Origin of the sequence: Promicromonospora sukumoe 327MFSha3.1, assembly GCF_000385135.1 — a bacterium.
GTDB classification, from domain to species: Bacteria; Actinomycetota; Actinomycetes; order Actinomycetales; family Cellulomonadaceae; genus Promicromonospora; species Promicromonospora sukumoe_B.
In genome coordinates this window covers 1,088,614-1,144,717 of the sequence record NZ_ARQM01000010.1, presented here as the reverse complement: position 1 = coordinate 1,144,717, position 56,104 = coordinate 1,088,614, and the positions used below count along the sequence as shown (strand labels likewise).

The window sequence follows — 56,104 nt, the reverse complement described above, 5'->3', positions numbered from 1 at the left end:
GTCGGAGGCCCGGGCTACCGTGGATCCGTGGCTCGCGTCCCTGGCCCCGGGGTCCCGGAGGTCCTCGCTCCCTATGTCACCGCCGTCGTGCCGTACGACCTCGACATGGGCGCCCCGGGCGTGCACCGGGGCATGCCCGGCACCGGGCTGACGTTCGAGCTGCCGCTCGGCGAGCCGATCGACGTCTCGTGGGCCGGGTCGGCCGGTTCCCGGCGCCGGGCCTGGTCGTGCGTGTCCGGTCTGCACACCCGGCCCGCCGCCATCCACCACCACGGGTACCAGCGCGGCATCAGCGTGACCCTCACACTGCGCGGCGCCCGGGCGCTGCTGGGCGTGCCCGCGGGCGAGCTCGCCGGTGAGCTGACGAGCCTGCCGGAGGTCGCGCCGCACCTCGCGGACCTGCCCGAGATGCTCGACGGGTCCCCCGACGCCGCGACGGTCACGCGGGTCCTGGTCGAGCGGCTCGCCCGGGCCGGGGAGCCGGGCCCGCGGGCCGACGTCGGGCGGGCGCTGGCCCGCATCGCGGGCGGCGGCCAGGTCAACCATGTCGCCGCCGAGCAGGGCTGGAGCCGCCGCCACCTCCAGGACCTCGTCCGCGCCGAGTGCGGGCTCACGCCGCGGGACCTGCGGCGGGTCGCCCGGCTCGCCCGCTCGCGCCGCGCCCTCGTCGTCGCCGCCCGGTCGGGACGCGCCGGTTTGGCCGACGTCGCCGCGGCCGCCGGGTACGCCGACCACGCCCACATGACCCGCGAGTGGGTGGCCCTGGGCGGGTGCACGCCGTCCACCTGGCTGCGCGAGGAGCTCCCGTTCGTTCAAGACGTCGCCGACCCGGCGGGGGCATCGTGGGAGGCACCCGAACGAGGAGAACAATTATGAGCACCGGACTGTGGGTGACCCTGAGCTACCGCGACGCGGACGCCGCCCTGACCTGGCTGAAGGCCGTCGGCTTCACCGAGCTCGCCGTGTACCGGGACGACGCCGACCCCGCCGTCGTCCAGCACGCCGAGCTCGCCTGGCCGGACGGCGGCGGCGTCATGCTCGGCACGCACCGGCCGCGGCCCCAGTGGCCCGACCAGGTCGGGACGGGCTCGGCGTACGCCGTGACGGACGACGTCGACGGCACCTACGCGGCCGCGCTCGCCGCCGGAGGATCGAGCCTCCGGGAGCCCGTCGACCAGGACTACGGTGGCCGGTCCTGCGTGGTCCGCGACCCGGAGGGCAACCTGTGGAGCTTCGGGAGCTACCGTGGCGAGGGGTGATCCCTGCACCGATGATTCCTGGCGGCGTCCGCCGTCAACCACCCCATGGGAATCGTGAAAGCAGACCTGGCAGTCTCGCTCGACGGCTACTCCGCCGGGCACGACCAGAGCCTGGAGCACCCGTTCGGCCCGCTCGCGGGCGAGCGCCTCCACACCTGGATGTTCGAGCACGGCGACGCGCACAAGGCCGAGGTGGACGCCATCGTGGGCGCCGCGGCCTACATCATGGGCCGCAACATGTTCACGGCCGGCCGCGGGCCGCTGGACCCGGACTGGAAGGGCTGGTGGGGCGACAACCCGCCGTACCACGGGCCGGTCTTCGTGCTCACGCACCACCCGCGCGAGTCCGTCCCGATGGAGGGCGGCACCACCTTCCACTTCGTCAACGACGGCATCGAGAGCGCACTCGCCCAGGCCCGGGCGGCCGCCGGTGACGGCGACATCTCCATCACGGGCGGTGCCACGACGATCAACGAGTACCTCGCCGCCGGGCACGTGGACGAGCTGCGCCTGCACGTGGTGCCGTTCACGCTCGGCTCGGGCACGCGGGTGTTCGACGGCGTGCCACCCATCGAGTTCTCGTCCACGAGCGTGCGGCACACGCCGGAGGTCACCCACGTCACCCTGCGCCGGTGACACACTGGGCGGCATGACGGTCATCTGGACAGAGGGGCGCATGGTCGCGCCCGGCGAGGCCGCGCTCAGCGCGGTGGACCACGGCATCACGGTCGGCGACGGCGTCTTCGAGACCTGCGCCGTCCTGAACGGGCACGCGTTCGCCCTGACGCGCCACCTCGCGCGCCTGGAGCGGTCGGCGGCCGGCATGGGCATGGCGACGCTGGACCTGCGCAAGGTCCGGGACGGCGTCGACGCCGTGCTGGCCGCCTCCCCCGACGCCGGGCGCCTGCGCATCACCGTGACCGACGGCGTGGGCCCCCTGGGCTCCGGCCGCTCGGACGGGCCGCAGACGGTGGTGGTGGCGGCGACCGAGGCCGCGATCGTGCACACCGGGCGCGCCGCCCGCTCCCCGTGGACGCGCAACGAGAACAGCGCGGTCGCGGGCCTGAAGACGACGTCGTACGCCGAGAACGTCGTGGCCCTGGCGGACGCGATCGGCAAGGGCGCCGACGAGTCGGTGTTCGCGAACACCGCGGGCGACCTGTGCGAGGGCACCGGCTCGAACGTGTTCCTGGAGCTCGACGGCGAGCTGGTCACTCCCCCGCTCAGCGTGGGCTGCCTGGCCGGCATCACGCGCGAGCTGCTGCTCGAGTGGGGTGCCGAGGCGGGCCTGCCCGTGCGCGAGGCCAAGGAGGGCGAGCTGCCGTTCTCGGTGCTCGACCGGGTCTCCTCCGGCGAGGCACGGATGCTGCTGACCGGCTCCGTGCGCAACGTCCAGCCGACGGTCTGGCTCGACGGGGTGGACCTGCAGATCGGCGAGCTGTCGGCCGCCGCGCGCGACCTCTTCGAGCGCAACATGCGGGAGCGGACCGACCCCTGACACCCTCCGGCGATTCGGATTTCGCATCCGCGCTCGAACCAGGCTAATATCGTCCACGCACGCCCCGACGGGGCAGGCAGCACGGGCGATTGGCGCAGGGGTAGCGCGCTTCGTTCACACCGAAGAGGTCACTGGTTCGATCCCAGTATCGCCCACCGTGCAGAAAGGCCCTCCGGCCAGCGAAAACGCTGAGCGGGAGGGCCTTTTGCGTTGCCCGGGCGCATCACTGCTGACTCCTGTTCACCGGGCCAGGAACGGCCGCATCGGACCGCAATACGGCTCCCGGGCGCCTGCTGAACTTCCATCAGCTCGGGACTTCACCCTCAGGCCCCTCGCCACGGCCCGCGTCAGGCCAGGAGCATGTGCGGCATGACTGATGCGACCGACGGCGTCCAGAACTCCCCGACCATTGCCAATAAGTCGGCAGGCCCGATCACCCTGGGACTGGCCGGGCTGATCATCGGGCTGCTCCTCATGACCGCGGGCGTCGGCGCCTTCGGAACCGTGGGCGCCATCGTCGGGTTCGCGGCTCTCCTGGTCGGCCTCGCCGCCCTGCTCGACGGCGTGCACAAGCTGGTCCAGAACCTCGACAACGCCACCCAGGCGATCCTGGACCGCCGCCCCTGATCGGGTGGCCGCTACTGACCCCCGTTCACCAGGCCAGGAACGGCCACCTAGCACCGACATACGGCCACCCAGCGCCTGCTGAACCACCTTCAGCAACGCACACCGGGTGAAACCTCTGCCCGACTCGTGACATTGGCAGGGTTCCTCACTAATATCCGATTCCCTGACAGTCCAGTAAGTACAACGGCGTGCTACCCGGATACACGAGGAGATCTCCCCATGTCACGAACACTGTCACGAACCCAGTCACGTGCACGAAGGCCCAGACTCCACGGCAACAGGCTCCGCAGCGTGCTCGCCACGTTCGGCGCGCTCGCGGTCGCGGCGGCCACGCTCGTCGTCGCGCAACCCACCCCGGCGGCGGCCGTGCCCGCCACCATTCCCCTGACCATCACCAACGACTCCGGACGCGGCGACCAGGTCTTCGTCTACGTGCTGGGCGACCCCGGCACGGGCCAGCTCGGCTGGGCGGACGCATCCGGCACCTTCCACGCCTGGCCCACCGTGGGCGGCACGCCCGTGGACGCCCCGGACGCCTCGATCGCCGGGCCGGCGGACGGGCAGTCCAAGACCATCCAGCTGCCCAAGATGTCGGGCCGCGTGTACTTCTCCTACGGCAGCAAGCTCAGCTTCAAGGTCGTCAACGACGGCCGCCTGGTGCAGCCCGCCGTGCAGAACCCGAGCGACCCGAACCGCAACAAGCTGTTCAGCTGGACCGAGTTCACGCTGAACAACGACGGCCTGTGGATCAACAGCACGCAGGTCGACTTCCTGTCCGCGCCGTACCAGACGGGCCTGCGCAAGGCCGACGGCTCGGTCATCAGCACCGGCATGCTCAAGCCGAACGGCTACCAGAACGTCGTCAACGCGCTGGCCGCCACGCCCGGCTGGGGCAACCTGGCCCAGCGCGCGCCGGACGGCTCGCTGCTGCGCATCCTCGCGCCCGGCCACGCGATCGGCACCGGGCAGATCGACGCCAACATCCTGTCGTCGTACGTGGACCAGGTGTGGGCCAAGTACACGAACGAGAACCTCACGGTGGCGCCCTACTCCTACGACCCCGCCGCGGTGTTCACCGGCCGGGTGCAGAACGGCGTCATGCGGTTCACCAACGCCTCGGGCGCGTACGTGACCGAGTTCCGCAAGCCGTCGAGCGACTCGGTCTTCGGCTGCTACAACGACCTGGCCGCGCCGAACAACGACATCGGCGCCATCGCCCGCACGCTGTGCGCCGGATTCCACCGCTCCACGCTGCTGACCCGCACCACCCAGCCGGGCACCAGCACCTCGGGCTTCTACGAGGCGTCGGTCACCGACTACTACTCCAAGTTCATCCACCAGCAGATGGCCAACGGCAAGGCGTACGGCTTCGCGTTCGACGACGTCCTGGCCCAGGAGTCGCTGGTGCACGACGGCAACCCGTCCGCGGCCTACATCCAGCTCGACCCGTTCTCCGGCACCGCCACCCCCATCGCCGGGTCCGACGGCGGCGGGGGCGACGGCGGCACCGGCACCCTCCCCGCGGGCACGGGCCCGGTGCACGCGTCCAACGGCATGTGCGTGGACGTCCCCTGGGCAGACTCGTTCAACGGCAACCCGCTGCAGATCGTCAACTGCACCGGCAACACGGCACAGACCTGGACCCGGTCCGGCTCGACGCTCGCGGCGCTCGGCCGGTGCATGGACGTCGCGTCCGGCGGCACCGCCGACGGCGCCGTCGTGCAGCTCTGGGAGTGCAACGGCACCGGGGCGCAGAGCTGGACCTACCGGTCGGGCGACCAGGCGATCGTCAACCCGCAGTCGGGCAAGTGCCTGACGGCGGTCGGGGGCGCTCCCCTGCACGACGGCCAGCGCCTGGAGATCCGCACCTGCTCCGGCACGGCCGCGCAGCGCTGGACCTTCTGACCACTGGACCTTCTGACCCACCGAAGCGACTTCGGTCGGTTGTCTTGAGACCGGTCGGTCGACCGACCGGTCTCAAGACAACCGACCGAAGTCAGCGGCGCACGCGGTAGCGCAGGTGCAGGGCGCGCTTGCCCTGGACCACCTCCGGGTCCTCCAGCAGCAGGTGCCGGCCCAGGTCGGCGAAGTACGGGATGCCCGCGCCGAGCAGCACCGGGGCGAGGCTGACGCAGACGTCGTCCACCAGGCCGAGTGCGAGCGCCTGCTGGGCCACGTTCGCGCTCGCGATGCTGACGTCCTTGTCGCCGGCGATCTCGCGGGCACGGGCGACGGCCTCTGCGACGTCGCCCACGAAGGTGGTCCGCGGCCAGCGGTCCGCGTTCTCGGGAACGTGGTGCGTGACGACGACGACCGGGGCGCCCACGGGATGGCTGTCGCCCCAGCCGTCGGTGATGTCGAACAGGCGCCGGCCGGACACGAGCGCGCCGGTGCCCTCGGTGAGGTCGCGGAGCATCTCGGCGCTGGCCTCGTCGACCGAGAGCGACACGCTCTCGTTGGCGCTGGGCACGGTGACCGGCCCCACCGCGTACCAGTCGAAGATGTCGTCTATCCGGTCGTCCGGGTCCGCGATGAACCCGTCGAGGGACATCGTCATGTGTGTGAACACCTTGCTCATCTCGGCCTCCTTTTCCGGTTTCCCTCACCCTCCGACTGCGGCCAACCCCATTACTCATCGCCGCCCGGCTCCCTAGGCTGGAGCGATGGATCACTGGAACCTGGCCGACGGCGGCGTCGTCGAGCTCCCCGACGGACGGCGCGTCCGGGGAACGGGGCTGCGCCACCCGCGCAGCGAGGTGCCGCTGCCCGACTTCGCGGTCTACCTACGCGGCCGGGACCCGGCGGTGCCGGGCCGGGAGTACCGGTGGGTGCGCTGGCGCGACTTCAGGCTGCCCGACTCGACCGAGCAGGCCCTGGCCGCGCTGCGGGAGGCGCACACGCGGGCGGAGGTCGAGCGGGTCGAGATCGCCTGCGGCGGCGGGGTGGGCCGCACGGGCACGGCGATAGCGGTCCTGGCGATCATGAGCGGGGTGGCGCCCGACGACGCGGTCGCGTGGGTCCGCGCGCACTACCACCGGCGCGCGGTGGAGACGCGGGCGCAGCGCCGATGGATCGCGGAGGTAGCGGCGTCGGATCTCGGGCGGGGGCGCCACCCGTCGGGGTGATCGGTCGCCGGCCGTCGCGGACCGGGTCGGGCTGTCCGGAAAGGTTGCGGGGCCATTAGGACAGGCTGGGCGGGGCCGTTCGGACAGGGCAGGCGAGGCCGTTCGGACAGGCCGGCCGGGTCCGTTCGGACAGAGCTGCGCGGGGCAGTTCGGACAGGGCTGCGCGGGCTCGCCCCGAGGGCTGGCGAGATCCTTGCGATCGATGGCGAAACCTCTGGCGGGATCCTTGCGCACAGTGGCCTTCCAGCCGCTTTCGGGTCGGCGTCGGTGAGCGCAGCATGGTCGGTGACGAAAGGAAACCGATGACCCGCATCGCCATCAACGGCTTCGGCCGGATCGGACGCAACACCCTGCGCGCGCTGCTCGAGCGCGACACCAAGCTCGAGGTGGTCGCGATCAACGACCTCACCGCGCCCGACGCCCTCGCCCAGCTGCTCAAGTTCGACAGCGCGCTCGGCCGGCTGGGCCGTCCGGTCGAGGTCGACGGCGACGAGCTCGTCGTGGACGGCCACCGCATCAAGGTGCTCGCCGAGCGCGAGCCCGCCAAGCTGCCGTGGGCGGAGCTCGGCGTCGACCTCGTGCTGGAGTCCACGGGCCGCTTCACCTCCGCCGACGCCGCCCGCGCGCATCTCGACGCCGGTGCCCGGAAGGTGCTGGTCAGCGCCCCCTCGGCCGGCGCGGACGTGACGCTCGCCTACGGCGTGAACACCGACGCGTACGACCCCGCGGAGCACGTGATCGTCTCCAACGCGTCGTGCACCACGAACGCGCTGGCCCCGCTGGCGTCCGTGCTGGACGACCTGGCCGGCATCGAGCACGGGTTCATGACCACCGTGCACGCCTACACCCAGGAGCAGAACCTGCAGGACGGTCCGCACCGCGACCCGCGCCGGGCCCGCGCTGCCGGCGTCAACATCGTGCCGACCACGACGGGCGCCGCCAAGGCGATCGGCCTGGTGCTGCCCAACCTGAACGGCAAGCTGTCGGGCGACTCGATCCGCGTGCCGGTGCCGGTGGGCTCCGTCGTGGAGCTGAACACCACGGTCGAGCGCGAGGTCACCCGCGAGGAGGTGCTGGCGGCGTACCGCACCGCGGCCGACGGCGCCCTGAAGGGCATCCTCGACTACTCCAACGAGCCGCTGGTCTCCAGCGACATCACCGGCGAGGCGGCCTCGGCGATCTTCGACTCGGCGCTGGTCCGGGTCGACGGCAAGCACGTCAAGGTCGTGGCCTGGTACGACAACGAGTGGGGCTTCTCCAACCGCGTGATCGACACGCTGGAGCTGCTCGCCCAGGGCTGAGCCTCGGGTGGGCCGCCGCACCCGGGCTGACGCCTGAATCCGGCAGGTCGGCAGAATGTCAGGTGGTCGGTAGCTCGAGCTACCGACCACCTGACGTTCTACCGACCACCCGACCTGTTGCCGACCATCCGACCTCTGCCCAACCTGCCCGCCTACTCGTCGCCGCCCGGGCCCGACGAGAACGTGTGCCGGTACTCCGTGGGCGACGTCCCCAGGATCCGGTGGAAGTGCAGGCGCAGGTTGGCCGCGGTGCCGAGGCCCACCCGGTGCGCGATCTGCTCCACGCTCAGGTCGCTGCGCTCCAGCAGCTCGCGCGCCAGGTCCACGCGCGCCCGGAGCACCCACTGCATGGGCGTGTAGCCGGTGTCCTCGACGAACCGCCGGGAGAAGGTGCGCGCCGAGACCCGCGCGTTGCGCGCGAGCGCCTCCAGGGTGAGCTGCTCGGCGAGGTGCTCCAGGGCCCACTCGCGGGTCTCCGCGAACAGGTCGCCGAGCGGCTCGGGCACGCTGCGCGGCACGTACTGCGCCTGTCCCCCGCTGCGGTACGGGGCGGCGACGAGCCGCCGTGCGACGTGGTTGGACAGGCCGACGCCGTGGTCGCGCCGCACCAGGTGCAGGCACAGGTCGATGCCGGACGCCGCGCCCGCCGAGGTGAGCACACCGCCCTCGTCCACGAACAGGACGTTCTCGTCGACCTGCACCAGGGGGTGCCGCTCGCGCAGCGCCCGGGTGTAGTGCCAGTGGGTGGTGGCGCGCTTGCCGTCGAGCAGTCCGGTCGCGGCCAGCGCGAATGCCCCGGTCGAGATGGCGGCCAGCCGCGCCCCGCGCGCGTGCGCGGCCTTCAGCGCGTCGACGACGACGGCGGGCGGGTCCGCGGCGGCCGGCGTCCGGTACCCCGGGACGAACACGGTGTCGGCGCGCTCGAGCGCGTCCAGGCCCTCGGCCACGTGGTACGAGAGGCCGTCGCCGCCGGTCACGAGCCCGGGCGCGGCGCCGCAGACCCGCACCTCGTACGGCATGCTCGGCCGGTTGGCGAACACCTGCGCCGGGATGCCGACGTCGAGCGGCTTGGCGCCCTCCAGCACGAGCACGGCGACCTGGTGGTTCTTACGGCGTGCAGCACTCACGCGAGGAATCCTAGGCGGCGCGGCTCGCCGGGGGGCGGATCTTCCGGACGGCGGTGCCCCGTGACGCCGCGCCCCCGTCGTCCTGACGTGCCAGCATGGGCCGGTGCCGTCAGACCTCGTCATCAGACCAGCCACCCTCGCCGACGCCCCGGCCCTGTCCGCGCTGCGGTGGCGCTGGGCGCAGCCCGGCCGCACGCCCGGCCCGGACGAGGCCCGGGAGTTCGCGGCCGCGCTCAGCGGCTGGATGCAGGCACAGGGTGACCGGTCGGTGTGCCACGTCGCGACCGTGGACGGCGCCCTGGTTGGGATGGCGTGGCTCGCGCTGTTCGACCGGGTGCCCAACCCGGGCGACGCCGTGCGCCGCTCCGGCGACGTGCAGAGCGTCTTCGTGGTGCCGGAGCACCAGGGGCGCGGCATCGGCCGACGGCTGATGGAGTCGCTGTGCGCCGCGGCCGACGACCTGGGCGTCCGTAAGCTCACGCTGGACTCCCGCGACTCCGTCATGCCGTTCTACGAGCGCCTGGGCTTCACGGCGCAGGGCGGCATGATGACGCGGGCACGCCGCTAGCCGATCCCCGTCAGGGCCGCCGGCTCACACCCGCCGCCTCACGCACGCCGGCCCAGCACCGGCGCCGGCCCCGTGGACTCCCGCAGCACCAGCCGGTTCAGCGGCAGCCGTGCGGCCTCGGGCTCCGGCTCGCCCCGGACCAGCGCGATCAGCCGCTCCATGGCCACCCGCCCCTGCTCCTCGCGGTCCACGACCACGCTGGACAGCGACGGCGTCGCGAACCGGCCGAGCTCCAGGTCGTCCCAGCCCGAGACGCTCAGCCGCTGCGGCACGCCCCAGCCCCGGTCCAGGGCGGCCCGGACCGCGCCGGTCGCCATCGGGTCGTTCGCCGCGATCACCGCGGTGACGGGGCTGTCCTCGGCCAGGGCGCGCACCGCGTCGTACCCGCACTGCGCCGACCAGTCGCCGTCGACGACGCCGTGCGAGACGAGCCCGAGCCGCTCGATCACCTCGGTGTACACCTGCCGGCGGGCCCGGGCCGACGACCAGGCGTCCGGCCCGGCGATGTGCACGAAGTGCCGGTGCCCGACGCCCGCGAGGTGCTCGATGATCTCGCCGACGACGGAGGCGTCCGCGAGCTCGCCGATGCCGCGCAGCTCGTCGTCGTACTCCCCCACCACGACGAACGCGGCGCTGGAGGCGGTCCGGGGCTGGTCGCTGAGCCCGGGCAGCGAGCTGAGCGAGAGCACGCCCTCGACCTGCCCCGAGGAGATCAGCTCCCACGCGTGCCGGCTGCGCTCCACCGGTCCGCCCTCGACGCTGACGACCTCCATGAGGAAGCCCGCCTCGTGCGCGACCGCGGCGGCGGCGCTGAGCAGGCGCGTCGGCAGCAGGAGCGCGGGGGCGGGCAGCACTACCGCGAGCCGGCCGGTACGGCGCGTGCGCATGGAGCGGGCCACCAGGTTGGGCCGGTAGCCGAGCTCCTCGATCGCCGCCTCGACGCGCCGCACGGTGTCGGGCTTGAGGCCGCCGTTGTGCCGCAGGTACCGCGAGACGGTCTGGTGGGAGACCTGCGCGAGGCGCGCGACCTCGACGATCGTCGGCCGGCGCACGGCATTCTCGGACATTCCGCCATCCTCTCGCTCGGGGCGGCCGACGGGCCACCGACACCAGCGTTGACAGCATAGTGAACGTTCACTATGTTGACGCCGGACGGAAAAGTGAACGATCACTATTCCACGTACCCCACCTGCGAAGACGCACGACACGATCCGAAGGAGCATCTGTGTCCTCAGCTCCCACCACCCCCCACGGAGGGTCCGCGGCCGGCAGGCACGCCCGTCCGGCAAGCCCGGAGCGCACGTCGTGAGCGCTATCGGCGAGCTGCGGACGCTGCGCCGCGACGGCCGGGGCGGCCTGACCGCCGACCAGAAGCAGGCCCTGGCCAAGGAACGCCGCCGGGACTCGAAGGCCGCGGCGGTCTTCCTGGCGCCCTGGCTCCTGGGCCTGGTCGGCATCACGATCGGCCCGATGGTCGCCTCCCTGTACCTGGCCTTCACGGACTACAACCTGCTGCAGGACCCGAACTTCACCGGCCTGGAGAACATCCAGCGCATGCTCGGCGACGAGCGGCTGGGCAAGTCGCTGCTGGCGACTCTCACCTACGTGGTGGTCTCGGTGCCGATCCAGCTCGCGGTGGCCCTGGGCCTCGCGCTCCTGCTGGACCGCGGCATCCGCGGCCTGGCCCTGTACCGGTCGGTGCTCTACCTGCCCTCGCTGCTCGGGGCGAGCGTGGCCATCGCCGTCCTGTGGCGCCTCGTGTTCGGCCGGGAGGGCCTGGTCAACGCGTTCCTCGGCCTGTTCGGCATCCAGGGACCCGCCTGGGTGGCCGAGCCGGACACCGCGCTGGGCACCCTGATCGTGCTGCACGTGTGGACCTTCGGCGCGCCGATGGTCATCTTCCTCGCCGGCCTGCGCCAGATCCCGCGGCAGTACTACGACGCGGCGTCGACCGACGGCGCGAACAAGTGGCAGCAGCTGCGCAAGATCACGCTGCCGCTGCTGAGCCCGATCATCTTCTTCAACCTGGTGCTCGGGCTGATCGGCAGCTTCCAGTCGTTCACGCAGGCGTTCATCGTCTCCAACGGCAGCGGCGGGCCGGCCGACTCGACGCTCTTCTTCTCGCTGTACCTCTACCAGGAAGGCTTCGCCGGCTTCCGCATGGGGTACGCCTCGGCCCTGGCCTGGCTCCTGCTCATCATCATCGGCGCGTTCACTGCCCTGAACTTCTGGGCCTCGAAGTACTGGGTGTTCTATGACGACTGAAACTCTCGCGACCACCGAACCGACCACGCAGCCGGGCAAGCGCCCCCTCGTCGTCAGGCAGCGCCGACGCCGCCCGCGGATCCTGGCCCACGTGGGCCTGGTCCTCGTCGCGATCGTGATGCTCTACCCGCTGCTGTGGATGGTGACCAGCTCGCTGCGGCCGAACGACGAGATCTTCACCAGCCCCGGGCTGCTGATCGACACGTTCGACCTGAGCCACTACCCCGACGGCTGGAACGCGCTGAGCAAGCCGTTCGGCAGCTACCTGCTCAACTCGGCCCTGGTCGTGCTGGGCTCCGTGGTGGGCAACCTCGTGTCCTGCTCCATGGCGGCCTACGCGTTCGCCCGGCTGCAGTTCCGCGCCAAGACCGTCGCGTTCGCCGCGATGCTCCTGACGATCATGCTGCCGGTGCACGTGCTGATCATCCCGCAGTACGTGATGTTCGCCCAGCTCGGCTGGATCAACACCTACCTGCCGCTGATCGTGCCCAAGCTGCTGGCCACGGACGCGTTCTTCGTGTTCCTCATGGTGCAGTTCGTGCGCGGCATCCCGCGCGAGCTCGACGAGGCGGCGCGGATCGACGGCGCCGGGCACGCCCGGATCTTCCTCCAGGTGATCCTGCCGCTCATGGTGCCCGCGCTGGCAACCACCACGATCTTCACGTTCATCTGGACCTGGAACGACTTCTTCTCCCAGCTCATCTTCGTGACCGACCCCGACCTCTACACGGTCCCGGTCGCGCTGCGGCAGTTCATCGACGCCCAGTCCCAGTCCGACTTCGGGGCCCTGTTCGCGATGAGCGTCGTCTCGCTGATCCCCGTGTTCCTCGTGTTCCTGTTCGGGCAGCGGTTCCTGCTGCGCGGCATCGCGACGACGGGCGGCAAGTGATGGGCGGACGACCTACGACCGGAGGAAGAACCACGATGCGACGACGCGCGCGACGGGGTGCGCTGGCCGCCACGGCCCTCGCCCTGAGCGTCTCCGTGGCCGGGTGCGGCATCGCGCCCGACCCCGCCGACGCGGAGCTCAGCGACGAGGACGTCACCCTGACGATGACCTGGTGGGGCGCGGACGCCCGCCACCAGTCGACCCTCGACGCGATCAAGCTGTTCGAGGAGGAGCACCCCACCATCCACGTGGAGCCCACCTACGCGGACTGGGGCGGCTACTGGGACCGCTTGGCGACCACGGCGGCGGCGGGAGACATGCCCGACGTCGTCCAGTTCGACCAGCTCTACCTCTCCTCGTACGCGGGGCGCGGGGCGCTGCTGGACCTCGACGCGGTGCCGGAGTTCCTCGACGCGAGCTCGCTGCCGGACAACGTGCTGGCCTCCGGCGAGGTCGACGGCAGCCTGTACGCCGTGCCGATCGGGGTGGCGGGGAACGGTGTCGTGGTGAACACCAGCCTCTTCGAGAAGTACGACGTGCCGGTCCCGGACACCGACACGTGGACCTGGGAGGAGTTCGACGCCGCCGCGCAGGCGATCACCGAGGCGTCCGGCGGCAAGGTGCGCGGCCTGTCCCCGTTCGGGGCGGACTCGTTCAGCCTGGAGGTGTTCGCCCGCCAGCAGGGCGACCAGATCTTCGACGACGAGGGTGACGTGGCCATCGACCCCGCCACGGTCGCCGCGTACTGGCAGCGTGAGCTCGACTGGATCGAGTCCGGCGCCGCGCCGGACGCCGCCTCCCTGAGCGAGAAGGCGGGCGTGCCCCTCGACCAGGGCGACACGGTCGTGGGCAACACCGCGATGGCCTTCATCGCCGCCGGCCAGTTCACCGCGATCGCCGCGGCGGCGCCCGACTTCGAGTACGAGGTGGCGGACTGGCCCGCCGACGCGGACACGCCGGAGGGCTTCCAGTACCCCAAGCCGTCGATGTACTGGGCGGCCTCGTCCCAGTCCGAGCACCCGGCCGAGGCGGCCCTGCTGATCGACTTCCTCGTCAACGACCCCCAGGTCGCCCGCGCCTTCGGGACCGACCGAGGGATCCCCGCCAGCGAGGCGTTCCAGGAGGCGCTCGAGCCCACGCTCGACGAGCCCGCGAAGAAGCTCCTGGACTTCACCAAGCTGGTGGGCGAGCGCTCCGGCGACGCCCCGCCCATCACGCCGAACGGCGCGAGCGAGATCGAGACCATGCTGTCCCGGTACAACCAGCAGATCCAGTTCGGGCAGCTCTCCCCGCAGGAGGCCGCCGCCGGCTTCATCGAGGAGCTGCAGTCCGCGGTCGACGCCGCGGGCTGACCCACCCGGCTGCTCCCACCAGGACCCGCCGCCCCCTGGGGCGGCGGGTCCTGGCGTGTTGGTGCAACGTTGACGCACCGGCCCGGGTTCACTAGCGTGCGGGTGAGATCAGAGTCGATCAGAGAGGTATCACCCATGGTCGTACGACGCTTCTTCGCCGTCCTCGCCCTTGCCACGCTCGCCCTGTCCACCGCCGTCGCGCCGGCCACGGCGACGAGCAGGGCCGAACCGCCACCGGGCGGGGCGGAGAACGGGACCCGCCTGATGGAGGGCACCTCGCTGTACCCGCGGGCGATCCGGCTGGAGCACTCCGGCGAGGCGAACGGCACCATCGTGGTCAGCACGGTCACGTTCGACGGCGACACCGGGCACGGCGCGATCTTCCACAGCACGGACGCCGGCCGCAGCTTCGAGCGGGTCGGCACGGTCTCGGACCCGGGGGCGACGAAGGGCCTGTGCTGCTCGACGCTGTTCGAGCTGCCGCGGGCGGTGGGCGACCTGCCGGAGGGCACCCTGCTGTGGTCGGCATCGGTGGGCCAGCAGGAGGACGAGGCCACGCGCCGGATGACGCTGCCGGTCTGGGCCAGCCGCGACCAGGGCCGCACGTGGGAGCACGTCTCGACGGCGGCCACGGCGCCGGGCGGCAAGGGCCTGTGGGAGCCGGAGTTCGCCGTCTCCCCCGACGGCGAGCTGGTGCTGTACGTCTCGGACGAGAACCAGCAGCCGGCGCACAGCCAGGTGATCGTGCAGGCCACGTCGCCCGACGGCGTGACCTGGTCGCCGCTGCGGGACGTCATCGCGCTCGCGGACTCCGGGCTGCGCCCGGGGATGCCGGTGGTGCGGCGGCTGCCGGACGGCGACTACCTGATGAGCTACGAGGTGTGCGGCCCGGTGCAGGACTGCCGGCACTACACGCGCCGCTCGGCCGACGGGGTCGCGTGGCAGCCGGTCACCGAGATCGGCAGCCCGGTCGCGACGGCGGACGGCACGCACTTCCGGCACACCCCGAACATCTCCTGGTACGACGACGGCACGCCGGACGGCCGGCTGCTCGGCGTCGGGCAGATGCTCTACGGGGCGGACGGGAGCGTGCTGCCCGGCAGCGGGTCGACGATCATGACGAACGAGGGCGTGCCGGAGGCCGACTGGGCCACGGCCGAGGCGCCGGTGAGCATTCTCGACCCGTGGAACAACTACTGCCCCAACTACAGCCCCACGCTGCTGGCCCTGCCCGGGCGGGACGAGCTGCTGGAGCTGTCCACGGGGTACGAGTCCGAGGGCGGCGCCTGCACCACGTACTTCGCGGTCGCGGGCCTGCCGGACTGAGGCACCCCCGTGGTGGCCGCCGCCTCACCGCGAGACGGCGGCCACCATCAGCACCACGGGCGCGACCACGAGCACGTACATCAGCCCGAAGAACAGCGTGTGCACGACGACGAATCCGGCCAGCGTCCGCCAGTGCGCCGCCACCCGGAAGTGCTCGACGAGCTTGCGCACGAACGACCAGGGGTGCAGCAGGTCCCAGGAGTTGAACCGGATGTACCGCCCCAGGTAGATGCCCACGCTGACCAGCACGAGGGTGACCCCTACCAGTACCCAGGAGTCGGGCTGCCGGTAGGGGTCGTCGTCGTTGGGCCGCACGATCAGCACGTAGGCGAACTGCACCAGCAGCACGTTCATCAGCATGTTCAGCACGCCCGACAGCGCCAGGGACAGCACCATGACGATGTCGTACCAGAGGGGCGCCGGGTCCTCCACGGGCCGCCGGTGGGAGAAGTTCAGCTCCGTGACCAGGTAGGCCGCGTTCGGGAGCAGCAGCACCCAGACCAGGAGCACCAGCGCGATCACGGTCAGCATGAGCGCCCGGTTCGGCACGAACGTGATGATGCCCAGCACCAGCAGCAGCCCGATGCCGAGCACCACGGCCGGGGCCACGGACAGGCCGATGTTGAGCACCATCGGCCAGTACACCGGCAGCCGGAACAGCGGGGCCCGCAGCAGCACCAGCGCCAGCGCGAACACGTTGAGCAGGACGATGCCGGCGGGCAGCAGCAGGATCGCGTTCATCGCCGGCCATCATCACCGTGGCCCCGCCGTCGTGCCCGGTGAGGGACGGCGGCGGGGCCACGTGTGCGTCAGCGCACCGGCGGCGTCAGCGCACGGGCGCCCCCGGCCCGAGCGGGATGCCGAGCGCCCACCAGGCGAAGAACAGCGCGGTCCAGGCCAGCGTCATGCACACGGCGAGCGGCAGCGTGTACGAGGCCAGGGTGCCGATGCCGGCGTCCTTGCGGTACCGCTGCAGGAACCCGAGCGCCATGATGAAGTACGGGCTCATCGGCGTGATCGCCGTGGACCCGGAGTCGGCGATGCGGAACAGCGCCTGCGTGGTCTCGGCGGGCACGTCCAGCAGCATCAGCATGGGCACGACGACGGGTGCCGCGATGGCCCACATGGCCGAGCCGCTGGTCACGAGCACGTTCACCACGGACAGCAGCGCGAGGATCGCCAGGAACACCACCCAGATCGGCACGCCGCTGGTCTCCAGGGCCTCCGCCGAGTTCACGGCGATGACGTCGCCGATGTGCGTCCAGTCGAAGTACGCGAGGAACTGCGCGATGGCGAAGAACAGCACGAGGACCGGCGCCATCTGCCGCACGCCCTCGGCCATCAGCCTCGGCACGTCCCCCGCCTTGGTGATCTCCCCGGACCGCCACCCGTACACGATGCCGACCAGCGCGAACAGCACGGCGACGATCGCCGCGATGCCGTCCAGGAACGGCGACTCGGTCAGGCTCCCGCCCTCGCCCCGCAGCGGGGACGACGGCAGCAGCACCACCACGGCGATCAGCACGATCGCCGCCAGGCCGGACAGCAGCGCCGCGCGCAGCGCCTTGCGGTCGCGCGGCGAGAGCTCGAGGCCCGCGACGTCGTCCAGGTCCGCGTCGGGGTCGGCGTCGAGGTCGGGCCGCTTGGCCAGCACCAGGTTGGTGACCAGGGTGATCACGATCGCCAGCAGCAGCGAGGAGCCGATGTTGAAGAACCAGTTGCTCACCGGCGACACGTACGCGTTCGGGTCGATGATCCGCGCCGCCTCCGTGGTGATGCCCGCGAAGATCGCGTCGTTCGGCGTCGGCACCGGGCTCGCGTCGTAGCCCGAGGCGATGGACGTGTACGCCACCACGACGCCGAGGATCGGCGACTTGCCGACCGCCCGGAACGCGAGCCCGCCCAGCGGCACCAGGATGATGTACGCCGCGGCGCTCGCGACGTGCGAGACGGTGCCCGCGAACGCGACCGCGAAGACGACCCAGCCGACCGGCACCCGGGAGACGGAGACCTTCATCGCCGCCGACAGGAAGCCGGTGCGCTCCGCGATGGCGACGCCCATGATGACCACGACGATGGTGCCCATCGGGCCGAACGTCGCGAAGTTGTCCACGGCCGTGGACACGGCCATGGCCAGGCCCTCGCCGCTGAGCAGGTTCTGCACCACGACGGTCTCGCCGTCGGCGGGCGAGACGACGGACACGCCCGCCGCGGCCAGCCCGGCGCTCGTCACGCCGAGGATCGCCGCCAGGATCCAGAACAGCCAGAACGGGTGCGGCAGGGCGTTGCCCAGCCGCTCGACGACGGCGAGCGCCCGCAGCACGCGCGGCAGGCGGTCCGGCTCGGTGCCGGGAGCGGTCTGCTTCGAGGTCGCGGTCATGACGCCGCTCCCTGCTGCTCGTGCGCACCCTGGCCCGTGAGGAACCGCACCGGCAGCCGCTCGTCACCCAGGAACTCCCAGAGCACCTCGTGGGCCTCGATGCTGTGCGTCGCGTACCCGCCGCCGGAGTAGCTGTCCTCCCCCGGCCAGGTGTGCCCGCCACCGAGCACCGCGACGTGGGTCACCTCGGCGCCGCGGTCGCAGCCCGTCCAGCGGGTCGTGGTGACGTCGAACGCCGTCTCCTCGACGTCGGGGCCCGCGGCGCACCCGTTGCGCTGCACCCAGCCGCCGGTCCAGTCGAGGATGGCGGGCAGGCCGCGGTCCGGGTCGCCCGCGTACGGGATGGTGACGTCGTCCGTGCCGTGGAAGCCGATCACCGGCACCGGCCGTGCCGGGTCGCAGGCCGGGTGACCCGTGCCGTAGAACGCGGCGGCCACCGGCGCGATCGCCGCGATCCGGTCCGACAGCTCGCACGCCAGGATGCCGGTGAAGCCCGCCCCGTTGGACTTGCCCGTCGCGTACACGCGCCGCGGGTCCACGCACAGGTCCTGCTCCAGGGTGTCCAGCAGGTCGTTCGTGTACGCGATGTCGTCGACGCCGGGGGCCGAGTACGGCGCGCCCTCCCAGGCCTGCCGGTCACCGTCGCCCGTGCCGACCACGCCGTTGCCGTACGCGACGATCGCGGGCAGCGCGTCCAGGCCGGAGAACGCCTCCGTGCCCGCACCCGTGTTGCCCCGGCCGTGAAACACCAGGACCACGGGCCACGCCCGGTCGCTGCGGTAACCGTCCGGCAGGTGCAGCTGCACGGTGCGCTCGCGGCCGTCGCTGGTCAGGGTGCGCAGCACGCTGGTGCCGGGCTCCTGCCCGGGGTCGGTGCCGCAGCCCGCGGAGCGCAGCGGGTTGCGCCCGGTGCGATCCGGGTGGTCCGACGGCGAGGCGGCGGCGTCGGCCGGAACGGCCGGCGCGGGGGCGGAGGGCGCGAAGGCGGCCGCCGACGTCGTGCCGCCGACCGGGCCGGCCAGGGTCGCCGCGGCGAGCGCCGCGGCGGCGAGGAGCGCCACGCGCCGGGCGGGCCGTCGCCGGCCCTCCGGGGCGGGGCGAGGTGCTGCTGTCGTCGTTGACATGCGAGTCCTTTCTGGGCGCCGGCCCGCGGTTGCGGGCACGGCGGAGCGGACACCTGGCGGGCCAGATGCGTGCGGTGGGGTTTGCTCTGCTGTGCGGTGGTGTGCCGGCGCTACGCGGGCGGCCACTCCGTCAGGAACGTGGTGATGCGGTCGACGATCGCCTTGACGATCGCGGCGCCGTCCTCGGCGGTGGCCCGGCGCGGGTCGCCGAGCACGCCGTTGGGGCTGAGCCGGTCGTACGGCAGGGTCAGGGCGGGCTGCGCGTGACGGCGCGCCGTGCGGGAGACGTCGTCGAGCTGGTCCGGGCTGGTGGTGCCGGGCTCCAGCCGGTCGGTGTGCACCAGGTGCGGGGCGAGGTGCAGCATCTGCGCCGTCTCGGCCTCGCCGGAGTGCCCGTGCACGGCGCTCGGCGCCATGGCGGCCACGGCGTCGCCCGCGAGCGTCGTCAGCGGCGACCAGGCGAGCTGGATCCCGGGGTGGGACACCAGCAGGTCCTGCGCCACCGTGGTCAGCGTCGCGTTGTTGCCCCCGTGCCCCGTGACCACGAGGAACCGCGTCCAGCCGTGCCGGTGCAGGCTCGTCACGTACTCCCGCACGACGGCGGCGAACGTCGTCGTCGTCAGCGTGACCGTGCCCGCGAACGCCATGTGGTGCGGCGAGACCCCCACGGGGATCGACGGCCCCACCACCACCTGGCCGGGCAGGTTCGCGGCGACCTGCGCCACCACGCCCTCGGCCCGCACCAGGTCCGTGCCGAGCGCCATGCCCGGACCGTGCTGCTCCAGCGCCCCGGCCGGGATCACCACGATGGTGCCGCGGGCGACGGCGTCCGCCGCCTCCGCCGTCGTCATCTCCGCGAGGCGGTACGGGGCGCTCACGGTGCCGCCTCCCCGAAGTCCGCCGCCTCCAGCGACTCCCGGATCGTCGACAGGTGCTCCCGCGTCAGCCGCTCCGCGGCCGCGCCGTCGCCGTCGCACACCGCAGCCAGGATCTCCAGGTGCTCCGCGTGGTCCCGCTGCCGGTCGTCGTACCGGAACCGGATCTCCGTCTGCTCCGACGCACGCACGTGCAGCAGCGCCTCCACCGTCTCGCGCAGCAGCCCGTTGCCCGACGCCGCAGCCAGCTCCACGTGGAAGTTCAGCGCCGGCCGGAACCCGTGCACCGGCGGCTGCAACGCCGTCGCCGCCGCGGCCTCCAGCCGCTGCAGGGCGGCGGCGTCGCGGGCGCTCGCGGCGAGCGCCGCGATACCGGGCTCGATGACGAGGCGGGCCTGGACCAGCTCGATCACCGAGGAGCGCGTGATGTGCGGCCGGTGCGGGTTGGCCAGCACCGACCGCTCGAGGCCCGGGCCGATGTAGGTGCCGGAGCCGTGCCGCAGCTCGACCACGCCGGTGGCCTCCAGCCGCCGCAGCGCCTCCCGGACGGTGGGCGTGGTGACGGCGAAGCGCTTGGCCAGGTCGCGGGAGGACTCCAGCACGTCGCCGGGGCCGAGGCTCTCGGAGCGGATCAGCTGGACGATGTCGTCCGCGAGCTGCTCGGAGAAGGAGGCTCTACCTTGAGTCATGAAAGTGACTAAATCACTTGATCACCAAGTCGTCAAGGTCTCCCCGGACTGAGCCGGGTTCAGCAGGCCCCGGACGACCGCGACCGGCTTCGTGACGGTCGCCGGCGGCCTGCTGAATCCCGGTCAGCGGCCGACCGCCAGCGCCGCGTAGTCCGGGAGGGCGATCTGGTCGACCGCCTTGTCGATGCCGCCCATCATCATGCTCGCCAGCGGCGTCCTGAGCAGAGCGCCCATCACCGCCGTACGCGCCTTGATCTCGAAGCGGGTGGGCGGCAGGAAACCCCGCGCGCCACCCGGGAGCTGCTTCATGTTGACGGCGGCGTACGGGCGCACCGTCGCCTCGTACGCGGGGAACGCGACGGCGGGGTCGCCGTCGGCCTTCGCGAGCTCGCCCGCCAGCACGTAGGCCCCCACCAGGGCGAGCGACGTACCCATGCCGACGGACCCGGCGGTGCACGCGTCGCCCAGGAGCGCGACGCGCCCCCGGTGCCAGGACGGCATCTCGATCTTCACGTGCCGGTCGAGGTAGAAGTCATCGGCGCGCTCCATCGCCGCCAGCAGGCGCGGCACCTCCCAGCCCTCCCCCGCCAGCACGCCGGCGACCAGGCGCTTCTGCCCGGCGATGTCGTGCCGGTCGTACTCGAGGGGGTCGCCCGCGAAGTGCACCATGCCGCGGGCACCGCCGTGCGCCGGGTACAGCAGCACGTTGCGCCCGCCGACGCCGTTGCCGGCCGGCATCGAGTACAGCAGCTCCCAGCCGTCCAGGCCCCAGGTGTCGGCGCCGCCCGCGGGCTCGGCGGTGAACACCGCGCGGTGGTACCCGGAGTCGACGGCCCGCCAGGCGCCGTCGAAGGCCAGGCGGCGCGTGGTGGAGAAGACGCCGTCCGCGCCCACGACGAGGTCGAACCGGCGCGGGGCGGAGCGTTCGAAGGTGACGTCGACGCCGTCAGGCCGCTCTTCGAGCGCGGTGACGCTGTCGTCGAAGAGGTACTCGACGCCGTCGGCGGCGTCCATGATGATCCGCATGAGGTCGCCGCGCAGGATCTCGATGTCGGCGATCACGCCGCCCGAGTGGCCGAACATCTCGGCGGGCAGCTCCATGATGCGCCGCCCCGCGGCGTCGAGGTAGGCGATGCCCCGCACGCCCGTGTGGGCGGCGCGGACCTGCTCGGTGATGCCCATGCGGTCCAGCACGGTGCGGGCGGCGCCCCGCACGTCGATGCCTTGGCCGCCCGGGCGAGGCGCGGGGGCACGCTCGACGACGGTGACGTCGAAGCCATGGCGGCGGAGCCAGAAGGCGAGGGCGGGGCCGGCGACGCTGGCGCCGGAGACGAGGACGTGGGTCATGGCTGCTCCTGGTTCGAAGGCTGGGCCCGCCGGTCTCGGCGAGCGGTTTCGTACACCGTACGAACCGTCCTATGCTGGGTAAAGGAAGCGGTAGTGCACCAGGTAGTGCACCCCGCGAACGCCCAGGTCAGCAGGCCGGACACCCGCGGTGGGCGGTCCGGGTGCACTAGTACAGCACCAGCACAGGGAGCCGCAGATGACCAGCACGTCCGAGCGCATCGCCGACGAGATCCGCGCCCGCATCCGGTCGGGCGAGCTCGCCCCTGGCGCCCCGGTGCCGTCCACGCGCCGCATCGTCGCCGAGCACGGGGTCGCCATGGCCACGGCGAGCCGGGTGCTCGACGCCCTGCGCCGCGACGGGCTCGTCGAGGTGCGGCGCGGGGTGGGCACCGTGGTGGCGGCCGGGGCCGTGGGCGGCACGACGGCGGGCGGTCCGCCCGCGAGCGCCCCCACGGTCGACGACGTGGTGCGCCTCGCCATGGCCACGGCCGACGCCGAGGGGCTGGGCGGGCTGTCCATGCGGCGCATCGCGACCGACCTGGGCATCCCGACGATGACGCTGTACCGCTACGTGCGCGGCCGCGAGGAGCTCCTGGCCCGGATGCTCGACACGGTGTACGCGACCTCGCCGCTCCCGGACCCGCTGCCAGACGGCTGGCGGGCTCGCGCGGAGGTGTGCGCCCGCACGATGTGGGCGGCGTTCCAGCGCCATCCGTGGGCGGCGCACGTGATGTCGATGACGCGGCCGCAGGTGCTGCCCCACGGCGTGGCGCACACCGAGGCGCTGCTGTCCGCGTTCGGCGACGTCGGCGGACGGCGGCTGGACCTGGACACACGGATGCACCTGACGGTCTCGGTGTTCCAGCTGGTGCGGGGCCTGGGGGTGGGCGTCGAGCCGGCGACCCAGGCCCGCCGGGACGACGGGCTGACCGACGAGGAGTGGATGGACCGCACGCTGCCGGACCTCCAGGCCGTGGCCGACCCGCGCCGGTACCCGCACCTCGCGGCGGCCACGGGCACCGACATCGACCTCACGCTGGACTCGCTGTTCGAGTTCGGCCTGGCGCGCCTGCTGGACGGGTACGCGGTGTTCCTCGGCGAGGCGAGCTGATGTCCCCGCACGAGCGCGACAACCGGCTGCTGCTGCGCGCCCGGGACGCCATCGACCGCGACTACGCCCGGCCGCTCGACGTGCCGACGCTGGCCCGGATCGCGCACGTCTCGCCGTCCCACTTCAGCCGCAGCTTCCGGGCGACGTTCGGCGAGACGCCGCACCGCTACCTGCAGCGGCGCAGGCTGGAGCGGGCGATGGCGCTGCTGCGCAACACGGCCACGCCGGTGACGGAGATCGCGCTGCAGGTGGGCTCCAACAGCCTGGGCACGTTCAGCCGCACGTTCCGCGACGTCGTCGGCGTCTCACCGACCGAGTACCGGCGGCGGACGCGGCCGGTGGCCGCGCCCGTCTGCTTCGTCAAGAGCTGGATGCGGCCCGCGGGCTGAGCGGCTTCCTCGACCGAGCAGTTTCGGAGAAGCGCATCCCACGGGGCCGGTCCTAGCGTGGTGGGCATGTTCAAGAACATCTCCATCACCGCCGTGACCGTGCTCGACCAGGACGAGGCCCTGGACTTCTACGTCGGCAAGCTCGGGTTCGAGGTCAGCAACGACGTCGACATGGGCTTCATGCGCTGGCTGACCATCTCCCTGCCCGAGGACCCCGACCGCCACCTGCTCCTGGAGGTGCCGGGCCCGCCGTCGCTGAGCGAGGAGGTCGCGGCCCAGGTCCGGGACCTGGTGACCAAGGGGGCGCTCGGAGTCGCGTGCATCCTCACCACCGACGACTGCCGCCGCACCTACGCCGACCTGAGCGCCAAGGGCGTCGAGTTCACCGAGGAGCCCGTCGAGCAGCCGTACGGCATCGACTGCGCCCTGCGCGACCCGTTCGGCAACCACATCCGCATCACCCAGCCGGCCACGGGCCCGGTCGAGGTGACCGACGCCGACAAGGCCCGCTGGAGCGCGGGCCAGGCGGGCTGAGGCTCGGCAGCCGGCACCGGCGGTCGGCAGTTGGCACCAGGGTCGGCAGTTGGCACCAGGGTCGGCAACTGGCACCGGGGCTCAGGTGTTGACACCGGGGTCGGCAGTCGGCTCAGCGGCTCAGGCTCCCGCTCGGCAGTTTGCCCCGCAGACTCGGCACTTGGCGCCGGCGCTCGGCAGTTGGCATCGAGATCGGCTCAGCCCTGGACCGATCTCAGTGCAGGCTGCCGAGTCTGCGGTGCAAACTGCCGAGTCGGCGGGGCAAACTGCCGCGCCTGCGAGCAAGGTGCCGAGTCTGCCGGGCAAACTGCCGAGTCCGCGGGGCAAGGTGCCGAGTCCGCGGGGCAAACTGCCGCGCCAGCCGCGTGCTCAGAGCCGCGGCGGGCCCGCCTCCACCCGGCGCAGCACCGCCGGCAGGGAGTACAGCTCCGGCGCCGTGTACCGGCCGCGCTCGTCCCACCAGGTCGCCCCGGCCTCGACGAGCGGGCCGACGACGTCGGCCGCGGCCTCCGGCGCGGTCAGCCCGCCGACGACGACGTCGTACGCCCCCGTCCCGGTGCGGTGCTCCGCCACGTATCCGGCGACCTCGCGCACCTCGTCGGGCGTCGGCGGCTCGCCGTGCCCGGACGCGAAGAGCGGCACGACGCCGTCCCACCTCGCCGCCCGCCGGAACGGCCGGCGCGCGGGCCAGAATCCGCCCACCCAGACCGGCGGCCGGGGCCGCTGCACGGTGGCCGGGAGGATCTCGACGTCGTGCACGCGGTAGTGCGGACCGTCGTGGTCCACGCGCTCCCCCGCCCAGTAGCGGGCCAGCAGCCCGAGGCCCTCGTCGAGCTTCTCCGCGAGCACCACGGGGTCGGTCTCGTCGCCGAAGCTGCCGAACTCGTCCTCGACCGGCCCGCCCAGCCCCGCGCCGAAGACGACGCGGCCGCCGCTGAGGGCGTCCAGGGTGGCGACCTGCCGGGCGAGCTGCTCGGGCCGGCGCCGCGCCACCGGGGTGACCAGCGTGCCCAGCCGGATCGTCGACGTCGCGAGCGCCGCGGCCGTGAGCAGCATCCACGGGTCGCCGAACGGCTGGCCGCGGCGCGCCTCCTTGCGGTGCACCACGTGGTCCCAGACGAACAGGCCGTCCCAGCCGGCGTCCTCGGCCGCACGAGCCACGGTGGCGACCGCGCGGGCGTCGGCGAAGTCGCCGAAGTTGGGGACGTTGACGGAGAAGCGCATCAGGCCTCGCTCCCGGCAGCGCCGCCGCGCAGGTCGCTCAGGTCGCTCAGGTCGCGCCACATGATCCGCAGCCCGACGTCGCCCAGCTCGGGGTGCCGGAACGCTCCCGGCGCGATGCCGAGGGTGACGAAGCCGAGGCTCTCGTACAGGTGGACGGCGGCGGCGTTGGTGTCGACGACGGCGTTGAACTGCACGGCGGCGTACCCCTCGCGGGCAGCCCAGGCGATCATGTCCTGCACCAGGGCACGGCCGGCGCCGGAGCCGCGCACCGCGCGGTCGACCATGATGCTGCCGGACGCGATGTGGCTGCCCGGCCCCGGCCGGTTGGGGTACATGTTCGCGGTGCCGACCACGACGCCGTCGCGCACCGCGACCACCACGCGCGCGGGGGCCTCGAGCCAGCCGGCGCGCGCGTCGGCCTCGCCCATGGCGGGGTCGTAGGCGAAGGTGTCGGCCGCGCGCACGACCTCCTCGACGATGGGCCAGATGGCGGGCCAGTCCTCGGCGCCGGCCTCGCGCACGCTGGTCACGGGCCGGGCCCCGGCGTCGGTCGTGTCGTCAGGACGGGAGCCGGCTGCGGCGTCGCTGGGTGCGCTCATGCGGCCACCCTGCCGCACGAACGCCCGAGGCCGCCACGACAAAACGGGTCGACCACAGTGGCTTCTGCCGCAGGGCGGGCTCGCGCGGCAGCAACTGCTGTGCTCAACCGATCCAGCGGGTCGTCAGGGCCGCGGCCAGTGGCGCTTCGAGCGGTCCTCGATGACGCGGTTGTAGCGGCCCAGCAGCTCGCCGAACCGGGCGCGGTCCGCCTCCGACCAGTCGTGCAGCAGCTCGGCCAGCAGCACCCGGCTGGCCGCGCGCTCCTCGCCGAGCAGCCGGGCGCCCTCGGCGGAGAGCCGCAGCTTGCGGGCCTGCCCGCCGTCCGGGTCGTCGAAGCGCTCGGCCAGCCCCGAGCGGCGCAGCGCAGCCGTCTGCCGGTTCAGGGTCGAGACGTCGAGACCGGTGGCGGCCGCGAGCTCTGCGAGGCTGGCGGGCCCCCCGGCGTCGAGCAGGCTGAGCAGCGTGTACGCGCTCTGGTCGAGCAGCCCGCCCTTGCGGCGCGTGCGGCCCGCGGGCAGCGCGGCCAGGTGCCGGCCGAACAGCATGCCCTCGTACTCGATCTCGTCGATCGCGGACGTCATCGTCGTCATTCCTCCGATCCCGCACGGGCTATTGCCTATGCATCATGCACAAGATATGGCATCCTGAGGCCGAACCCCAATGTGCATGATGCACAGCAATCTTTCGAGGAGACTCGTGACGACTACCGCGTCCCGCCCCGCACCACCGCCCGAGACCGGGGCCACCGCCCCGGCGATCCACCCGAACCGCATCGTCGCCATCCTCGCGATCGGCGGCATCGTGGTCGCGATGACCCAGACCCTCGTGGTCCCGATCATCGCCTCGCTGCCGACCATCTTCGACGCCCCGGCCTCCGACACGTCCTGGATCATCACGGTCACGCTGCTCGTCGGCGCCATCTGCACCCCCGTCTCCGGGCGGCTGGGCGACCTGTACGGCAAGAAGAAGATGATCCTGGTCTCGCTGGTACCGCTGGCCCTCGGCTCCGCGGTCTGCGCGCTGGCCACCACGGTCCCCGTCATGGTCACCGGCCGCGGCCTGCAGGGCCTGGCCACCGGGTTCATCCCGCTCGGCATCAGCATGTTGCACGACCTGCTGCCCAAGGAGCGCACCGCCGGCGCCATCTCCCTGATGAGCTCATCGCTCGGCATCGGCGGCGCCCTCGGCCTGCCGTTCGCCGCCGCGGTCGCCGAGTTCGCGAGCTGGCGCATCCTGTTCTGGCTCATCGCCGTCTGCGCCGTCGTGGTCGGCGTCGTCGTCTGGCGGGCGATCCCCGCCCCGGCCGCACCCGCCAAGGTGTGCGCCCCGTTCGACTACGTGGGCGTGCTCGGCCTGGCCGCGGGTCTCGTGGCCCTGCTGCTCGCCGTCTCCAAGGGCGCCGAGTGGGGCTGGACGAGCCCGCTGGTGCTCGGCCTGTTCGCCGGCTCCGTGGTCGTGCTCCTGGCCTGGGGCTGGTGGGAGCTGCGCACGCGCGACGCCCTGGTCGACCTGCGCACCACGGCACGCCCCGCCGTGCTGCTCACCAACGTGGCCTCGATCATGATCGGGTTCGCCATGTACGCGCAGTCGCTGATCCTACCGCAGCTCATGCAGGCGCCGGCCGCGACCGGGTTCGGCCTGGGCCAGTCCATGCTGCAGATGGGCCTGTGGATGGCGCCGTCGGGCATCGCGATGACCCTCATGTCGCCGGTGGGCGCGCGCATCACCCGCGCTCGCGGGCCCAAGACGACGCTGGTGCTGGGCGGCCTGGTCATGGCGCTGGGCTACGGCCTGTCCACGCTGTTCATGGACACGCTCGTGGGCCTGTCGGCCACGGCGTTCGTCGCGGCGGCCGGCGTCGGCTTCGCCTACGGCGCGCTGCCCGCGATCATCCTGGGCTCCGTGCCCGCCTCCGAGAAGGCCGCCGCGAACGGCTTCAACGCGCTCATGCGGTCCATCGGCACCTCGGTGTCGGCCGCCGTGATCGGCGTGGTGCTGGCCCGGATGAGCACCACCTTCGGCGAGCACACCCTGCCCACCGAGGGCGGGTTCCGCGTGGCCCTGCTGCTCGGCTGCGGCATGGCCGTGGTGTCCGCGGCGATCGCCGCCACGATCCCCGTCAAGGCGCTGCGCGAGACCACCGCCGGGCACTGACCGCAGGTCGCGCTGGCCCCGCCCGGCGGAGGTGCGCTTCTACCCAGTCATTCGGCCCGGAATCACCTGGGTTTCGGGCCGAATGACTGGGTAGAAGCGCACCTCGGGGCCGACGACGCCCCCTCCCCTACGGGCGACGTCCGGCGTACCGTCGGAGCATGTGCCGAAACATCACCACGCTGCGCGGCCTCGAACCGGCCGCCACCGACGAGGAGATCACCGCCGCCGCGCTGCAGTTCGTGCGCAAGGTCACGGGCGTGACCAAGGTGAACGACACCACCCGCGACCCGGTGGAGCGCGCTACCGAGGAGATCGCGGACATCGTGACCCGCCTGCTCGACGAGCTCCCCGAACGCCGTCAGCCGCCCAAGACCGTGCCGCCGCTGCGCCGGGCCGAGGTCCAGGCGCGGATCGCGCAGCGCATCAAGGAGCGTGAGGAGCACGAGCGCATGCACGAGCTGGGCATCGCGCACTCGCACTGAGCGGCCCGCGCCGCTACAGTTGCGGCGTGCTCGCACACCTCTCCTGTTGCTGTCACTGACCACCCACGCCGGTCCGTCAGTCCCCCACGCGCGCCGTCGCGCGTGCAGAACAGGAAGAGAAACAGGTGCAGTACGTCAATTCTGTCGTTGACCTCGTCGGCAACACCCCGCTGGTCCGGCTCACCCACGTGACCGAGGGCGTCACCAGCGCCACCGTGCTGGTCAAGCTCGAGTACCTCAACCCCGGCGGGTCCTCCAAGGACCGCATCGCGGGCCGCATCATCGACGCGGCCGAGCGCGAGGGCAAGCTCCTGCCCGGCGGCACCATCGTCGAGCCCACGTCGGGCAACACCGGCGTCGGCCTCGCCCTGGTGGCCCAGCAGCGCGGCTACCGCTGCGTCTTCGTGCTGCCCGACAAGGTGGGCGAGGACAAGCGCAACGTGCTGACCGCGTACGGCGCCGAGGTGGTCGTGACGCCGACGGCGGTCGCGCCCGACAGCCCCGAGTCGTACTACTCGGTGAGCGACCGGCTGGTGCGCGAGATCCCCGGTGCCTTCAAGCCCGACCAGTACTCCAACCCGAACGGCCCCCGGTCGCACTACGAGACCACGGGCCCGGAGATCTGGCGGGACACCGACGGCCGCGTGACGCACTTCGTCGCCGGCGTCGGCACGGGCGGCACCATCACCGGCACCGGCCGCTACCTGCGCGAGGTCTCGGGCGACAGGGTTCGCATCGTCGGCGCCGACCCCGAGGGGTCGGTCTACTCCGGCGGCACCGGCCGCCCGTATCTGGTCGAGGGCGTGGGCGAGGACTTCTGGCCGTCCGCCTACGACCCGAGCGTGCCGCACGAGATCATCGCGGTGAGCGACGCCGAGTCGTTCGCGATGACCCGCCGGCTCGCCCGGGAGGAGGGCATCCTCGTGGGCGGCTCCAGCGGCATGGCCGTGGTCGCCGCCCTGCGGGCGGCCCGCGACCTCACCGAGGACGACGTCGTCGTGGTCCTGCTGCCCGACGGCGGCCGCGGCTACCTCGGCAAGATCTTCAACGACACCTGGCTGCGGTCCTACGGGTTCGCGCCCGCCATCGAGGACCACACCGTCGCGGACGTGCTGGCCGCCAAGGCGGACCGCACCCCGCCCCTGCTCTACGTGCACCAGACCGACACGGTGCGGGAGGCGATCGACCGCATGACCCGGTCCGGCGTCTCCCAGCTGCTCGTGCTGACCGCGGAACCGCCCGTGGTGCTCGGCGAGATCGCCGGCGCCGTGCACGAGGACGAGCTGCTCGACGGGGTGTTCGCCGGCAAGGCGAACCTCTCGGACGAGGTGGGCGGGCTGATCGGCCGCCCCCTGCAGCTCATCGGCGTCAACGAACCGGTCGGGACGCTGCGCGCGGCCCTCGCCGACGAGACCGCACTGCTCGTGACCGACGGCGGCAAGGCCCTCGGCGTGGTCTCCCGCTCCGACCTGCTCGACTACCTCGCGGTCTGAACCGCTCGCACACCTTCGAAGAGAGACCTGACCTCCCATGACCGACGCCCGACCGAGCCGTTTCGACACGCTCGCCATCCACGCAGGACAGCACACCGACCCGACCACGGGCGACGCGATCCCCGCCATCCACGTCACCTCCACGTACGCGCAGGACGGCATCGGCGGCCTGCGCGGCGGCTACGAGTACTCGCGCGGCGGCAACCCGACGCGCACGGCCCTGGAGGAGCAGCTCGCGGCGATCGAGGGAGGCGCGCACGGCATCTCGTTCGCGTCCGGCCTGGCCGCCGAGGACGCCCTGCTGCGGGCCGTCGTCGCGCCGGGCGACCACGTGCTGGTGCCGAACGACGTCTACGGCGGCACGCACCGCCTGATCCGCACCGTGCACGGCAAGGCGGGTGTGGCGCACACGACCGTGGACACGGCCGACCTCGACGCCGTGCGCGCCGCGGTCCGGCCGGAGTCCAAGGTGCTGTGGGTCGAGACGCCGTCGAACCCGCTGATGAAGATCAGCGACATCCCCGCGCTGGCCGAGCTGGCGCACGAGAACGGCCTGCTCCTGGTGGTCGACAACACGTTCGCCTCCCCCGCGCTGCAGCGCCCGCTCGACCTGGGCGCCGACGTCGTGGTGCACTCCACGACCAAGTACCTCGGCGGGCACTCCGACGTCGTGGGTGGCGCCGTCGTCGTGAAGGCCGGGGCCGACGAGCTCGCGGAGCAGGTGCGCTACGTGCAGTTCGCCGCGGGCGCCGTCTCCAGCCCGTTCGACGCGTTCCTGACCACCCGTGGCATCAAGACGCTGTCGGTGCGCATGCAGCGCCACTCCGAGACGGCCCAGACCCTCGCGGAGCGCCTGGTGCACCACCCCGCCGTCGCGCGCGTGCTGTACCCCGGCCTGCCGGACCACCCGGGGCACAAGGTCGCGGCGCACCAGATGTCGCGGTTCGGCGGCATGATCTCGCTCGACCTCGCCGGCGGCGAGGCGGCGGCACGCACGTTCGCCGAGTCGACCGAGGTCTTCCTGCTCGCCGAGTCGCTCGGCGGCGTCGAGTCGCTGGTCAACTACCCGAGCGAGATGACCCACGCGTCGGTGCGGGGCACGGAGGCCGAGGTCTCGCCGTCGATCGTGCGCCTGTCGGTGGGCCTGGAGGACGTGACGGACCTGCTGGACGACGTGCTGCAGGCGCTGGACCGCGCCCACGCCGCCCACTGAGCCCGCCCGGCCGAACTAAGGTGGGGGCCGTGACCGAACATGCCCCCGTGAGCGCCGTGATGCACCGCGCCAAGGCGGACGCCCGCGCCTCCCACGTCACCGTGGGTCAGGTGCGGCACCTGCCCGGCGCCCGCGAGGAGATCGACTGCTCCTGCGGCATGACGCTCACGAACGGCCCCCACTGGTCGCTGGACGAGCACATCCGGCTGCACCGCGCCGAGGCGCGCTACCTCGCGCTCAGCGAGGTGGCGCCCGCGGGCATGCCGCGGCTCATCCCGGTGGGACCGGAGCGGCTGCCCCGCTGACGCTGCCCTCCTGCAGGAACGGCTCGAGCTCCGGCAGCAGCGCGGCCGGCTTCATCATCGGCGTTCCGTGATGGGCACCCGGGACGACCGCGTGCCGTGCGCCGAGCGCCCCCGCCAAGGCCTCGGACCCGCTCCGCATGAAGGGTTCGCCCTTGCCCCCGACCATGACCAGCACCGGGACCGACGTCGTGCCCCACCGCGCCGCGTCCAGCGGCGTGCCGTCCTGGAGCCCGACGCAGAGGCGCGCGTCGTAGACCGTGGTCGGCGCCATGGCGACCATCGCACGCCAGGCCGGCAGCATCAGCCGCATCGCGGCGACCATGACCGCGGGCGCCCCGAGTGCGACACGGTTGAACTCGGAGACCGCCCGCGCGGCCCGACCGGCCCGGACCAGCTCGGCGAGCCGGTCGCCGAGGTCACGCGGGACGGGCGGGCGACGGTCGTCCACGATGACCGGGGCCTCGTAGGCGGCGACCCGCGTGACGGCTCCCGGGAGCGCCGCCGCCGCGTCGAGCGCGAGCACGGCCCCGGACGACGCCCCGACCAGTGCGGCTGACCCACCGTGCGCGCTGATCAGCGCGTCCAGGTCGTCGATCTCCCGCTGGGGCGACCAGTCGCCGGCATCGGTGCTCGCTCCCCTGCCGCGCCGGTCGTAGTTGACCACGGTGCACGACGCCGCGAGCAGCCGGGCGAGCCCGCGGTTGTCCTTCCGGTCGGCCAGGGCCTGTGCCACGAGCACGACGACCGGACCGCTGCCCGCACGTTCATAGGCGATCGTGGTGCCGTCCGCCGAGGTGACCGTGCCCTCGAGACGGGCTCGTGCTGTGTCGTTGCTGGTCATCGCTTCTCCGTTGTCGTCTCGTCGCCCGGGCCGGCCGGACGTGCCTCTGCGGTGGTCGTGACCTCGGCCGCGAGCCGTTCCAGCGCGTCCGAGAATCCTTCGACCATGCCGATCGCCTCGGCCTGCTCCAGCCGGGCAGCGGCGGTGAACGTCACGGTGATCGTCACCGAGGTCCGGCCGCCCGACGTCGCCATGCGTACCGCCGTGGGCATCTCGCTGCCCTCGACCGGCAGGCCCGACGGGTCGGTGAAGGCGTCGTCGAACTCGAGCCGGTGGGGTGCGTCGACGACGCGGTAGGTCGCCTGTCCCCACTGCTCCTCACCGAGCCCGTGCTCCGCCTCCGGACGCAGGCGGTACCGCCAGGATCCGCCCGGTCGCAGGTCGAGCTCGAAGACGTCGACGAGCCACCCGTGTGGTCCCCACCAGCGCCGCAGGTGCTCCGGCCGGGTCCAGCAGGCCCACACCAGATCGGCGGACGCCTCGTACGAGCGCTCGACGACGAGCCGGTTGCCCTCGAGGTCCTTGGTGACGCGCACGGTCATTCCGACTCCTCGGTCCGGGACTGTAGCTCCGTCAGGTAGCCGTCGAGGCGGTCGGTGCGGGTCTCCCACACCTGCGCGAAGGAGTCGAGCCAGGCCGTCAACGAGCGGAAGGGCGCGGGGTGCAGGTGATAGATCCGCGACTGCGCCTGCCGCTCCGCCCGCACGAGTCCGGCGTCGGCGAGGACCCGGAGGTGCCGGGAGGTCTGCGGCTGCACCAGCTGCAGGCGATCCGCGATGTCTCCGACCGAACGGGGCCCGTCCCGTAGCAGCTCGACGATCCGCTTCCGGTTGGGTTCCGCGAGCGCGGTGAGCACCTCGAGCTCGAGCGCGGCGGTCATCGGTCCCGGTGCGGGTCAGTGGTCATGTCCATCCGCCGACCATACATATTCGTGTATATACACGCAAGTGCATATACGATTGCGCACGACACCCCGGCCCGGCACAGCCGGGCTCGACAGGATGCGGGCGGATGGCGAACGGGCACGTCGCCCGAAGGGCACGCTCGACCTGACCCGCCGGCGTCACTGCCGATCAGGGGCCTCGCCGACCGGGCGCCTCAGGCCCGGTCGCCCTCAGAGCTCGTCGGGGTCGTCCCAGGACACACCGCTCGACGCGCCCGAGATGGGGTCGAGCTCGCAGCCGGCGAGGTTGCGTGGCGCCTTGGAGACGTCGCCGCCCCCGAGCAGGCCGCGGCGAGTCGCGACGCGGCGGACGGCCGGCGGCGCGATGTGGGCGTAGGAGGCGTTGGACTCGTCGATGAGGTCGGTCGGGACCGAATCGGCAGAGTCACTGGTGGACTGGGGTTCCGCCGTGATCATGGCCTCATCTTCGCAGGGATCGGCTGATTCGCACATCCGCTTGGCACAGTATTTTGAATTCTGGCGAAAGCCTCCACGACCACGGCACGCCCACCACGACATCTCCCCCCGCGTTCCCCGCAGGGGTGCCATGATCGTCCGATGCAAACCTGGCCCGGCCGCCCGTACCCCCTCGGCGCGACCTTCGACGGCACGGGGACCAACTTCGCGCTCTACTCGTCCGTCGCCCAGCGGGTCGAGCTGTGCCTCCTGGCGGACGACGACTCCGAGACCCGTATCGAGGTCACCGAGACCGACGCGCACGTCTGGCACGTCTACCTGCCCGGCGTCGGCCCCGGGACGCGGTACGGGTACCGCGTGCACGGGCCCTACGACCCGGCGTCGGGCCACCGCTGCAACCCGGCCAAGCTGCTGCTGGACCCGTACGCCAAGGCCGTGGACGGCGACCTGGACGCCGACCCGTCGCTGTTCTCCTACCCGTTCTCGGACGTGGAGCAGGCCACGACGGGCACCACGCCCGACGACGCCGACTCCCTGGGCCACACGATGGTCTCCGTGGTGGTCAACCCGTTCTTCGACTGGGGGCACGACCGCCCGCCGGACACCCCGTACCACGAGACCGTGATCTACGAGGCGCACGTCAAGGGCCTGACCATGCGGCACCCCGACGTGCCGGAGGAGCTGCGCGGCACGTACGCGGGGCTGGCCCACCCGGCGATCATCGAGCACCTGACCGACCTCGGGGTCACGGCGATCGAGCTGATGCCCGTGCACCAGTTCGTCACCGACCCGTCGCTGGCCGCCAAGGGCCTGACCAACTACTGGGGCTACAACACGATCGGGTTCTTCGCCCCGCACAACGGGTACGCGGGCTACGGCAGCCGCGGCCAGCAGGTCATGGAGTTCAAGGCCATGGTCAAGGCGATGCACGAGGCCGGCATCGAGGTGCTGCTCGACGTCGTCTACAACCACACCGCCGAGGGCAACCACCTGGGCCCCACCCTGGGCTTCCGGGGCATCGACAACGCCGCGTACTACCGGCTGGTCGACGGCGACGAGGCGCACTACTTCGACACCACCGGCACCGGCAACTCGCTGCTCATGCGCTCCCCCGCGGTGCTGCAGCTCATCATGGACTCGCTGCGGTACTGGGTCGAGGAGATGCACGTCGACGGGTTCCGCTTCGACCTGGCGGCCACGCTGGCCCGGCAGTTCCACGAGGTCGACCGGCTGAGCGCCTTCTTCGACATCGTGCACCAGGACCCGGTGATCTCCCAGGTCAAGCTGATCGCCGAGCCGTGGGACCTGGGCGACGGCGGCTACCAGGTGGGCGGGTTCCCGCCGCTCTGGACGGAGTGGAACGGTCGCTATCGCGACACGGTGCGCGACTTCTGGCGCGGCGAGCCGGCCACGCTGCCGGAGTTCGCCTCCCGCCTGACCGGGTCCAGCGACCTGTACGAGCACAGCGGCCGCATGCCCAGCGCCTCCATCAACTTCGTCACGGCGCACGACGGCTTCACGCTCGCCGACCTCACCTCGTACAACGACAAGCACAACGAGGCCAACGGCGAGGACAACCAGGACGGCGAGAACCACAACCGCTCCTGGAACTGCGGCGTCGAGGGACCCACCGACGACGCCGGGGTGGCCGAGCTGCGCGCCCGCCAGCGCCGCAACCTGCTGGTCACCCTCATGCTGAGCCAGGGCGTGCCGATGATCGCGCACGGCGACGAGATCGGGCGCACCCAGCAGGGCAACAACAACGCCTACTGCCAGGACAACGAGCTCTCCTGGGTGGACTGGGGCGGCCCGGACGGGCTGGACGCCGAGCACGCCGCGCTCCTGGACTTCGCCCGGCAGGCGGTCCGCCTGCGCCGCGAGCACCCGATCCTGCACCGCCGGAGGTTCTTCGACGGGAAGGTCTCCCCGGGGGCCGCGGGCGGCCCGGCGGACATCGAGTGGCTGGACCTGACGGGCGCCCGGATGGACGACACGGACTGGAACCAGGCCTACGCCCGCACCGTGACCGTGTTCCTGAACGGCGACGCGATCACGGAGACCGGGCGGCGCGGCGAGGCCGTGGTCGACGACTCCTTCCTGCTGCTGCTCAACGCCCACTACGAGGACCTGGGGTTCACCCTGCCGCCCGCCGGCTACGGGGACTCCTGGACCGTGGTCCTGGACACGGACGGCAGCGCCGAGCCGGGAACGACGCTCCAGGCCGGCACGGGTCTGTCCGTGACTGCTCGCAGCGTGGTCGTACTGACTCGCCCATCCGGAACACCGGGCTAGGCTGTCGGCCGTGACCGGACCGAGGAGTGGAACCGGAGGCAGCACCCCACCGCCCCGACCTGGCCCTGACATGCCTGTTCCCGGGCCCAGACCGGTGGTGTGGGCACCGCGCGCCCGCATCATCGAGGTGCTCGTCCCGTACGACCCGTACGAGGAGCCCGAGCACATGCCGCTGCGCCTCGTGGGCGCGGGCGAGCCCGGGTACTGGGGCGCCGACAGCGTGCTCGGGCACGGCACCGACTACGGGTACTCCGTGGACGGCGGCCCGCTGCTGCCCGACCCGCGCAGCGTGTGGCTGCCGCAGGGCATCCACGGGCCCACCCGGGTGTTCGACCCCGCCTTCGAGTGGACCGACGGCTCCTGGTCGCCGCCCGACCTGTCCACGAGCGTGCTCATGCACCTGGACGTGGAGACGTTCACGCCCGACGGCACCCTGGACGCCGCCGCGGAGCTGCTGCCCACCATCGCCGGGCTCGGCGTCGACGGCGTCGAGCTCGCGCCCGTCGCGGCCTTCGACCCGGCGCGCGGCCCGGCCCGCGGCGTACGCCTCTACTCCGTGCACGAGCCGTACGGCGGCCCGCGCGCGCTGCAGCGGTTCGTCGACGCCGCGCACGCCGAGCGGCTCGCCGTCGTGCTGGACATCCCGTACCGCTGGGCCGTGGCCGACGAGCTCGGCCTGGAGGCCTACGGCCCGTACCTGACGGGCGGCGGCGGCCGGCCGCGCGTGCAGCGGACCGACTTCGGCGACGCGGGCGAGCACGCGCTGCAGGCCATGCGCCCGCGGACCGGCCAGGTGCCGCTGGACCGGCCGCGCACCGGCCCCATCCAGCTCCGCACCGGCCAGGTGCCCACGATCGGCACCCGGGCCGGCAAGGTGCCGTCCTCGCCGACGGTGCGCACCGACTACGTGGGCGACCGCATCAACCTCGACGGCAGCGGCAGCCGCGGGCCCCGGGACTTCCTCGTGGACGACGCGCGGCACTGGCTGCGCGAGTACCACGTGGACGGCCTCGTGCTCGACGTCGACGCGCTCGTGGACCGCTCCCCCACGCCGTTCCTCGGTGAGCTGGCCGACTACGTCGTCGGCCTGGGCGAGCAGCTCGACCGCCGGTTCAGCCTGCTCGTGGACGGCCCCGGCCGCAGCGACCGCCTCACCTCGATCCTGCTGCGCATCCTGTCCGGCCCCGGCAAGACCGAGGACATCCAGGCCCTGCAGATGCTCGCCGACCTGGTGCACCCCTCCGTGCGCCGCGCGACGCGGCAGAACGGCGGACGGCGCAACCGCGTGCGGGCCGGCGCCAGCGTGGTCGAGGACATCACCCGGCTGCCCGCCGCCCAGCTCACCGTGCCGTGGGCCGGCGAGGAGAGCCCCGCCACGGCCCTGCTGGGCGTGGACGACGTCGACATCCGGGCCAGCGTGCTCGCGACCGTCCTGCTCGCGGGCAACCCGCTGGTGCTGGACACCGTGCACGTTCCGGTGGTGCCACGCAGCGCCAACGAGCAGCGCCTGGTGCGCTGGGCGCACGACCTGATCGGCATCCGGCACGCCATCACCGACGAGCTCGACCTCCCCCTGGAGATCCGGTCCACCGCCGACCGGTCGGTCATCGCGGTGCTGCGCGGCAGCCTGGCGTTCGTGCTGAACACCGGCCACGGCCTGGCCGCCCTGCGGCTCGGCAGCCTGCTGCGGCCGGCCGAGGGCGCCAGCAAGGCCCCCTTGCCGGGGGCCTTCCGGCTGGCCGCGGCGTGGGAGCCCGGCGCGACCCGGCTGGTGGGTGACACGCTGACCGTGCCGCCGCGGATGACCGCCGTGCTGCGCGCGGAGGTCTGACCTGGGATTCTGAGGTTCGGTGACCGGCGTCGGCCGGTCGGGCTCGAGGAGGCGTCCGATGGCGAAGGATCCGGCACGGAGGACGGGCCGCTGGACGACCCCGGCCGACGAGGCGCTGCGCTGGGTGCGCGGCACCGACCTGACCGCCCTGGACCCGGCCGGCACGCCCGGCTGGGCGGGCACACGGGCCGACGGCGAGAAGCTGTTGGCCGACCGCGGCGACGAGCTGGCGGACCTGCAGGAGCGCCTCTTCGCGCACGGCCGCAGCGGCGGCGACCGGTCCGTGCTGCTCGTGCTCCAGGGCCTGGACACGTCGGGCAAGGGCGGCATCGTGCGGCACGTGGTGGGCATGGTGGACCCGCAGGGCGTGATGCACCGCGGGTTCGGCGTGCCGACGCAGGAGGAGCGCGAGCGCGGCTACCTGTGGCGCATCCGCAACGCCCTGCCGCGGCCGGGCTACGTCGGCGTCTTCGACCGGTCGCACCACGAGCAGGTGCTGGTGGTGCGGGTGGACAAGCTGGAGCCGGAGGCGACCTGGCGCCGGCACTACGACGAGCTGAACGCGTTCGAGGCCGAGGTGGCGGCGTCGGGCACCGAGATCGTCAAGGTGGCCCTCATGGTCTCGTCCGACGAGCAGAAGAAGCGCCTGGCCAAGCGCCTCGACCGGCCGGACAAGCACTGGAAGTACAACCCGAGCGACATCGACGTGCGGCTCAAGCTGCCGGAGTACCTGGCGGCCTACCAGGAGATGCTGGACCGCACGTCCACCGACGTCGCGCCCTGGTACGTGGTGCCCGCGGACCGCAAGTGGTACTCGCGCCTGGCCGTCACGGAGCTGCTGGCCGGTGCCCTGCGGTCGCTCGACCTGGGCTGGCCGCCCGCCGACTTCGACGTCGCGGCGGAGAAGGCCCGGCTCGCGGCGACGTGAGCCTCAGTTCGGGCTGGGGACGAGCCGGCGCCCTTCCTCGGCCAGCGCGCCCAGCCGGGACAGCGCCCGGTAGTACTTCTTGCGGTACCCGCCGGCGAGCATCTCCTCGGTGAACAGCCCGCGGGTGTCGCCGGAGCCGGCGAGCAGCACGGGCACGTCGCGGTCGTACAGCCGGTCCACGAGCACCACGAGGCGCAGCGCGACCGCCTGGGCGGTGACGGGGTGCACGCCGGTCAGGGCGACCACGGAGACGCCGTCCAGCAGCGCGCCGTAGCGGCTGGGGTGCACCGTGGCGAGGTGCTCCAGCAGGTCGTCGAAGGCGTCGAGCGTGGCGCCGGGGCGGGCCGCGGCGGCCGCGACCTCCGCGGCGCTCAGCGGCTCGGGGTCGGTGACGACGTCGCGGTGGCGGTAGTCCTCGCCGTCGACCCGCAGGGTCTCGAAGCGGTCGGACAGGGCCTTGATCTCGCGCTGGAAGTCCTGGGCGGCGAACCGGCCCTCGCCCAGGGCGCCGGGCAGCGTGTTCGACGTCGCGGCGAGCGCGACGCCGCGGTCGGCCAGCTCGCGCATGAGGCGGGACATCAGGGTCGTGTCGCCGGCGTCGTCGAGCTCGAACTCGTCGATGCAGACCAGCTTCTTCGCGGCCAGCGCCTCGACGGTCGGCAGGAACCCGAGGGCGCCGACCAGGTTGGTGTACTCGACGAACGTGCCGTACGCGGCAGCACCCGATCCGAGGGCCGGGCCGGCAGCTTCCCCCACGGCGTGCGCGAGCGACGTCAGCAGGTGCGTCTTGCCGACGCCGAAGCCGCCGTCGAGGTAGACGGCGGGGGCCGGCTGGCGGCGGGCGAACAGCCCCCGCTTCGGAGCGACGATCTGCTGGGCGATCTCCTGCAGCCGGGTCAGCGCGCGGCCCTGGCTGGGGTGCGCGGGGTTGGCGCGGTAGGTCGCGAAGCGCGCGGCGGCGAAGTGCCGCGGCGGGACGAGGTCGGTGACGAGCCGGTCGACGGGGACCTGCGGCCGGACGGCGCTGAGGGCGGCCTGGGTGGTGCGGGCGGCCTCGGTGGTCCGGGCGGTCTGGGTGTCGGCGGGGGCTGTCACGAAGCCAAAGATTACCGGCGCCCGGGGTCACCGGGCGTGCCACGAGAGCAACGTCACACGTGCGTGACGGCGGGCGCGGCGGCGTCGTCGAGCACCCCGCGCAGGGCCGTGACCACCTGGGCCGTCGTCCGGGTCTGGGCGGGGTCGGCGTTGCGGTCGTCGCCCGCGACGGCGTGGTCGATGACGAGCTCGTGGAATCGAACAGCACGGGACGGCTCCGCCTGTCCGGCCTCCAGGCGCAGCACCTGGACCAGCATCGCGAGCCCGGCCCCGGTGACGCAGATCGCGCCGGACCCGGCCATGGCCTCGCGGGACGCGGCGCCGTTGAGCACGACGTAGGGGTCGCCGGGCCCGAGCAGCGGGGCGAGCGCGCGGGCGACGTCGAGGTGCGCGGTGAGGTGGGAGGCCAGCGTGGCGGTCCACCGGTCGGGGTCCTCGTCGAGCAGGGCGGCGCCCTTGTGCCAGCCGCCGATCGACGCCACGACGGCGCCGGGCAGGGGAAGGCCGTCCCGCGCGCAGACGGCGCGGACGGCGTCGGGCAGGGTGTCGGCCCGCTCGTAGCCGACGGGCACGACGCCGTCGCCGGCGTCCGGCAGCGGGCGCCGCGCGGCGGCGAGCACGGTGTGTCCGCCGGCAGCCAGGCCGCGGGCGACCCGGCTGCCGACGTATCCGCTGGCCCCGACGACGAGGACGGGGCGGGGGCTGGTCATGCGGTTCAGACTAGGTCAGACCGTGACCGGCTGCGGCACTGCCCTGGGGTCGGGACCGAACCGGTTGGGCCCGGGCTCTCCGGGCAGGGCCAGCAGCACGATGATGACGATCCCGCCGACGAACGGGACGAGGCACAGCAGGTAGAACCAGCCGGACTTCCCGGTGTCGTGCAGGCGCCGGACGCCGGCCGCGAGCAGCGGGACGAACGCCCCGATCGCCACGATCGCGACCAGCGTCGAGCCGATCGACCCGAGCACCCCCGGCTCCTGCGTGACCGGGTCCATCATGATCAGGGCCGGGAGCAGGAGCGCCACGAAGATCACGACGTTCACGACCGCGAGCCCGAGGTAGAAGAGCCAGTACTCGGCGGCCCGGGCCCGGCCGGTGAACACGCCGTACTTGCGCAGGCAGGTCCGGACGGCCTCGGTGAGGGTCACCTGGGTCAGACCGCTGCGGCGGCGTCGACGGCCTTGGGGTCCGGGCCGAACTGGTTCGGGCCCGGCGTGCCGGCGGAGGCGCCCCACACGATGATCAGGATGAAGTTGACGACGGGGATCAGGAGCAGGAACGCCAGCGCGCCCGGCTTGTCGGTGTCGTGCAGGCGGCGCACGATGACGGCGAGCGTCGGCAGCAGCAGCGCGAGCCCGACCAGCGAGACCACGAGGTAGCCGGCGGTCAGGGAGCCCGGCATCGCGGGGATCGGCGCGGCGGGGTCGCCGGCCATGGCGTACTCCATGGTGGCGGTCGTGTAGGCCGTGAGGCCCGGCACGATGAGCGCGAAGTAGAGCACGCCCTCGACGATGGCCACGGCCAGGTAGTACCACCAGAACTCGGAGCGCCGGGCACGGCCGCTGAACGTGGCGTACTTCGACAGCACGGTCCGGATGGACTCGATGAACGACATCAGGAAAAAGCCTCTCTCACGGTTCTTACCGGAAATCTCCAGCAAGTGCGCACACAGTGTCCCGATCAGTCAATCGGTGCGCAAGGCTTAAATCCGGGCAGAAGTACCCATGGGTGAGAAAGTCTCCAGAACGTGTCAGACGCTCAGGTCACCATGGTGACCTGAGCGTCTGACACGGTGGTGCGGCTCAGTAGCCCGTCGCGGTCGGCTCCGGGTAGTACTGGGCGTACTTGCGGCGGTAGTTCTGCGTGATCGCCTCGACGATGAGCCGGCGCTTGAGACCGGAGTCGGCGTCGTACTTCAGCGGGTTGACCACGTCACCGCTCGCCTTGAGCGCCTTGAGCCGGTTCTTGAGCTCCGGGTCCAGGACGTACTTGGACAGCAGCCCGAACGGCACGACCGTGTACAGCACCTCGCGGACCGCCCGCACAGGGCGGATCGGGCGGTGCAGCACCCAGTCCTCGACCAGCACGCGGGCCACGTTGGCCCCGCCCGCGGTCACGTAGTAGTTGTTCCGCCCGATGCGGGGGTTCACCTCGAAGTACACGTGCTTGCCGGTGCGCGGGTCCAGCTTGTAGTCGAAGTTCGCGAACCCCACGTAGCCCGTCAGGTCGAGGAACCTCGTGGCCGCGTCCATGGCGTCGTCGTACGGCTCGACCAGGATCGCCGCCGGGATGCCGAGCGTGCCCGGCGTGTGCTCCTCGAGCAGCACCCGGCCCGTGGCCAGGAGCGTCACCTCGCCCGACGTGTCGCGGTACGCGGTCAGGGACCGCATCTGCGTCTCGTCGCCCGGGATGAACTCCTGCACCAGGAACGTGCCCGGGTAGTTGGCGTCCGCCAGGTGGCCCAGGATCACGTCGAGCTCCTCGCGGGAGTCGATGTGGTGGATCTTCGCCTTGCCCGGGAAGTCCACGTAGTACCACTCGGCGCTGTTGGACGGCTTGCCGACCACCGGGTACTGCAGGTCGACCGCGAGCGCCGGCACGGCGGCGCGCCCGCCCTCGGCGACCAGCTTGGCGACGTCGACCGGGACGGTGCGCGGCGTCGGGATGCCGAGCTGGTCGCAGACCTGGGCGAAGCCCTCCTTGCTGCTGACCTGCTCCAGCACCGGGAGCGACGGGTACGGCAGCACGTAGCCGGCCGCCTCCAGCCGCTCCCGGTTCAGGATGACCGTGCGCACGTGCCAGTCGGCGTTGGTGAGCAGCACGAGCGTCTTGTCCCGGTGCTGCTGCGCGATGCCCTCCAGCGTGGAGAGGAACACGTCCACCTCGTCCAGGCCGGGCACCACCACGTTCTCGGCGATCGCCGAGTCCTGCATGGCGCGCGTGGCGACCTTGGACAGCACGACGGCGCGCGTGCGGTACTGCTCGTGGAACGCGCGCACCAGGGCGTACATCCCGACGTCGCCGCCGATCCCCACCACCAGCATCTCGGGAGCTGCCTGCTCCCCTCCGCCTACCTGCCCCTGCTCCGCGGGGAAACCCCTCACGCCTCGGCCTCCGTGCGGTCGCCGGACCACTCGGTGTGGAACGTGCCCTCGCGGTCCACGCGCTTGTAGGTGTGGGCGCCGAAGAAGTCGCGCTGCGCCTGCACCAGGGCGGCGGGGAGCCGCTCGGCGCGGACGCCGTCGTAGTACGCCAGGGACGACGAGAACGCGGGCGTGGGCACGCCGTTCTGGGCCGCGCCGGCCACCACGCGGCGCCAGGCGGGCAGGCCGCTCGCGACGGCGTCGGTGAAGTACGGGTCGGCGAGCAGCAGCGGCAGGTCCGCCTGGCGCTCGTAGGCCTCGGTGATGCGGTTCAGGAACCGGGCGCGGATGATGCAGCCGCCGCGCCAGATGCGGGCCATGGCGCCCCGGTCGATGTCCCAGCCGAACTCGGTGGCGGCCGCGGCGATCTGGTCGAAGCCCTGCGAGTAGGCGACGACCTTGGAGGCGTACAGGGCCTGGCGCACGTCCTCGATGAACGCGTCGCGGTCCTTGACCTCCCACTCGGCGGCGTGGGCGGGCAGCGCGGCGAGGCCGGCCGCACGCTGCGGCACCGAGCCGGACAGCGCGCGGGCGAACGTGGCCTCGGCGATGCCGGTGATGGGAACGCCCAGGTCCAGGCCGTTCTGCACCGTCCAGCGGCCGGTGCCCTTCTGCTCGGCCTGGTCGAGCACGATGTCGACGAACGCCTTGCCGGTGGCCGCGTCGACGTGCTGGAGCACGTCCGCGGTGATCTCGATGAGGAACGACTCCAGGTCGCCCGTGTTCCACTGCGCGAAGATCTGCCCGATCTCCGCGGCCGAGACACCCAGGCCCTGGCGCAGCAGGTCGTACGCCTCGGCGATGAGCTGCATGTCGGCGTACTCGATGCCGTTGTGCACCATCTTGACGAAGTGCCCGGCGCCGTCGGAGCCCACGTAGGTGCAGCACGGGGTGCCGTCCACCTTCGCGGAGATGTCCTCCAGGATGGGCCCGAGCGAGGCGTAGGACTCGCGGGTGCCGCCCGGCATGATGGACGGGCCGTTCAGCGCGCCCTCCTCGCCGCCGGACACGCCGGTGCCGACGAAGTGCAGGCCGTGCTCCTTGAGCGCCTTCTCGCGCCGGATCGTGTCCGGGAAGTGGGCGTTGCCGGCGTCGACCACGATGTCGCCCTCCTCGAGGAGGGGGATCAGCTCGTCGATGACGGCGTCCGTGGGACCACCGGCCTTGACCATGATGACGACCTTGCGGGGCCGCTCGAGCGAGGCGACGAAGTCGGCCATCGACTCGGACGGGACGAAGTCGCCGTCGTCGCCGTGCTCCGCGACCAGCGACTCGGTCTTCGCGTACGAACGGTTGTGGATAGCCACCGTGTACCCGTGACGTGCGAAGTTGCGCGCGAGGTTGCGACCCATCACCGCCAGGCCGGTGACGCCGATCTGTGCTGTGCCAGACACGTTCTTGCTCCTTCTGCAGTGGAAACGGAGCGGCGTGCGCCGAGCGCGCGCCGCGACCCGCTGCCAGCCTAGTGCCCTGGCTCACTTCGCCACCGCGCAGATCACGATGCGGAGACGACCGCGCGCCTCCGCCTGCCGGCCCCGTGGCCGACGTACGGTGAACGGGTGACAAGCGGCCCGCCCACCGGCGTACCCGTCGACTTCGCAGCAGCCCTCGCCGACCTGCGGAGCGCGGCCCTGCGCGCCGAGGTGCGCCTCACGGAGATCCCCGCGCCCCGCCGGGTCGCGCCGTTCAGCGTGGCCCTGTCGGGGGACGTGCTGCCCGGCGCCCCGCCCGGCCCGCGGAGCGCGGACGCGCCCGACGAGCACGACCACGACGTCGACCCGCTGGCCACCGGGCGGTTCGTCGTCCTGTACGACCCGGCGGGCCAGGAGGCGTGGCACGGCACGTTCCGGGTGGTGACGCTGGTGCGCGCCACGCTGGAGCCCGAGATGGCCGCCGACCCCCTGCTGGCCGACGTCGCCTGGTCCTGGGTGGGCGAGTGCCTGGAGACCGCGGGCCTCACCCCGGGCACCGACACCCTGGCCGACGGCGGCACCGTGACCCGCGTGCTGTCGCAGAGCTACGGCGCCCTGGAGGGCACGCCGGGCGCGGTGGACCTGGAGATCCGGGCGTCCTGGACGCCGGTCGGCACGCGGCTCGGCACGCACCTGCGGGCGTGGGCGGCGCTGCTGACGACGGCCGCCGGGGTGCCTCCGCTGCCCGAGGGCGTCGCGGCTCTCACCAGGCGTTTTACCGACCGATCCAGGCAACGCCATACGGTAGGCCCATGACCACCACGGAGCGAGGAGTCCCTACGGAGACATCACCGCCCGTGCCGGCACCCGTCACCCCACTGACCGAGCCCGCTGACGGGCTGCCCGACGTCGTGGCGACACCAGGGGCCTTCGCACGGGTCGTCGAGGCGTTCGCCGCGGGCTCGGGGCCCGTGGCCGCCGACGCCGAGCGGGCCTCGGGGTACCGGTACGGCCAGGCGACCTACCTGGTGCAGGTGCGACGCGAGGGTGCGGGCACGGCACTGATCGACCCGGTCGGCGTGCCGGACATGTCGGCGCTCGGCGCCGCCGTGGGCGACGCCGAGTTCGTGCTGCACGCCGCCTCGCAGGACCTGCCCGGGCTCGCCGCGCACGGCCTGCACCCGGCGCGCGTCTTCGACACCGAGCTCGCGGCGCGGCTGCTCGGCATGGAGCGCGTGGGCCTGGCCGCCGTCGTCGCCGAGGTGCTCGGCCTCGGCCTGGCCAAGGAGCACTCGGCCGTGGACTGGTCCACCCGCCCGCTGCCCGAGGACTGGCTGCGGTACGCCGCGCTCGACGTCGAGGTGCTCGTCGAGCTGCGCGACCGCCTCGCCGAGCGGCTGCAGGCCGCCGGCAAGTCCGAGTGGGCCGCCCAGGAGTTCGAGGCGGTGCGCACCGCCGCCCCGCCGGCGCCCCGGGTGGACCCGTGGCGCCGTACGTCGGGCATGCACGTGCTGCGCAACCCGCGCCAGGTCGCCGCCGTGCGGGCCCTGTGGGTCGCGCGGGACGCGAGCGCGCAGGCGCGCGACATCTCGCCGGGCCGGGTGCTGCCCGACCGCGCGATCGTCGCGGCCGCCAAGGCCATGCCCAAGACCGCCGGCCAGCTCGTGGCGCTGCCCGAGTTCGCGGGCAAGGGCACCAAGCGCCGCGCCGCGTACTGGCAGAAGGCGATCGACGAGGCGCGCGCCCTGCCGGACGCCGAGCTGCCGACCGTGCGAGGCCCCCGGTCCGACGGCCCGCCCCCGCCGCGCACCTGGGGCGACCGCGACGCCGTCGCCGCCCGACGCCTCACCGCGGCGCGCGAGCTCGTCACGGCGCTGTCGGCGGAGCTGAACATCCCCGTGGAGAACCTGCTGCAGCCCGACGCGCTGCGCCGCCTGTGCTGGACGCCACCCACGACCGCCGACGCCGCCGGGATCGCCGAGTTCCTGCGGGGCCGGAGCGCGCGCGAGTGGCAGACGGACCTGCTGGCGCAGCCCCTGGAGCGGGCGTTCGCGCAAGCTGCACAGGAACCGGTGTGAAAGGCGCACGCCGACCCCAGTAGAGTCGTCCCCATGCCAGCCCTGTCGGAGCCAATCACGCTCGCCGTCGACGTCGTCACCGATCCTTCGACCTGGGACCGGGAGGTGCTCGCCCTCGGCGGCCACCCCCTCCAGCTGTGGGGCTGGGGCGAGGTCAAGGCGGCCGGGAACTGGCGCGCGCACCGCCTGCGCGTCACCGAGGACGGCTCCACCGTGGGCCTGGCGCAGCTCCTGGTGCGGCCGCTGCCCGCCCAGTTCCGGGCCCTGTCCTACGTGCCGCGCGGCCCCGTCGTCGCGCACCACGACGGCGAGACCGCGCAGGCCGTGTTCGGCGTGGGCGACACCGCGACCCGCAACGCCGTGACCAACACGGTCGTGGAGTGGGCGCGCGAGAACGTGGGCGGGGTCGGCATCACCATCGAGCCGGACTGGCCCGCGGGCACCCAGCTCGACCTCAACGGCCGGCGCTACGCGCCCAACCAGATCCTCATCCCGAGCACGCTCATCCTGGACCTCACCCGGCCCGCGGACGAGCTGATGGCGGACATGCGCAAGTCGACGCGCTACGAGATCCGCAAGGGCGGCCGCGCGGGCCTGGACATCCGCCGGGTCACGGAGGACGCGGAGGTGCTGCGCGTGCTCGACGTCTACAAGGAGACCGCCCAGCGCGCCGGCTTCGCCATCCACTCCGACGAGTACTACCTGGACATCAACCGGCAGCTCGGCGACAAGTCGGTGCTGGTGGCCACCTACCTCGACGACGTCCCGGCGTGCTTCGCGTGGTGCGTGAACTCGGCCAGCACGTCGTTCCTGCTGTACGGCGGTGGCAACGACGCCGGCCGCAAGGCGACCGCCACCGCGCCGACGTACTGGCGCACCATCGAGATCGCCCGTGAGCAGGGCCTGGTGCGGTACGACATGAACGGCCTGCTCAACGACGGCATCAGCGACTTCAAGAAGAGCTTCGCGAAGCACACCGACGAGCTCGTGGGCTCGATCGACGTCTCGTTCTCGCGCTGGTACACGACCTGGAACAGCGCGCTGCCGACGGCCAAGAAGGTGGTGCGCAAGCTCCGCGGCAACTGACCCGCACCCACCCCGCAGGGGCGCGTGACCGCGCTCCGGCCAGCCTGGCGACACCAAGGTGCGCTTCTACCCCGCCATTCGGCCCGAAATCAGCGTGATTCCGGGCCCGATGACTGGGTAGAAGCGCACTTCTGTGTTTCGATACCGCGTTTCACGATTGCCCGGGACTCGGTCTCAGGTCGTGCGTGCTTTTTACCGGTACTCGCGGTAGCGTGTATCTCGATCCAGCGGCGTCGCACACCGGACGCCGCCGTCCCGAAAAACCCAGGAGTCCTGCTGATGACCGCAGCCCCGGAAACACCGCGCGCCCGCCGCGCCGTCCGCGACGTCGTCTTCGTCGACGGCGCCCGCACGCCCTTCGGCAAGGCCAAGCCCGACGGCATGTACGCGCAGACGCGTGCTGACGACCTGATCGTGAAGGTGGTGCGCGAGCTGCTGCGGCGGCACCCCGAGCTCCCCCCGGAGCGGATCGACGAGGTGGCGATCGCCGCCACGACGCAGCAGGGCGACCAGGGGCTCACGCTCGGCCGCACCGTCGGTATGCTCGCCGGCCTCCCCCAGTCCGTGCCGGGCTACGCCATCGACCGCATGTGCGCCGGCGCCATGACGGCGACCACCACCACGGCCGCGGGCATCGCCATGGGCGCCGCCGACGTCGTGATCGCGGGCGGCGTGGAGCACATGGGCCGCCACCCGATGGGCTTCGACGCCGACGTCAACCCCCGGTTCGTGGCCGAGAAGCTCGTGGACCCGCAGTCGCTCAACATGGGCGTCACGGCCGAGAACCTGCACGACAAGTTCCCGCAGCTCACCAAGGAGCGCGCCGACCGGTTCGCCGTCGAGTCGCAGGCCAAGTACGCCAAGGCGCTGGCCAACGGGAACATCGACCCGGACCTGGTGCCGGTCGCCGTCCGCTCGGCGGAGCTGGGCTGGGGTCTGGCCACCACCGACGAGCTGCCCCGCCCGGAGACCACCTTCGAGTCCATCCAGGGCCTCAAGACGCCGTTCCGCCCCGGCGGCCGGGTCACCCCGGCGACGTCGTCCCCGCTGACCGACGGCGCCACCGCCGCGATCCTCGCCTCGGGCGACGTCGCGGCCGAGCTGGGCCTGCCCGCGAAGATGCGGCTCGTCTCCTACGGGTACGCCGGCGTGCCGCCGGAGATCATGGGCTACGGCCCGGTGCCCTCCACGGAGAAGGCGCTCAAGGCCGCGGGCCTGACCATCGACGACATCGGCCTGTTCGAGCTGAACGAGGCCTTCGCCGTGCAGGTGCTCTCGTTCCTGGACCACTACGGCATCGCCGACGACGACCCGCGCGTCAACCCGTACGGCGGCGCCATCGCCATGGGGCACCCGCTGGCCAGCTCGGGCGTGCGCCTGATGACGCAGCTCGCGCGCCAGTTCGAGCAGCACCCCGAGGTCCGCTACGGGCTCACCGCCATGTGCGTGGGCCTGGGCCAGGGCGGCAGCGTCATCTGGGAGAACCCGCACCACGCCGACTACTCCGGCCACACGGACGAGGAGAACTGACCCGTGACCGAGAACTCTTCGACCACCTTCACCGAGCGCGTCACCCACGCGCTGGTGCGCGACGTCCAGCTCCCCGGCGGCGCCGGCGTGCTCGCCCTGGTCACGCTCGACAACGGCCTGGACCACACCAAGCCGAACACGCTCGGGCCGGGCGGCATGGCCGAGCTCCGGGCCGCGCTGGAGGCCGTGCGCGGCCGCGCCGAGGCCGGCGAGATCGCCGCCGTCGGCGTGACGGGCAAGCCGTACTTCCTCGCGGCTGGCGCCGACCTCAAGGGCGTGACCACGCTGAGCGGCCATGACGAGGCCGTCGAGCTGGGCCGCATGGGCCACGCCGCGTACACGATCCTGGGCGACCTGCGCGCCACCACCGGGGTGCCGACCTTCGCGTTCGTGAACGGCCTGGCGCTCGGCGGCGGCCTCGAGGTCGCGCTGAACTGCGACTACCGCACCGTGGCGTCCGACGCCGCCGCGCTCGGCCTGCCCGAGACCGGCATCGGCCTGGTCCCCGGCTGGGGCGGCGCCTACCTCGTGCCGCGCCTGGTCGGCGTGGAGAAGGCGATCGAGGTCATCCTGACCCGCCCGGCGGCGAACAAGCCGTACAAGCCCGCCGAGGCCCTCAAGATCGGCCTGGTGGACGAGCTGTTCGAGGCCGCCGACTTCCTGGAGCAGTCCATCATCTGGGCCGCCAAGGTCGTCACCGGCGAGATCGAGGTGCCCCGCCGCGAGCTCGACCCGCAGCCCGTGTGGGACGCCGTGATCGGCGCCGCCAAGGCCCAGCTCGACGCCGTGGTCGGCACCTCGCGCCCCGCCCCGGGCCGCGCGCTGGAGCTGATCGCGGGCGCCCGCGACGCCGCCAAGACGGACGCGTTCGCGGCCGAGGACGAGGCTCTCGCGGACCTCATCATGTCCGACGAGATGCGCGCCAGCATCTACGCGTTCAACCTCGTGGGCGCCGGCAAGAAGCCCGCGGGCGCGCCGGACCCGAAGCTCGCGCGGCCGATCACTCGCGTCGGAGTCGTGGGCGCGGGCCTGATGGCCGCGCAGATGGCGTTCCTGTTCGCGCAGCGGCTCGGCGTGCCCGTCGTCATGCGCGACCTGGACCAGGAGCGCGTGGACAAGGGCCTGGCCTTCGTCCGCGAGACGGCGGAGAAGCTGGCCGGCCGCGGGCGCCTGACGCCCGAGGCCGCGACCCGCATCGTCGCGTCGGTGACCGGCACCACGGACATCGGCGAGTTCGCGTCGTGCGACTTCGTCATCGAGGCCGTCACCGAGGTCATGGGGCTCAAGAAGAAGGTGTTCGCCGAGCTGGAGGGCATCATCTCGCCCGAGGCGATCCTGGCCACCAACACCTCGGCGCTGTCCGTCACCGAGATGGCGGCCGACCTGGCCCACCCCGAGCGCGTGGTCGGCATCCACTTCTTCAACCCGGTGGCCCAGATGCCGCTGGTCGAGGTGATCAACGCCGAGCACACCTCCGACGAGGCGCTGGCCACGGCGTTCGCCGTCACCAAGAAGCTCCGCAAGACCGCGGTCCTGGCGGGCGACCGCCCGGGCTTCGTGGTCAACCGGCTGCTGCTGCTGGTGATGGGCAAGGTCATGGACGCCATCGAGAACGGCACCCCGGTCGCCGTCGCCGACCGCGCGCTCGCGCCGCTCGGCTTCCCGATGCCGACGTTCGAGCTGCTCGACCTGGTGGGCCCGGCCGTCGGCCTGCACGTGCTCACCTCGCTGCGCGAGGACCTGGGCGAGCGCATCCCCGCCTCCCCCGGCCTGCAGAAGCTCGTGGCCGACGGCACCCGCGTAGTGCTCGACGCGCCCGCCAAGGGCCTGCCCAAGCCCGTCGACCCGGCCATCCAGGCCGTGTTCGGCGACGCGCTCGTCGCGGGCGAGACCGGCCGTCACGGCCAGGTCGTGCTCGACGGCGACGGCGTGCTCGACGCGGTGCTGACCACCCTGACCACCGAGATCGGCCTCATGCTGGAGGAGGGCGTCGTGCCCTCGCCGCAGCAGATCGACCTCGCGATGATCCTCGGTGCCGGCTGGGGCTTCCACACGGGCGGCATCACGCCGTACCTGGACCGCACCGGCTACAGCGAGAAGGTCCTGGGCCGGCGGTTCCTGCCGGACGGCGTGGCGAACGTGCCCGCCGCCTAGGCAGCAGACAGGCAGAGCCTGAGCAGCACCGGGACCCTCCGGCGGCGGCGCGCACCTTGCGTGCCGACTGTCGGAGGGTCCCGCTACGCTCGCGCACATGACGGATGCCAGCTCGGGCACGCGAGCGCACTACGTCGTCGTCGGCGACGGCCCCCTCGCCTTTCGCCTCACCCGGGCCCTCGCGAGCCGGTTCCGCGGGTCGGTCACGGTGCTGATGCCCGACCGCACCTCGCGGTACGCCGAGGACATCGTGGCGCTGGAGCTGAAGCACGTGGACGTGCAGGAGGCGGCGCGGGTCGACGAGGAGGCCCTGAAGGCGGCGGGCATCGAGCGGGCCGCGGCGGCCGCGCTCGTGGACCAGGACGACGGCGGGAACGTCGCCCTCGCGCTCCTGCTGCGCGAGCGGTGGCCCGGGCTGCGCGTCGTGGTCCGCATCTTCGACGAGTCGCTCGGCCGGCACCTGGAGCACGACCGCTGCACCGTCCTGTCGTCCTCGGCGTTCTCCGCCCCCGAGATCGTGGGCGCCGCGCTGCGGCGCCAGGTCCGCCTGCCGGTGCGGCACCGCCGCCTGGTCACGGTGTCGGACGAGGAGGAGGCCCTGCCCACCCGCATGGTCCTGTTCGCGTCCGACGGCGACGACGGCGTGGTGGCGCTGCCGACCGAGGGCGAGCTGGGGGCGCTGACGCCCAAGGTGCTCCTGGCGGACGCCGGCCCGGACGACGTCCTGCCGGAGGTCAGGGCCGAGCTGGAGCCCGACGAGGACGAGGTGGACCCGCACCGGCGCCGCCGGTTCGGCGACTACCTGCGCACCCTGGCGATCACGTCGGGCTGGAACCTGCTGCTGGCCGCGGCCGTGCTGCTGGTGGTGGTGCTCGTCGGGGCGGTGACCATCGAGCTGGCCACCGGCGCCTCGTTCTTCGGGGCGCTGTACGAGGCGGTGCTGCCGTCCCTGGCGGGCAGCGACCCCGACCACGACGCGCACCCGGTCGTCAAGGTCACCCAGGTGGCGCTGACGGTCGTGAGCGTCGCCGTGATCCCCTGGGTCACCGGTGTGGTGGTCGACGGCGTGGTGCGCACCCAGCGGCTGCTCGACACCGGCTCGCCGCTGCACGCGATGTCCGACCACGTGGTGGTCGTGGGCATGGGCGACCTCGGCACCCGGATCGTGCGGTCCCTGGACCGGCGCGGCGTCCCGGTCGTCGCGGTCGACATCGACGAGTCCGCTCGCGGGATCGCGGTGGCGCGCGCCCGCGACGTGCCCGTGGTGATCGGCGACGCCCGGCGGGCCACGACCCTGCGCAGCGCCTACGTCGGGGCGGCGCAGGCGATCGTGGTGGTCACGAGCGGCGGCGCCACGACCATCGGGATCAGCTTCGCGGCCCGCTCGGTCCCCCGGGCCAAGGACGCGCCGCCGAGCCTGCGCACGGTGCTGCGGGTGTTCGACCGGGACCTGGCGCGGCGCATCCGGCGCGAGATCCCGGACTCGGTGGGTCTCAGCTCGTCGTTCCTCGCCGCGCCGTCCTTCGCCGCCGCGATGATCGGCCAGGAGGTCAAGGCCACCATCCCGTACCGGGACCGCGTGCTCGTGCTCGCCGAGATCCGGGTCGAGCGCGGCAGCGAGCTGGACGGCGCGCACAGCAGCGACGTCAGCTTCGACCGGCCCGGCGCGGCGCGCAGCCGCCTGCTGGCGTTCGACACGGTGACCCACTCGAGCGGCGGGGGCGGGCGCATGTTCGAGCCGTCGCAGGGCCGCCCGCTGAACCCGGGCGACCGCGTCTTCGCCATCGCGACCACGACGGGGCTGCTGCACCTGCGCGAGCTGGCGGCGGCGCCGCCGGTGACCCCGGCGGCCCTGGCCCGGGCGCCGATCGGCCTGAACGACTGACCCCGGATCGGCCCGTTCGCCGGTCCACCGCGACCCTAGGTTCGAGGTCATGAAGAACGGTCTCAGCGTCCCCCAGGGCGCGGCGCTCACCCTCGGCGCCATGCTCGGTACCGGTGTCATCTCGCTCCCGGCGCTGGCCGCCGGCGTCGCGGGCCCCGCCTCGCTCGTCGCCTGGGGAGCCCTCGTGCTCCTCTCCGTCCCGCTCGCCACGACGTTCGCCGCCCTGGGTGCCCGGCACCCCGACGGCGGCGGCGTGGCCACGTACGCCCGGCTCGCGTTCGGCGAGCGGGCCTCGACGATGGTCGGCTGGGCGTTCTACGCGACGATCCCAGTGGGGGCGCCCGCCGCGGCGGGCTTCGCGGGTGCCTACGTGGCCGACGCGACCGGCGGCGGCGTCGGGACCGCCCTGACCACGACCGTGGCCATCATCGCGGTCTGCGCCGTCATGAACTGGTTCGACCTGCGGGTCTCGGGCACCGCCCAGCTCGTCATCGCGGGCACGGTCGCGCTGCTGCTCGCGGTCGCCGTCGTGGTGGCGCTGCCGCACGCGCAGCCCGGCAACCTGACGCCGTTCGCCCCGCACGGCTGGGGCGCGGTGGGCTCGGCCGCCGCGCTGCTGGTCTGGGCGTTCGCCGGGTGGGAGATCCTGGGCTCGCTGTCGGCCGAGTACCGGAACCCGGCCCGCGACATCCCGCGGGCCACCGCGATCGCGGTGGCCGCCGTCGGCGTGCTGTACCTCGGCGTCGCCTTCGCGACGGTCGCCGTGCTGGGGCCGACGCCGGGGCCCGCGCCGCTGTCGGACCTGCTGGTGCTCGGGTTCGGCGAGCAGGCCCGGCCCGTGACCACGGTGGTGGCCGTGCTCCTGACGGTCGGGGCCATCAACGTGTACTTCGCGGGCGGCAGCCGGATGGGCACCGCCCTGGCCCGTGACGGCGCGCTCCCGTCCTGGCTGGCCGCCGCGCCGGGCCGCACGCCGCGCCGCTCCCTGGTGCTGATCACGGTGGTGGCGCTCGGCACGACGGCGACGCTCGCCCTGCTGCACCTGTCCACCGACGCGATCCTGCTCATGGCGACGGCCACGTTCTCGCTGCTCTACGTGGTGGGCGCCGCCGCGGCGCTGCGGCTCCTGCCCCGCTGGCGCGCGTCCTGGTGGTGCGCGGCGGTGTCGCTCGCGGCGGCGCTCGGCCTGCTCGTGATGACGGGCGCGCACATGACCGGGCCCGTGCTCGCCGCGCTGGGCGGGCTCGCCTGGACCGCGTGGCGGCGACGCCGGGCGCGGACGGCGGCGCCCGTCACGGCTCCAGCAGCCGCCCCAGCGTCTGGATCCCTGGCCGGATCGAGCTCGTGACCGCGGCCCCGACGCCGAGCACCAGCCCGTCACGGTGGGGCCCGGTCGCGAAGGCGGCCAGCGACTCCAGGCCGACCGACCCGCGCCGGGCCCGGGCGACGACGGCCTGCGAACCCACCGGGACGCCGTCCGCGAGGTAGGCCGCCACGTGCAGGCCGGCGGCCGACGGGACCACCTCGAGGGGCAGCCCGGCCAGGGCGTCGAGCAGGATCTCGTGCCGCTCGGCGTAGACGGCGGACGCCTTGCGGACGTGCCGGGCCAGCAGGCCGTCGTCGATCAGGCGTGCCAGCGCCCCCTGCACGTGCACGGCCCCGTGCCCGTCGGTGAGCTGCCGGGCGGCGAGCAGCGCGTCGCGCAGCGACGGCGGCGCCACCAGGTACCCCACGCGCAGGCCCGGCAGCAGCGACTTGGAGAACGTGCCCACGTAGACCACGCGGCCGTCGCGGTCCAGGGCCTGCAGCGGCTCCAGCGGCCGGTTCACGCGGCGGAACTCGCTGTCGTAGTCGTCCTCGACGACCGCGGCGCCGTGCCGGGCCGCGTGCGCCAGGAGGGCCCGGCGCCGGGCCAGCGACAGCGGCATCCCGAGCGGGAACTGGTGCGACGGCGTGGTGTAGACCAGCCGGGCGCGCGCCGGGATCTGGTCCACGACCAGGCCGTCGGCGTCGACCGGCACGGGCACCACCTCGGCCCCGTGCAGCGCGAAGAGCTCGCGCGCCTCGGGGTAGCCCGGGTCCTCCACGGCGACGACGTCGCCCGGTTCGAGCAGCACGCGGGCCACGAGGTCGAGGGCCTGCTGCGCGCCGGTGGTGGCCACGACGTCGTCGGCCCCCGCGCGGACGCCGCGCGAGCCGGTCGCGTACCGGGCCACCGCGGCGCGGAACCGGGGCAGGCCCGCCGGGCCGCCGTACGAGCCCGCGGCGGGGCCGCCCGCGCGCGACTCGGCCGCCAGCAGCCGCCGCCAGGTGTCGAACGGGAAGAGGGTCGCGTCGGGGATGCCCACCCGGAAGTCGTGGGCCGGGGCCGGCCGGTCGCCGCTCGCGGGCCGCACCTGCCAGCGCCAGCCGGCCCGGGGCCGCAGGACGCCAGGGTTCCGGCGGCGCGCGGGCGCCGTGTCGCTCGCCGCCGCGGTGGCGAAGGTGCCGGCGCCGGTGCGGGTCTCCAGGAACCCCTCCGCGACGAGCCGCTCGTACGCCGTGGCGACGCTGGCCCGCGAGACACCGAGGTCGCGCGCGAGGTCGCGGGTCGAGGGGAGCCGCTCCCCCGCCGGGACACGGCCCGTGGTCAGCGCCGAGTGCAGGGCGCGGTAGATCGCGTCGGTGCGTCCGGTGCGGCTGCTGAGCTCGACGGCGAGGTCCATCCGCCGATCATGACGCATCGGACGGGCCCGCTCGTCACAGTTCGGACTCAACGGATAAATCACCCGGTCGACCAACGATTTTCGGGCTTTTCGCCCTCGCCGCCGATCTAGCATCCCGGCACATGAGCACCGATACCGCACCGGACGCGGCCCCGACGGAGGAGCCGTCCGGCGCGACGTCCAAGGGCCCCGGCACGACGGACGAGACCGGCTCCGAGCCGAGGTCCGAGCCCAGGTCAGAGGCAGCGGCACGGGCGGCGGCATGGGCGGCGACGGCGCGGGCGGCGGCCACGGGGGCAGGGGCCACGGGGAGGGCGCGGGCGGGGTCACCGAACGGGTCCGAGGCGACGGCTGAGGCTACGTCCGAGCCGGCCCCCACGGCGCCGTCGTACCCCGGCGTGAGGGACGAGGTGCCCGGCGCGGACGAGGTGCCCGGCGCGCCCGCGGACCCCGGCACCCGCCCGCGCACGGCCGCCCTGCTCAACCTGAGCGGCCTCGGGCTGGGCT

55 protein-coding genes and 1 tRNA gene (1 of these 56 cut by a window edge) are annotated in these 56,104 nt (G+C 73.0%); 33 read left to right on the top strand and 23 right to left on the bottom strand.

The window, feature by feature from the left end; all coding sequences use genetic code 11:
* Positions 1-27 precede the first annotated feature (27 nt).
* From H291_RS0108805 to H291_RS29255, 7 genes are all read left to right on the top strand, one after another.
* A complete protein-coding gene (locus tag H291_RS0108805) occupies positions 28-876 on the top strand; it encodes an AraC family transcriptional regulator (protein ID WP_198012434.1) in 849 nt (282 codons plus the stop codon).
* Complete coding sequence (locus H291_RS0108800; protein ID WP_020014622.1) at positions 873-1,259, top strand: VOC family protein; 387 nt, start codon at positions 873-875, stop codon at positions 1,257-1,259. The genes H291_RS0108805 and H291_RS0108800 overlap by 4 nt, the downstream gene beginning before the upstream one ends.
* A gap of 45 nt (positions 1,260-1,304) precedes the next feature.
* On the top strand, positions 1,305-1,895 hold the full coding sequence (locus H291_RS0108795) for a dihydrofolate reductase family protein (RefSeq protein WP_020014621.1): 591 nt from the start codon (positions 1,305-1,307) through the stop codon (positions 1,893-1,895).
* Between the two features lie 13 nt (positions 1,896-1,908).
* A complete protein-coding gene (locus H291_RS0108790) occupies positions 1,909-2,757 on the top strand; it encodes an aminotransferase class IV (RefSeq protein ID WP_020014620.1) in 849 nt (282 codons plus the stop codon).
* Positions 2,758-2,840: 83 nt separating this feature from the next.
* A tRNA-Val gene (locus tag H291_RS0108785) sits at positions 2,841-2,912 on the top strand.
* Between the two features lie 214 nt (positions 2,913-3,126).
* A complete protein-coding gene (locus H291_RS0108780) occupies positions 3,127-3,384 on the top strand; it encodes a hypothetical protein (protein ID WP_020014619.1) in 258 nt (85 codons plus the stop codon).
* Between the two features lie 291 nt (positions 3,385-3,675).
* On the top strand, positions 3,676-5,289 hold the full coding sequence (locus H291_RS29255; protein ID WP_020014618.1) for a beta-1,3-glucanase family protein: 1,614 nt from the start codon (positions 3,676-3,678) through the stop codon (positions 5,287-5,289).
* A gap of 91 nt (positions 5,290-5,380) precedes the next feature.
* Here H291_RS29255 and H291_RS0108770 read toward each other — a convergent pair whose 3' ends face one another.
* The gene (locus H291_RS0108770) at positions 5,381-5,962 is read right to left on the bottom strand and encodes a dihydrofolate reductase family protein (RefSeq protein WP_020014617.1); all 582 of its coding nucleotides are present in this window, start codon (positions 5,960-5,962) and stop codon (positions 5,381-5,383) included.
* An 85-nt stretch (positions 5,963-6,047) separates the two neighbouring features.
* Here H291_RS0108770 and H291_RS0108765 point away from each other — a divergent pair, with 85 nt between their 5' ends.
* Positions 6,048-6,509: a protein-tyrosine phosphatase family protein gene (locus tag H291_RS0108765; protein WP_020014616.1), complete on the top strand. Its 462-nt coding sequence runs from the start codon at positions 6,048-6,050 to the stop codon at positions 6,507-6,509.
* A 302-nt stretch (positions 6,510-6,811) separates the two neighbouring features.
* Complete coding sequence (gene gap / locus H291_RS0108760) at positions 6,812-7,810, top strand: type I glyceraldehyde-3-phosphate dehydrogenase (protein WP_020014615.1); 999 nt, start codon at positions 6,812-6,814, stop codon at positions 7,808-7,810.
* 152 nt (positions 7,811-7,962) lie between these two features.
* Here the strand turns inward: gap and H291_RS0108755 are convergent, their stop codons facing one another.
* A complete protein-coding gene (locus H291_RS0108755) occupies positions 7,963-8,937 on the bottom strand; it encodes a GlxA family transcriptional regulator (protein WP_026365547.1) in 975 nt (324 codons plus the stop codon).
* 103 nt (positions 8,938-9,040) lie between these two features.
* On the opposite strand from H291_RS0108755, the gene H291_RS0108750 reads away from it, so the two are divergent.
* Positions 9,041-9,505, top strand: a complete 465-nt coding sequence (locus H291_RS0108750; RefSeq protein ID WP_020014613.1) for a GNAT family N-acetyltransferase — start codon at positions 9,041-9,043, stop codon at positions 9,503-9,505.
* Between the two features lie 38 nt (positions 9,506-9,543).
* Here the strand turns inward: H291_RS0108750 and H291_RS0108745 are convergent, their stop codons facing one another.
* Positions 9,544-10,572, bottom strand: a complete 1,029-nt coding sequence (locus H291_RS0108745; protein ID WP_020014612.1) for a LacI family DNA-binding transcriptional regulator — start codon at positions 10,570-10,572, stop codon at positions 9,544-9,546.
* A 289-nt stretch (positions 10,573-10,861) separates the two neighbouring features.
* Here H291_RS0108745 and H291_RS0108740 point away from each other — a divergent pair, with 289 nt between their 5' ends.
* From H291_RS0108740 to H291_RS0108725, 4 genes are all read left to right on the top strand, one after another.
* Entirely contained in the window at positions 10,862-11,770 is a 909-nt protein-coding gene (locus H291_RS0108740) for a carbohydrate ABC transporter permease (RefSeq protein ID WP_420038571.1), read from the top strand.
* A gap of 118 nt (positions 11,771-11,888) precedes the next feature.
* Entirely contained in the window at positions 11,889-12,659 is a 771-nt protein-coding gene (locus tag H291_RS0108735; RefSeq protein ID WP_420038570.1) for a carbohydrate ABC transporter permease, read from the top strand.
* Between the two features lie 35 nt (positions 12,660-12,694).
* Positions 12,695-14,011, top strand: coding sequence for an ABC transporter substrate-binding protein (locus H291_RS0108730; protein WP_020014609.1), 1,317 nt, complete (start codon positions 12,695-12,697; stop codon positions 14,009-14,011).
* Positions 14,012-14,146: 135 nt separating this feature from the next.
* Positions 14,147-15,337: a sialidase family protein gene (locus tag H291_RS0108725; RefSeq protein ID WP_020014608.1), complete on the top strand. Its 1,191-nt coding sequence runs from the start codon at positions 14,147-14,149 to the stop codon at positions 15,335-15,337.
* 24 nt (positions 15,338-15,361) lie between these two features.
* Here H291_RS0108725 and H291_RS29250 read toward each other — a convergent pair whose 3' ends face one another.
* From H291_RS29250 to H291_RS29245, 6 genes are all read right to left on the bottom strand, one after another.
* On the bottom strand, positions 15,362-16,078 hold the full coding sequence (locus H291_RS29250) for a DUF1361 domain-containing protein (RefSeq protein WP_020014607.1): 717 nt from the start codon (positions 16,076-16,078) through the stop codon (positions 15,362-15,364).
* A gap of 85 nt (positions 16,079-16,163) precedes the next feature.
* A complete protein-coding gene (locus tag H291_RS0108715) occupies positions 16,164-17,717 on the bottom strand; it encodes an AbgT family transporter (RefSeq protein WP_020014606.1) in 1,554 nt (517 codons plus the stop codon).
* Complete coding sequence (locus H291_RS0108710; RefSeq protein WP_198012432.1) at positions 17,714-18,841, bottom strand: alpha/beta hydrolase family esterase; 1,128 nt, start codon at positions 18,839-18,841, stop codon at positions 17,714-17,716. The genes H291_RS0108715 and H291_RS0108710 overlap by 4 nt, the downstream gene beginning before the upstream one ends.
* Before the next feature lie 110 nt (positions 18,842-18,951).
* On the bottom strand, positions 18,952-19,719 hold the full coding sequence (locus tag H291_RS0108705) for a creatininase family protein (RefSeq protein ID WP_020014604.1): 768 nt from the start codon (positions 19,717-19,719) through the stop codon (positions 18,952-18,954).
* Positions 19,716-20,405 carry a FadR/GntR family transcriptional regulator gene (locus H291_RS0108700; RefSeq protein ID WP_020014603.1) on the bottom strand — a complete coding sequence of 230 codons (690 nt, stop codon included), beginning with the start codon at positions 20,403-20,405 and terminating at the stop codon, positions 19,716-19,718. Before H291_RS0108700 ends, H291_RS0108705 begins: the two co-directional genes overlap by 4 nt.
* Positions 20,406-20,528: 123 nt before the next feature.
* Positions 20,529-21,752, bottom strand: a complete 1,224-nt coding sequence (locus tag H291_RS29245; RefSeq protein ID WP_020014602.1) for an FAD-dependent monooxygenase — start codon at positions 21,750-21,752, stop codon at positions 20,529-20,531.
* Positions 21,753-21,948: 196 nt separating this feature from the next.
* On the opposite strand from H291_RS29245, the gene H291_RS0108690 reads away from it, so the two are divergent.
* From H291_RS0108690 to H291_RS0108680, 3 genes are all read left to right on the top strand, one after another.
* Complete coding sequence (locus H291_RS0108690) at positions 21,949-22,863, top strand: GntR family transcriptional regulator (protein ID WP_020014601.1); 915 nt, start codon at positions 21,949-21,951, stop codon at positions 22,861-22,863.
* Entirely contained in the window at positions 22,863-23,252 is a 390-nt protein-coding gene (locus tag H291_RS0108685; RefSeq protein ID WP_020014600.1) for a helix-turn-helix domain-containing protein, read from the top strand. Before H291_RS0108690 ends, H291_RS0108685 begins: the two co-directional genes overlap by 1 nt.
* Positions 23,253-23,318: 66 nt before the next feature.
* A complete protein-coding gene (locus H291_RS0108680; protein ID WP_020014599.1) occupies positions 23,319-23,786 on the top strand; it encodes a VOC family protein in 468 nt (155 codons plus the stop codon).
* Between the two features lie 369 nt (positions 23,787-24,155).
* On the opposite strand, the gene H291_RS0108675 is transcribed toward H291_RS0108680, so the two are convergent.
* From H291_RS0108675 to H291_RS0108665, 3 genes are all read right to left on the bottom strand, one after another.
* Positions 24,156-25,010 carry an LLM class flavin-dependent oxidoreductase gene (locus H291_RS0108675; RefSeq protein WP_020014598.1) on the bottom strand — a complete coding sequence of 285 codons (855 nt, stop codon included), beginning with the start codon at positions 25,008-25,010 and terminating at the stop codon, positions 24,156-24,158.
* Complete coding sequence (locus H291_RS29240) at positions 25,010-25,609, bottom strand: GNAT family N-acetyltransferase (protein ID WP_020014597.1); 600 nt, start codon at positions 25,607-25,609, stop codon at positions 25,010-25,012. The genes H291_RS0108675 and H291_RS29240 overlap by 1 nt, the downstream gene beginning before the upstream one ends.
* A 123-nt stretch (positions 25,610-25,732) precedes the next feature.
* A complete protein-coding gene (locus H291_RS0108665; RefSeq protein ID WP_020014596.1) occupies positions 25,733-26,200 on the bottom strand; it encodes a MarR family winged helix-turn-helix transcriptional regulator in 468 nt (155 codons plus the stop codon).
* A gap of 106 nt (positions 26,201-26,306) precedes the next feature.
* On the opposite strand from H291_RS0108665, the gene H291_RS29235 reads away from it, so the two are divergent.
* The 5 genes from H291_RS29235 to H291_RS0108640 all read left to right on the top strand — a co-directional run bounded on the left by H291_RS29235 (position 26,307) and on the right by H291_RS0108640 (position 31,257).
* Entirely contained in the window at positions 26,307-27,764 is a 1,458-nt protein-coding gene (locus tag H291_RS29235) for an MFS transporter (RefSeq protein ID WP_020014595.1), read from the top strand.
* Positions 27,765-27,922: 158 nt separating this feature from the next.
* On the top strand, positions 27,923-28,246 hold the full coding sequence (locus tag H291_RS0108655) for a DUF2277 domain-containing protein (RefSeq protein WP_020014594.1): 324 nt from the start codon (positions 27,923-27,925) through the stop codon (positions 28,244-28,246).
* A gap of 125 nt (positions 28,247-28,371) precedes the next feature.
* Positions 28,372-29,739: a cystathionine beta-synthase gene (locus H291_RS0108650; protein WP_020014593.1), complete on the top strand. Its 1,368-nt coding sequence runs from the start codon at positions 28,372-28,374 to the stop codon at positions 29,737-29,739.
* Between the two features lie 37 nt (positions 29,740-29,776).
* Entirely contained in the window at positions 29,777-30,952 is a 1,176-nt protein-coding gene (locus H291_RS0108645; protein ID WP_020014592.1) for a cystathionine gamma-synthase, read from the top strand.
* A gap of 47 nt (positions 30,953-30,999) precedes the next feature.
* Complete coding sequence (locus H291_RS0108640; RefSeq protein ID WP_020014591.1) at positions 31,000-31,257, top strand: hypothetical protein; 258 nt, start codon at positions 31,000-31,002, stop codon at positions 31,255-31,257.
* Here the strand turns inward: H291_RS0108640 and H291_RS29230 are convergent.
* From H291_RS29230 to H291_RS0108620, 4 genes are all read right to left on the bottom strand, one after another.
* Positions 31,223-32,098, bottom strand: a complete 876-nt coding sequence (locus H291_RS29230; RefSeq protein WP_020014590.1) for an alpha/beta fold hydrolase — start codon at positions 32,096-32,098, stop codon at positions 31,223-31,225. The genes H291_RS0108640 and H291_RS29230 overlap by 35 nt on opposite strands.
* Complete coding sequence (locus H291_RS29225; RefSeq protein WP_020014589.1) at positions 32,095-32,640, bottom strand: SRPBCC family protein; 546 nt, start codon at positions 32,638-32,640, stop codon at positions 32,095-32,097. The genes H291_RS29230 and H291_RS29225 overlap by 4 nt, the downstream gene beginning before the upstream one ends.
* Entirely contained in the window at positions 32,637-32,978 is a 342-nt protein-coding gene (locus H291_RS0108625; protein WP_020014588.1) for an ArsR/SmtB family transcription factor, read from the bottom strand. Before H291_RS0108625 ends, H291_RS29225 begins: the two co-directional genes overlap by 4 nt.
* Before the next feature lie 234 nt (positions 32,979-33,212).
* Complete coding sequence (locus H291_RS0108620) at positions 33,213-33,458, bottom strand: hypothetical protein (protein ID WP_020014587.1); 246 nt, start codon at positions 33,456-33,458, stop codon at positions 33,213-33,215.
* A 141-nt stretch (positions 33,459-33,599) separates the two neighbouring features.
* Here H291_RS0108620 and glgX point away from each other — a divergent pair, with 141 nt between their 5' ends.
* From glgX to H291_RS0108605, 3 genes are all read left to right on the top strand, one after another.
* Positions 33,600-35,750, top strand: a complete 2,151-nt coding sequence (gene glgX / locus H291_RS0108615; RefSeq protein ID WP_020014586.1) for a glycogen debranching protein GlgX — start codon at positions 33,600-33,602, stop codon at positions 35,748-35,750.
* 94 nt (positions 35,751-35,844) lie between these two features.
* Positions 35,845-37,581, top strand: a complete 1,737-nt coding sequence (locus tag H291_RS32390; RefSeq protein WP_020014585.1) for a hypothetical protein — start codon at positions 35,845-35,847, stop codon at positions 37,579-37,581.
* Between the two features lie 58 nt (positions 37,582-37,639).
* Positions 37,640-38,509 carry a PPK2 family polyphosphate kinase gene (locus tag H291_RS0108605; protein ID WP_020014584.1) on the top strand — a complete coding sequence of 290 codons (870 nt, stop codon included), beginning with the start codon at positions 37,640-37,642 and terminating at the stop codon, positions 38,507-38,509.
* 3 nt (positions 38,510-38,512) lie between these two features.
* Here H291_RS0108605 and zapE read toward each other — a convergent pair whose 3' ends face one another.
* From zapE to gndA, 6 genes are all read right to left on the bottom strand, one after another.
* The gene (gene zapE, locus H291_RS0108600; protein ID WP_020014583.1) at positions 38,513-39,604 is read right to left on the bottom strand and encodes a cell division protein ZapE; all 1,092 of its coding nucleotides are present in this window, start codon (positions 39,602-39,604) and stop codon (positions 38,513-38,515) included.
* 53 nt (positions 39,605-39,657) lie between these two features.
* On the bottom strand, positions 39,658-40,314 hold the full coding sequence (locus tag H291_RS29215; protein WP_020014582.1) for an NAD-dependent epimerase/dehydratase family protein: 657 nt from the start codon (positions 40,312-40,314) through the stop codon (positions 39,658-39,660).
* Between the two features lie 15 nt (positions 40,315-40,329).
* Positions 40,330-40,752, bottom strand: a complete 423-nt coding sequence (locus H291_RS0108590) for a DUF805 domain-containing protein (RefSeq protein ID WP_020014581.1) — start codon at positions 40,750-40,752, stop codon at positions 40,330-40,332.
* 5 nt (positions 40,753-40,757) lie between these two features.
* Positions 40,758-41,219 carry a DUF805 domain-containing protein gene (locus H291_RS0108585; RefSeq protein ID WP_020014580.1) on the bottom strand — a complete coding sequence of 154 codons (462 nt, stop codon included), beginning with the start codon at positions 41,217-41,219 and terminating at the stop codon, positions 40,758-40,760.
* Positions 41,220-41,406: 187 nt separating this feature from the next.
* The gene (locus H291_RS0108580; RefSeq protein WP_232216008.1) at positions 41,407-42,708 is read right to left on the bottom strand and encodes a carboxylate--amine ligase; all 1,302 of its coding nucleotides are present in this window, start codon (positions 42,706-42,708) and stop codon (positions 41,407-41,409) included.
* Positions 42,705-44,141, bottom strand: a complete 1,437-nt coding sequence (gndA, locus tag H291_RS0108575; RefSeq protein WP_020014578.1) for an NADP-dependent phosphogluconate dehydrogenase — start codon at positions 44,139-44,141, stop codon at positions 42,705-42,707. The genes H291_RS0108580 and gndA overlap by 4 nt, the downstream gene beginning before the upstream one ends.
* A 165-nt stretch (positions 44,142-44,306) precedes the next feature.
* Between gndA and H291_RS0108570 the strand changes: the two genes are divergently transcribed.
* The 7 genes from H291_RS0108570 to H291_RS29210 all read left to right on the top strand — a co-directional run bounded on the left by H291_RS0108570 (position 44,307) and on the right by H291_RS29210 (position 54,240).
* The gene (locus H291_RS0108570) at positions 44,307-44,975 is read left to right on the top strand and encodes a DUF3000 domain-containing protein (protein WP_020014577.1); all 669 of its coding nucleotides are present in this window, start codon (positions 44,307-44,309) and stop codon (positions 44,973-44,975) included.
* Positions 44,972-46,237 carry an HRDC domain-containing protein gene (locus H291_RS0108565; RefSeq protein WP_033325824.1) on the top strand — a complete coding sequence of 422 codons (1,266 nt, stop codon included), beginning with the start codon at positions 44,972-44,974 and terminating at the stop codon, positions 46,235-46,237. Before H291_RS0108570 ends, H291_RS0108565 begins: the two co-directional genes overlap by 4 nt.
* Before the next feature lie 33 nt (positions 46,238-46,270).
* Positions 46,271-47,323 carry a lipid II:glycine glycyltransferase FemX gene (locus H291_RS0108560; protein WP_020014575.1) on the top strand — a complete coding sequence of 351 codons (1,053 nt, stop codon included), beginning with the start codon at positions 46,271-46,273 and terminating at the stop codon, positions 47,321-47,323.
* Between the two features lie 279 nt (positions 47,324-47,602).
* Positions 47,603-48,853, top strand: a complete 1,251-nt coding sequence (locus H291_RS0108555) for a thiolase family protein (RefSeq protein WP_020014574.1) — start codon at positions 47,603-47,605, stop codon at positions 48,851-48,853.
* A gap of 3 nt (positions 48,854-48,856) precedes the next feature.
* Complete coding sequence (locus H291_RS0108550) at positions 48,857-51,007, top strand: 3-hydroxyacyl-CoA dehydrogenase NAD-binding domain-containing protein (protein ID WP_020014573.1); 2,151 nt, start codon at positions 48,857-48,859, stop codon at positions 51,005-51,007.
* A 97-nt stretch (positions 51,008-51,104) separates the two neighbouring features.
* Positions 51,105-52,892: a potassium channel family protein gene (locus H291_RS0108545; protein WP_020014572.1), complete on the top strand. Its 1,788-nt coding sequence runs from the start codon at positions 51,105-51,107 to the stop codon at positions 52,890-52,892.
* 49 nt (positions 52,893-52,941) lie between these two features.
* Entirely contained in the window at positions 52,942-54,240 is a 1,299-nt protein-coding gene (locus H291_RS29210) for an APC family permease (protein ID WP_020014571.1), read from the top strand.
* Here H291_RS29210 and pdxR read toward each other — a convergent pair.
* Positions 54,185-55,597 carry a MocR-like pyridoxine biosynthesis transcription factor PdxR gene (gene pdxR, locus H291_RS0108535; RefSeq protein ID WP_020014570.1) on the bottom strand — a complete coding sequence of 471 codons (1,413 nt, stop codon included), beginning with the start codon at positions 55,595-55,597 and terminating at the stop codon, positions 54,185-54,187. The two genes, H291_RS29210 and pdxR, sit on opposite strands and share 56 nt — an antisense overlap.
* Positions 55,598-55,719: 122 nt before the next feature.
* Between pdxR and H291_RS0108530 the strand changes: the two genes are divergently transcribed.
* Positions 55,720-56,104, top strand: the 5' end (the start) of a protein-coding gene (locus H291_RS0108530) for a hypothetical protein (RefSeq protein WP_157236781.1). Its footprint extends 1,382 nt past the window's final position; 385 of the gene's 1,767 nt are visible here — the first part of the coding sequence; it begins with the start codon at positions 55,720-55,722; its stop codon lies off the right edge, out of view.

Excerpts from the sequence above, each read along its gene's own strand:
- H291_RS0108800 (WP_020014622.1), top strand. The coding sequence starts at position 873 with ATGAGCACCGGACTGTGGGTGACCCTGAGCTACCGCGACGCGGACGCC.
- H291_RS0108795 (WP_020014621.1), top strand. The coding sequence starts at position 1,305 with ATGGGAATCGTGAAAGCAGACCTGGCAGTCTCGCTCGACGGCTACTCC.
- H291_RS0108790 (WP_020014620.1), top strand. The coding sequence starts at position 1,909 with ATGACGGTCATCTGGACAGAGGGGCGCATGGTCGCGCCCGGCGAGGCC.
- H291_RS0108780 (WP_020014619.1), top strand. The coding sequence starts at position 3,127 with ATGACTGATGCGACCGACGGCGTCCAGAACTCCCCGACCATTGCCAAT.
- H291_RS0108770 (WP_020014617.1), bottom strand. The coding sequence starts at position 5,962 with ATGAGCAAGGTGTTCACACACATGACGATGTCCCTCGACGGGTTCATC.
- H291_RS0108765 (WP_020014616.1), top strand. The coding sequence starts at position 6,048 with ATGGATCACTGGAACCTGGCCGACGGCGGCGTCGTCGAGCTCCCCGAC.
- gap (WP_020014615.1), top strand. The coding sequence starts at position 6,812 with ATGACCCGCATCGCCATCAACGGCTTCGGCCGGATCGGACGCAACACC.
- H291_RS0108745 (WP_020014612.1), bottom strand. The coding sequence starts at position 10,572 with ATGTCCGAGAATGCCGTGCGCCGGCCGACGATCGTCGAGGTCGCGCGC.
- H291_RS0108735 (WP_420038570.1), top strand. The coding sequence starts at position 11,889 with ATGCTCTACCCGCTGCTGTGGATGGTGACCAGCTCGCTGCGGCCGAAC.
- H291_RS0108730 (WP_020014609.1), top strand. The coding sequence starts at position 12,695 with ATGCGACGACGCGCGCGACGGGGTGCGCTGGCCGCCACGGCCCTCGCC.
- H291_RS0108725 (WP_020014608.1), top strand. The coding sequence starts at position 14,147 with ATGGTCGTACGACGCTTCTTCGCCGTCCTCGCCCTTGCCACGCTCGCC.
- H291_RS29250 (WP_020014607.1), bottom strand. The coding sequence starts at position 16,078 with ATGAACGCGATCCTGCTGCTGCCCGCCGGCATCGTCCTGCTCAACGTG.
- H291_RS0108715 (WP_020014606.1), bottom strand. The coding sequence starts at position 17,717 with ATGACCGCGACCTCGAAGCAGACCGCTCCCGGCACCGAGCCGGACCGC.
- H291_RS0108710 (WP_198012432.1), bottom strand. The coding sequence starts at position 18,841 with ATGTCAACGACGACAGCAGCACCTCGCCCCGCCCCGGAGGGCCGGCGA.
- H291_RS0108700 (WP_020014603.1), bottom strand. The coding sequence starts at position 20,405 with ATGACTCAAGGTAGAGCCTCCTTCTCCGAGCAGCTCGCGGACGACATC.
- H291_RS29245 (WP_020014602.1), bottom strand. The coding sequence starts at position 21,752 with ATGACCCACGTCCTCGTCTCCGGCGCCAGCGTCGCCGGCCCCGCCCTC.
- H291_RS0108690 (WP_020014601.1), top strand. The coding sequence starts at position 21,949 with ATGACCAGCACGTCCGAGCGCATCGCCGACGAGATCCGCGCCCGCATC.
- H291_RS0108685 (WP_020014600.1), top strand. The coding sequence starts at position 22,863 with ATGTCCCCGCACGAGCGCGACAACCGGCTGCTGCTGCGCGCCCGGGAC.
- H291_RS0108680 (WP_020014599.1), top strand. The coding sequence starts at position 23,319 with ATGTTCAAGAACATCTCCATCACCGCCGTGACCGTGCTCGACCAGGAC.
- H291_RS0108675 (WP_020014598.1), bottom strand. The coding sequence starts at position 25,010 with ATGCGCTTCTCCGTCAACGTCCCCAACTTCGGCGACTTCGCCGACGCC.
- H291_RS29240 (WP_020014597.1), bottom strand. The coding sequence starts at position 25,609 with ATGAGCGCACCCAGCGACGCCGCAGCCGGCTCCCGTCCTGACGACACG.
- H291_RS0108665 (WP_020014596.1), bottom strand. The coding sequence starts at position 26,200 with ATGACGACGATGACGTCCGCGATCGACGAGATCGAGTACGAGGGCATG.
- H291_RS0108655 (WP_020014594.1), top strand. The coding sequence starts at position 27,923 with ATGTGCCGAAACATCACCACGCTGCGCGGCCTCGAACCGGCCGCCACC.
- H291_RS0108645 (WP_020014592.1), top strand. The coding sequence starts at position 29,777 with ATGACCGACGCCCGACCGAGCCGTTTCGACACGCTCGCCATCCACGCA.
- H291_RS29230 (WP_020014590.1), bottom strand. The coding sequence starts at position 32,098 with ATGACCAGCAACGACACAGCACGAGCCCGTCTCGAGGGCACGGTCACC.
- H291_RS29225 (WP_020014589.1), bottom strand. The coding sequence starts at position 32,640 with ATGACCGTGCGCGTCACCAAGGACCTCGAGGGCAACCGGCTCGTCGTC.
- H291_RS0108625 (WP_020014588.1), bottom strand. The coding sequence starts at position 32,978 with ATGACCGCCGCGCTCGAGCTCGAGGTGCTCACCGCGCTCGCGGAACCC.
- H291_RS0108620 (WP_020014587.1), bottom strand. The coding sequence starts at position 33,458 with ATGATCACGGCGGAACCCCAGTCCACCAGTGACTCTGCCGATTCGGTC.
- glgX (WP_020014586.1), top strand. The coding sequence starts at position 33,600 with ATGCAAACCTGGCCCGGCCGCCCGTACCCCCTCGGCGCGACCTTCGAC.
- H291_RS0108605 (WP_020014584.1), top strand. The coding sequence starts at position 37,640 with ATGGCGAAGGATCCGGCACGGAGGACGGGCCGCTGGACGACCCCGGCC.
- H291_RS29215 (WP_020014582.1), bottom strand. The coding sequence starts at position 40,314 with ATGACCAGCCCCCGCCCCGTCCTCGTCGTCGGGGCCAGCGGATACGTC.
- H291_RS0108585 (WP_020014580.1), bottom strand. The coding sequence starts at position 41,219 with ATGTCGTTCATCGAGTCCATCCGGACCGTGCTGTCGAAGTACGCCACG.
- H291_RS0108565 (WP_033325824.1), top strand. The coding sequence starts at position 44,972 with ATGACCACCACGGAGCGAGGAGTCCCTACGGAGACATCACCGCCCGTG.
- H291_RS0108560 (WP_020014575.1), top strand. The coding sequence starts at position 46,271 with ATGCCAGCCCTGTCGGAGCCAATCACGCTCGCCGTCGACGTCGTCACC.
- H291_RS0108555 (WP_020014574.1), top strand. The coding sequence starts at position 47,603 with ATGACCGCAGCCCCGGAAACACCGCGCGCCCGCCGCGCCGTCCGCGAC.
- H291_RS0108545 (WP_020014572.1), top strand. The coding sequence starts at position 51,105 with ATGACGGATGCCAGCTCGGGCACGCGAGCGCACTACGTCGTCGTCGGC.
- H291_RS29210 (WP_020014571.1), top strand. The coding sequence starts at position 52,942 with ATGAAGAACGGTCTCAGCGTCCCCCAGGGCGCGGCGCTCACCCTCGGC.
- pdxR (WP_020014570.1), bottom strand. The coding sequence starts at position 55,597 with ATGGACCTCGCCGTCGAGCTCAGCAGCCGCACCGGACGCACCGACGCG.